The sequence below is a fragment of the Hydrogenophaga sp. genome (assembly GCF_030373225.1).
Lineage (GTDB): Bacteria > Pseudomonadota > Gammaproteobacteria > Burkholderiales > Burkholderiaceae_C > Hydrogenophaga.
Map to the genome: position 1 here is coordinate 1 of NZ_JAUCZG010000024.1, position 57,227 is coordinate 57,227.

Here is a 57,227-nt window from a genome sequence, read left to right on the forward strand (position 1 = left end):
CATAGTCTGCTGCGGGAGATAGTCCAGCCTATGTACTGAAGTCCATAGGCTGGAGTCGTCCACGCGGGAGTTGATCCGGGCCCTGACCGGCATGCCGGGTCTGCGTGCGGACCTCGCTGACAGCGGGCCCGGTGACGGAGCCGATGCCCCAGGGGAGGATCCGACGCCGGTCAGCGGAACTTCGGCAGGGCACACGTCACCCGTCGCTCCGGCCCGTGGCAGCGCGCGGCTGGGATGGGCAACGCTGGGAGCCGGTGCGCTCGCGTTGGCGCTGTGGACCCTCCTCTGGCCCGGCGACAGGCAACCGGTGCCGCAGGAATCGACCAGCACCGTGCTCATCGCCGGGGGCCAGCAAGCCGCCGACACACCGCCGGCCGTGGCCGCCGCGCCGCCCCCGCCAGCGGCTGCGGGTGCACCTGTTCCAGTGGCGGCGGCACCGGTTGAGCCGGCCGCTGCGCCCGCTTCGGCGACCGCGGCAGCCGCGTTGCCCCCTGCGCCCCGGGTTGCGGCAGCCAGTGCGGCTCCACCACCGCCCGCGGCCACGAGCCGGCCCAACCCGCCACCGGTGGTGGCAAGGCCCCGGCCCGTGGAACCCGCCTCCGCCCAGATGCCCGCTGCAGCGCCGACGCCGACGCCGACGCCAGCGCCAGCCGTCGTGGCCGCTGCGCCGGTGCGCCCTGCCGAACCCGCCGGTGCCGTCAACACCGGCCTGCCTCGGCCAGGAGAGAGCTGGACCTACCGGACCAGCGGGAAATGGCCGACCAGTCCGCGCCGCGAGATCGTGATCGCGGTGCAATCGGTGGGTGAGGGTGCGGTGACCGATGCGCTGCGGGCCGACTCACAAGCGCGGCTGGCGGGAGACGTGCAACGCAGCGTGGGCGCGCGGCCCGGGTTCGTTCAGTGGAGCCAGATCGGCCTGGAGTACAGCCCTTACCTCGGGGCCTTCCGCGACCTGGGTACCCTGGGCTCGGTGAGCAACTTCGCCACCCCCGACCTGGACACCTGGGGTCAGTGGCATTCGCAGGCCAAGGTGCTGGGCCGCGAGCCAGTGAGCGTGCCGGGTGGACGCTTCGAAGCCTTCAAGGTCGAGGTCTGGAGCAGCCGCCCCGGCACCGGTGGGCCCACGCAGGCCGATATCGAACCGGTGCGCATCCATTACCTGGTCTGGTACGCGCCCGAGGTCAAGCGCTACGTGAAGATGCAGCGCCGGGTGATCAGTGCAAACCACCGGGAGATTGAAAAGGATGTGTTCGAGCTGGTGGCCCACCGCTGATCCGGCGCCGCTTGACCTGCATCAAGGCGCAGAAGGCCGGTCTGCCTAGACTGGGCGCACCTGCCGGGGGACCGCCCGGTGACCCGTGAGGAGACAGCATGACGACTTCAACCCGTCCGGATCCGGACACCGCCTCGCGGGCCGACGCACCGCTGACCACCTTCACCGATTGCCATGTCGGCATCCTCAGACGCCTCCAGTCGCTCGATGCCTTGCCGGCCCTGCTCGAGCCTGCCGCGAAGGCCCGGCAGATCGCGGCGGATTCGCTGGCGTTCTTCCGCGAGGCCATCTTCGAGCACCACCTCGATGAAGAGCGCGATCTGTTCCCGGCCGTGCTTGCCAGCGCCCAACCTGGCGAAGAGCGGGACCGGGTGCGTGCCATGACCGAGCGTCTGACCCACGAACACCGCACCATCGAGACGCTGTGGAAAGGGCTGGAAAAAGGCCTCAAGCGCGTGGGCAAGGGCCAGGACGCCGACCTCGACGTGGACGATGTGCACCAGCTCGTGGCAGCTTACTCGGCGCACGCGGCGTTTGAAGAAACCGAGTTCCTGCCCTTGTCGCAGACCATCCTCGGGCGCAACAGCAACCACATGGCCGCACTCGGCCTGTCGCTGCACATGAGGCACGTGCGGCAACCGGTCGCCTACATCTGACGCGCTGCCGCGCCCAAGGCAGAATCCGGAGGTTCCCCCCACCTCTGGAGACCGCCTTTGACCGCGACCGCCCAACCCGACCCGACCGCCATCGTGCTCGTGCACGGTGCCTGGCATGGCGCATGGTGCTGGAGCCGGGTGCTGCCGCTGCTGCGCAAGGCCGGAGTGGACAGCCACGCCGTGACACTCACCGGTGTGGGCGAACGGGCCCATCTGCTCTCGCCTGCGATCGACCTGCACACCCACATCCAGGACGTGATCGGCCTGATCGAAGCCGAAGAACTGCAGCGGGTGGTGCTGGTCGGTCACAGCTATGCCGGCATGGTGATCACCGGCGTGGCCGATCGGCTGCAGCGCGAGCGCGCCGGTTTGCTGGCGCACCTGGTGTACCTCGATGCGGCCTTGCCTGGCCCCGGCGACAGCTGGAGCAGCCACCATGAGGAAGCCACCCGCCAGGCCCGAATCGCAGCCTCGCAGGCCAGCGCGGGCTTGAGTTTCCCGCCGCCCGACGCCGCCCTGTTCGGCCTGGTCGGTCCCGACCGCGACTGGGTCAACCGGCGCCAGACACCCCAGCCGTTCCGGCTGTACCAGCAGCCGCTGCATTTTGATGCCGCCCGCGTGGCCGCCGTGCCGCGCACCTTCATCGACTGCACCGAGCCCGCGCTGGTCACCATCGCTGCGTCGCGCCGTCGGGTGCGCAGCGAGCCGGGCTGGAACCTGGTGGAAATGGCCACCGGCCACGACCCCATGGTCAGTGAGCCGGCCTCGCTCAGCCGGATCCTGCTGGACATTCAGCGCCGTGCCACGATCTGAGGCGTCCATGTCGCAGCGCCTGGACCGCATCGACCAGCTGCGTGCTGTCGCCATGCTGTGGATGACGGCCTACCACTTCTGTTTCGACCTCCATTTTTTCCGCCTGATCCGCGAAGACTTCTACCGCGACCCCTTCTGGACCTGGCAGCGCACGGCCATCGTGAGCCTGTTTCTTTTCACCGCCGGCCTGTCGCAGGCGGTGGCGCTGCACCAGGGGCAGACCTGGGCGCGCTTCTGGCGCCGCTGGTGGCAGGTGGCCGCTGCGGCGGCGCTGGTGACCGCAAGCTCGCTGCTGGTGTTTCCCGACAGCTTCATCTATTTCGGTGTTTTGCACGGCATCGCGGTCATGCTCGTCGTGGTTCGCCTGACCGCGGGCTGGGGCGCCTGGCTGTGGCTGCTGGGCGCCGTGGCCATCGGCTGCAAGTTCGCTGCACCCTTCTTGATCCAGGCGGTTCCCGCACTGGAAGTGCTCAACGCGCCGTGGCTCAACTGGTTGGGTCTCATCAGCAGCAAGCCGGTGACCGAAGACTACGTGCCGCTGGTGCCGTGGCTCGGTGCGATGTGGTGGGGCATGGCGGCGGGACGCTGGCTGCTGCACCACCGACCCCACTGGCTGGGCGGTACCGCCCCCGCACGGGGGGCGGGCAAGGCGCTGGCCTTCATGGGCCGCTGGAGCCTGAGCTACTACCTGCTGCACCAGCCGGTGCTGATGGCTCTGATCTGGCTGGGAACGCAGCTCGCCTGAAACAAAAAAGCGCGGAAATCCGCGCTTTTTCCTGAGTACCGCGCCCGCTACTTATTCGATCTTGGCCTTCTCACGCAGGGTCTTCTGGAACTCGGTCAGTTTCTGCTGCTGCATCTGCTGGGCGATCTGCGGCTTGATGTCTTCCATCTTGGGCAGCTCGGCCTGGCGGACATCGTCCACCCGGATGATGTGCCAGCCGAACTGGGTCTTCACCGGCACCTGGGTGGTCTGGCCCTTCTCGAGCTTGACCATGGCCTCGGAAAATTCAGGCACATAGCTGGCGGCAGCGGCCCAGTCGAGGTCGCCACCGTTGGCACCGGAGCCCGGGTCCTTCGACTGCTTCTTGGCGATGTCCTCGAACTTGCCCTTGCCCTTGAGCGACGCAATGATGGCCTTGGCTTCGTCTTCCTTCTCGACCAGGATGTGGCGGGCACGGTATTCCTTGCCGCCGTTGGCCGCCACGAACTTGTCGTATTCGGCCTTGATGTCGGCATCGGTCACCGGGTTCTTGGCCTGGAAGTCGGCAAACAGGGCCCGGATCATGATGGTCTGGCGGGCCAGCTCGAGCTGGTTCTTGAACTCCTCGGAGGCGCCGATGCCGCGTTTCTGTGCTTCCTGCATGAACACCTCGCGCAGCACCACTTCTTCCTTGAGCTGGGCGCGCACGGTGTCATCGACCGGGCGGCCGGTGGCCGCGATCTGCTGGGCCAGCACTTCGAGCCGGGCGCTGGGCACGGCCTTGCCATTGACGATGGCGATGTTCTGGGCAGAGGCGCTGAAGGCGCTGGCAACGAGCACGGCCGCGGTCAGGGCCGAGAGGGGAAATTTCATGGTGATCCTCGGGTGTGAAAAGGGTTTTGAGCTGCGGCGCCCGCCGGGGTTCAGCAGACTCGTATCAGAACGTAGCGGAGGAAAAAGGCGCTTCAGGCCTTGATCTCGATGGCCAACGCGTGCAGTCCCGCGTCGGTGAAATTTTGCAGCGCATCATACACAAGGCGGTGCCGGGCAACCCGGCTGAGACCGGCAAAACCGGGCGCTGCGATGCGCACCCGGAAGTGGGTACCGAAGCCCAGCCCGTTGGCGCCCGAGTGCCCGGCGTGGGCCGCGCTTTCATCAAGCACCTCGAGCTCGGTGGGCTGCAGGACGGCGCGCAACTGCGCCTCGATCGCAGCCGCCGTGGGGGTCGCTGCCGTGCTCATGATTTCTCCACCGGATCGTCCTTGAGGAAGCGGGAGATGTACAAACCCTGCCCGACGATGAAGACCACCGGGAACACATAGCCCCAGATCTTGAAATTGACCCAGTCTTCGGTGGAGTAGTAGGCGGCCACCCAGGCGTTGATGGCCGCCATGAACAGGAAGTAGCCGACCCAGGCCACGGTGAGTCGGGCCCACACGCCGTCGGGCAGGCTCAGCTGGCTGCCCAGCAGGATCTTCAGGAAGTTCTTCTTCCAGACCCAGAGCGCGGCCGCCAGCACGATGGCCATGCTGGCGTACAACACCGTGGGTTTCCATTTGATGAAGCGCTCGTCCTGCAGGAACAGGGTGAGGGCGCCGAACACCAGAATGAGCACCAGCGTGACCTTTTGCAGGGTCTGCAGTTTGCGGTCAATGCCGTAGATGATGCCGGTCTGCACCACCGTGGCCGCCATCAGCACCGCGGTGGCGGTGTAGATGTCGGCCATCTTGTAGGCCAGCACGAACAGGGCGATGGGAAAGAAGTCGATGAGGAAACGCATCGGCGGATTATCCGCTTTGCACCAGGGTCGCCGTTGATCGGGGTCATGGGCTGGAACTCGGGGCACGTGCGGCGGCTCGATAGCATTGGTCCATTCCCTTTGTCGCATCCAGGAGCCCACCCCCCATGTCCCCTCAAGAACAACAATCCATCCTCACCATTGCCTTGATGGCGGGCTTTGCCGATGGCCACAAGGCGGACGTCGAGCGCGAGGCGATCCGGCGCATGGCCGAGTCGCTGGGGCGTGAAGATGCGGGCCTGGGCCTGGCCCGGCTCTACCAGGACGTGCTGCTCAAGCGGGTGTCGCTGCCGGACGCCGTGGCCGGACTGCAGGACGCCGGTCAACGCCAGCTCGCCTACGAAATGGCGGTGTGCGTGTGCGATGCCGACGGCCGACAGAGCGACGCCGAGCGGGCGTTCCTGACCGACCTGAAGTCGCGCCTGAAGCTCGACCCGGCCGAGGCGGCGGCTTTCGAGCGTGAGGCCGATGCCCTGGTGGACGCGGCAGAACAGGCTCTGCCGGTTGCGGTGGCAAGCCCGGCGTCCATCCCGGCAGCGGCGCCGGTGGTGTCGGCCAGCGTGGCAGCCGGGATCGATCTGGACAAAACCATCTTGAATCACGCACTGCTCAATGGCGCGCTGGAGCTGCTGCCGCAGTCGTGGGCCTCGATGGCGATCATTCCGCTGCAGGTGAAGATGGTGTACGCCATCGGCAAGGCGCACGGGGTGGAGCTCGATCAGGGCCACATCCGCGAGTTCATCGCCGCCGTGGGCGTGGGACTGACCTCGCAGTACCTGGAGCAGTTCGGCCGCAAGCTGCTCGGTGGGCTGCTGGGCAAGGCAGCCGGGCGCGCCATCGGCGGCCTTGGCAGCGCGGCCACCGGCATGGCGTTTTCGTTTGCCACCACCTATGCACTGGGCCAGGTGGCCAAGCGCTATTACGCCGGCGGCCGGGTGATGAGCACCGAGCTGCTCAAGCAGACTTTCCAGGACCTGCTCGGTCCGGCCAAACAGATGCAGACGCAGTATCTGCCGCAGATCCGTCAGAAGGCGGCCACGCTGGATGCCGGACAGATCATGCAGATGGTCAGGGGCTGACCACCCGCGCCGGCTGCGGCGTCACCCTTCAGGAATGGCGCGGCTCAGGCGGCGGCTGCAGTCAGCCGCTGCGCCGCCATCGCCTGCGCCGTGATGGTCAGCGAGCGCAGGCGCAGTGCCGGCTCGAAGACATCGCTCACGATCATGAATTCGTCGGCCTGCGTCAGGTCGGCCAGCGACTGCAGGCCTTCGTGCACGGTCTCGGGCCCGCCGATCACGGCAGCGGCGAGGAAGTCGGCGATGCCGGCCTGCTCCTGGGGGTGAAGGCTCTGCATGAATCCGTGCACCGGTGGTGGCAACTGGCCGCGCTGGCCGGTGAGGATGCCGAGCACCCGCTGGTAGGTGCTGCTGGCCAGGAATTCCGCCTCTTCATCGGTGGGCGCGGCGATCAGCGGCACGCCGATGATCACGTAGGGCCGGGCCAGCTGGGCCGAGGGTTTGAACTGGCTGCGGTAGACCTCGAGCGCCTGCAGCAGCATGCGGGGCGCGAAGTGCGATGCGAATGCAAACGGAAGGCCCTGCTGCGCCGCCAGCCGCGCCGAAAACAGGCTCGAGCCCAGCAGCCAGATCGGCACGTTGGTGCCGGCGCCGGGGTTGGCGATCAGTCGCTGGCCCGGCACCACCGGGCCCAGCAGGTGCTGCAGCTCGGCCACGTCGCGCGGGAAGTCGGCCTCGGTTTCCACCCGGTCGCGCCGCAGCGCGCGCATGGTCGGTTGATCGGTGCCGGGTGCACGGCCCAGACCGAGGTCGATGCGCCCCGGATAGAGCTCGGCCAGCGTGCCGAAGGCTTCGGCCACCACCAGTGGCGCGTGGTTGGGCAGCATCACGCCGCCCGAGCCCACGCGCATCTGCCGGGTGCCTCCCGCGATGTGACCCACCAGCACTGCGGTGGCCGAGCAGGCAATGCCGCTCATGTTGTGGTGTTCGGCCAGCCAGTATCGCGTGAAACCGAGCGACTCGGCGTGTTGCGCGGTGCGCAGCGCCAGGGCGAGCGCATCGGCCACCGTGCCGCCTTCGCGCACGGCCACCAGATCGAGCATGGAGAGCCGGATGTCGGAGAGTGTTTTCATGAATCAGTTCGGCAGGTAGCCGTCCACGGACAGGTAACGTTCGCCGGTGTCGTAGTTGAAGCCGAGCACCACGGCATGGGCCGGCAGATCGGGGAGTTTCTGGGCGATGGCGGCCAGCGTGGCGCCCGACGAAATGCCGACCAGCATGCCTTCCTCGCGCGCACTGCGCCGACCCATTTCGCGTGCGGCCTCGGCCTCGACCTTGATCACGCCGTCGAGCACCGACATGTCGAGGTTGCCCGGGATGAAGCCGGCGCCGATGCCCTGGATGGGGTGGGGCGAGGGGGCGCCGCCGGAGATCACGGGCGAGGCGCTCGGCTCCACGGCGAACACCTTGAGCTTCGGCCAGCGGGCCTTGAGCACACGGGCCACGCCGGTGAGGTGTCCACCGGTTCCCACGCCGGTGATGATCGCGTCGATGCCCTCGGGGAAATCGGCTGCGATCTCGGCCGCCGTGGTCTGCACGTGCACCGCCACATTGGCCGGGTTGTTGAACTGCTGCGGCATCCAGGCGCCGGGCGTGCTGGCCACGATCTCTTCAGCGCGCGCAATCGAGCCCTTCATGCCCTTGTCGCGCGGCGTCAGGTCGAAGCTGGCACCATAGGCCAGCATCAGGCGCCGGCGCTCCACCGACATGCTGTCGGGCATCACCAGGATGATCTTGTAGCCCTTGACCGCTGCCACCATGGCCAGGCCGATGCCGGTGTTGCCCGAGGTGGGTTCCACGATCGTGCCGCCGGGCTTGAGCGCGCCGGTCTTTTCGGCGGCTTCCACCATGGCCAGTGCGATGCGGTCCTTGATGGATCCGCCCGGGTTGCTGCGCTCCGACTTGATCCAGACCTGTTGCGTGGCGTCGCCGAACAGGCGCTGGATGCGCACGTGCGGCGTGTTGCCGATGGTCTGCAGGATGTTGTCGGCCTTCATGGGGTGTCCTTGGTGGGTGAGTGCTCGAGTGAAGCCGAGTTCATGCAGTAACGCAAGCCGGTCTCGGTCGGACCATCGTCGAACACGTGCCCCAGATGGGCGCCACACTGGCTGCACACCGTCTCCACCCGCACCATGCCCAGACTGCGATCGGTGATTTCGGTGATCGCGCCGGGCACGGCCTGCGAGAAGCTGGGCCAGCCGCAGCCGGCGTCGAACTTGGTGCCGGCATCGAACAAGGTGTTGCCGCAGCACACGCAGTGGTAGCTGCCATCGCTCCAGACCTGCTCGTATTTGCCGGTGAACGGGCGCTCGGTGTGGGCATGGCGGGTGACGTCGAAGGCGCGCGGCTCGGCACCTTTGGCCGCGAGCAGCTCGCGCCACTCGGCGTCGGTTTTCTGGATGGGGAAGTTCATGGGGGTCTCCTGGATGCTCATGAAGAGCAGCTGATCTCGATCTGGCTGGCCCAGTCGGGGGGGAAGGCGGCGAGGTCTTCCTGACCCGCGAGTGCTTCAAATGGGCGCTCGATGGCAGATTGCAACCGCGCCACTTCACTGAAGTCGCCTTGCTTCGCACGCTGGATGGCGACTTCGCCCAGGTGGTTGCGCAGCACCACGTGCGGGTTGGTGCGCAGCATCTGAGCTTGCGTGGCGGTGGCGTCGAAGCCGGGCTGGGCCTGCAGGCGTTCTTGCCACTGCACTGCCCACGCATCGAAGGCATCGCGTTGCAGGAACAGGTCGCGCACCGGCTCCAGATCGCCCGAACCCGCATGGCTGAGCCGGCGCCAGAAGATCGTGAAGTCCACTGCATCGGCGGCCATGAGTTTCATCAGGTTGTCGGTGAGCTCGGCGTCGCCGTCTTTGGAGTCGGACAGTCCCAGCTTGGCGTTCATTCGCTGCTGCAGGGCGGCTGGCATCAGGGCCTTGTAGGGCTCCAGTGCGTCGAGTGCCTGCTGCTGCTCGTCCATCAGCGGCAGCAGGGCCTGGCCGAGCGCGAACAGGTTCCAGTAGGCGATGTTGGGCTGGCGGTTGTAGGCGTAGCGCGCGCCGGTGTCGCTGTGGTTGCACACATGGGCCGGGTTGAAGGCGTCGAGGAACTGGAACGGCCCGTAGTCGATGGTCAGACCCAGGATGCTCATGTTGTCGGTGTTCATCACCCCGTGGCAGAAGCCCACGGCCTGCCATTGGGCCACCATCGCGGCGGTGCGCGCGCTCACCGCTTCGAGCAGGGCGGCATAGGGGTTGCCGGGGGCTTCGCGGCAGGCTGGGTAGAAGTGATCGATGACGAAGTCGGCCAGCGTGCGCAGTTGGTCGTGCTGGCCACTGTGCGAGAAGTGCTCGAAATGGCCAAAGCGGATGAAGCTGGGCGCCACCCGCGTGACCACGGCCGCGGTCTCGATCTCCTCGCGCCGCACGCGTCCGGGTGAGCCGCTCACGCACAGTGCCCGGCTGGTCGGAATGCCCAGCGCATGCATGGCCTCGCTGCAGAGGAATTCACGGATGGAGCTGCGCAGCACGGCGCGGCCGTCGCCCATGCGCGAGTAGGGCGTGAGGCCCGCGCCCTTGAGCTGCACCTCCAGCGGCCCGTGCGGCCCGGCCAGCTCGCCCAGCAGGATGGCGCGACCGTCGCCGAGCTGGCCGGCCCAGTGGCCGAACTGATGGCCGCTGTACACGCTGGCCAGCGGCCGCATGCCGGGCAGCACGGCGTTGCCGGTGAAGGCCTGCAAGGCCTCGTCGCTCCGCAGCCAGGTCTCGTCGATCCCGAGCTCACGCGCCACGGCAGGGCTCTGGCCGACCCAGTGCGGATCGGGCAGCGGGGTGGGAGACAGTTCGGTGTGGAAATCGGGGCCGAGCTCGGCGAAGCGGTGGGTCCAGGCCAGGAGAAAACTCATGTGGACCATTGTCACCGAGACGACTTGCACCCACTGCAGGCCGGGCTATCCGGGCCAACCCGCTGGGGGCGCGCCGACCGACTGCGGCATGATCCACCGATCGCTTGAATCCACCATAACCACACAGGAGATCTCCCATGCTGGGCCAGATGCAAAGCCAACCCTTGTTGATTTCCACGCTGATCGTGCACGCCGAGCGGCACCACGCCAGCGGCGAGATCGTCTCCCGCCGCGTCGAGGGCGACATCCACCGCAGCAACTGGGGCCAGATTGCGGTGCGATCGCGCCAGGTGGCCAATGCCCTCAACGGCCTGAAACTGGCCTTTGGCGACCGTGTGGCCACCCTCGCCTGGAACGGCTATCGCCACCTTGAGCTGTACTTCGGCGTCAGCGGCACCGGGCACGTGCTGCACACGCTGAACCCGCGTCTGCACCCCGACCAGCTGACCTGGATCGTGAACCATGCGGAAGACCAGGTGGTCTGCTTCGACATGACCTTCCTGCCGCTGGTCAAGGCGGTTGCCGCCCGCTGCCCCACGGTCAAGCACTGGATCGCGCTGTGCGATGCCGACAAGCTGCCGACCGACAGCGGCCTGCCCGGCCTGCAAAGCTACGAAGCCTGGATCGGCAGCGCGAGCGACACCTACCACTGGCCGACCTTCGACGAAAACTCCGCGTCGAGCATGTGCTACACGAGCGGCACCACGGGCAACCCCAAGGCCGCGCTGTATTCGCACCGCTCCACCATCCTGCACGCCTTCACCGCCGCGTTGCCCGACGCGCTCGGCCTGAGTGCGCGTGACAGCGTGTTGCCGGTGGTGCCCATGTTCCACGTCAATGCCTGGGGCCTGCCGTATTCGGCCGCCGCCACCGGCTGCAAGCTGGTGTTTCCCGGCCCGGCGATGGACGGCAAGTCGATCTATGAACTGCTGGAGTCCGAGCAGGTGACCATGGCTGCGGGCGTGCCCACGGTGTGGCAGATGCTGCTGGGCCACCTGCAGGCCGGTGGACTGAGCTTCAGCTCCCTCAAGAGCACCGTCATCGGCGGATCGGCCTGCCCGCCCGCCATGATGAAGGCCTTCAACGACCAGTACGGCGTGGCCGTGATCCACGCCTGGGGCATGACCGAGATGTCGCCCCTGGGCACCGTGTGCTCGCTGAAGAACGCGCAGCTCGCACTGCCGCCCGAAGAACAGCACAAGATCCTGCTCAAGCAGGGCCGTGCGGTGTACGGCGTGGACATGAAGATCGTCGACGAAGCCGGGGACGAGTTGCCGTGGGACGGCAAGAGCTATGGCGACCTGCTGGTGCGCGGCCCCTGGATCATTTCAAGCTACTACAAGGGCGAGGGCGGCGACCCGCTGCGCTACGACGCGCAGGGCCAGGGCTGGTTCCCCACCGGCGACGTGGCCACCATCGACCCCGACGGCTTCATGCAGATCACCGACCGCAGCAAGGACGTGATCAAGTCCGGCGGCGAGTGGATCAGCTCGATCGACGTGGAGAACATCGCCATGGCCCACCCGGCCGTGGCCATGGCGGCCTGCGTGGGCATGCGCCATCCGAAGTGGGACGAGCGCCCGATCGTGGTGGTGGTCAAGAAACCGGGCGCTGAAGTGACGCGCGAGGAACTGCTGGCTTTCTTCGAAGGCAAGACCGCGAAATGGCAGATCCCGGACGACGTGGTGTTCGTCGACGCGATCCCGCTGGGTGCCACCGGCAAGATGCAGAAGATGACGCTGCGACAGCAGCTCAAGGACTACGTGTTGCCGGGTATCTGATCCTGGTCGCCCGACGGGCGGCGGGCAGGGATGGCCACCCTTGCGGAGCGCGAAGTCGCCAGTGCGATAGCCCCTAGGGGCTATCCCTGAGTGCCCGCGGCGTCCGGGCTTGTAAGCTCATCGTCAACTTCAACCCACCGGAGACATACCCCATGTCATTTGCCATCAAGAGCCTGACCGCCGCCTCCCTGATCGCCTGCGCCTTCGCTGCCCATGCCCAGAGCGGTGAGACGGTTCGCATCGCGTTCATTGACCCGCTGTCCGGGCCGTTCGCCAACGTGGGGCAGAACCAGCTCAAGAGCTGGCAGTTCGTCGCCGACCGCAAGAGCGGCAAGGCCAACCCGGCCGGAGTGAAGTTTGAAGTGATCGGCTTCGACAACAAAGGCTCCCCACAGGAAAGCCTGAACTCGCTGAAGGCTGCGATTGACCAGGGCTTCCGCTACGTTGCCCAGGGCAACGGCTCGGGCGCTGCCGCTGCCATCTCCGATGCGGTGAGCAAGCACAACTCGCGCAATCCTGGCAAAGAGGTGCTGTTCCTGAACTACGCCGCGGTGGACCCTTCGCTGACCAACGAAAAGTGCGACTACTGGCACTTCCGCCTGGACGCCGACACCACCATGAAAATGGAGGCACTGACCAGCTTCATGAAGGACCAGCCAAAGGTGAAGAAGGTGTTTCTGCTGAACCAGAACTACTCGCACGGCCAGCAGGTGGCGAGGTATTTCAAGGAAGGCATCAACCGAAAGCGGCCTGACATCCAGATCGTGGGCGAGGACTTGCACCCCATCGCGCAGGTCAAGGACTTTGCGCCCTACGTGGCCAAGATCAAGCAGTCCGGCGCTGACACCATCGTCACGGGCAACTGGGGCACCGACCTGACCTTGTTCGTCAAGGCGCTGGGCGATGCAGGCCTGAAGATCCCGATGTACACGTACTACGCCGGCGTGACCGGCACGCCTACCGCGCTGGCCGCAGCCGGGGCAGATGAGGTCTACGTGATCGCCTACGGTCACTCCAACCACGACGGTGAAATTGGCAAGCTCTCGGCCGATTTCAAGAAACAGTTCAACGACGACTACTACACCTTCGCGACCTACAACGGCATCAACCTGATGGCTGGCGCCATCGCCAAGGCCAAGTCGACGGACCCGGTGAAAGTGGCGGCTGCGCTGGAAGGGCTTGAGGTCAAGAGCTTTTCGGGCGAAGTGAAGATGCGCAACACCGACCACCAGCTGCAGCAGTCGATGTTCGTGACCAAATGGCAGAAGGTGTCCGCCAAGTACCCCTACAGCGTGGAAAACACCGGCTACACGTTTGTGCCCATCAAGCAGATGGAGCCCTACGTGGCCAGCACGCCCACCAGCTGCAACATGAAGCGGCCCTGATCTGCCCGCCGCCACAAGCGACCATTGTGGTGGCCGCTTGCGGGCTTGATCTGCAGGCCCGCTCCCCCACCGCCTCGTGGCGCATGGTGTGGAGCGGGCCTTCTTTTTGACCCATTCCCCACTGCCAACCACTTCTGCACATGGAATTTTTCACCGTATCGCTGCTCATCGGCGTGAGCTACGGGCTGTTGCTGTTCATGCTCAGCTCTGGTCTCACGCTGATCTTCAGCATGATGGGCGTGCTCAATTTTGCGCACGCCAGCTTCTACATGCTGGGCGCCTACCTGGCCTACACCGTCACCGCTGTGGTGGGCTACTGGCCCGCGCTGGTGGTGGCGCCCTTGCTGGTGGGCTTGCTGGGCGCCTTGTTCGAGAAATACGCGCTGCGCCGGGTGCACAAGTTTGGCCATGTGCCCGAGCTGCTGATCACCTTTGGCCTGAGTTACATCATCCTGGAGCTGGTGCAGCTGGTCTGGGGCACGAGTTCAGTTGATTACCGGGTGCCCGACGAGCTGAGCGGTCCGCTCTTCACCCTGTGGGGGACCCAGTTCCCGATTTATCGGGGTTTCATGATGGGCGTGTCCTTGCTCATGCTGGTGGCCATCTGGCAGCTGCTCACGCGCACCCGAATCGGTCTGGTGATCCAGGCGGCGTTGACGCATCCCGAGACCGTGGAGACCCTGGGTCACAACGTGCCGCGGGTGTTCATGCTGGTGTTTGGCGGTGGTGCTGCGCTGGCCGGTCTGGCCGGCGTGATCGGTGGCAACGCCTTTGTCACGGAACCGGGCATGGCCGCCACGGTGGGCTCGATCATCTTCGTGGTGGTGGTGGTCGGTGGCATGGGCTCGCTCTCGGGCGCTTTCCTCGCGTCCATCCTGATCGGCGTGATTCAGACCTTTGCCGTTGCGATCGACGCTTCGCTGATGGGCCTGGCAGCGAATCTGGGCATGTCGGTGACGCCGGAAACGTTCGGCTACCCGCTGTGGAAGCTCAAGATCAGCCAGGTGGCACCCATTCTTCCTTACCTCTTTCTGGTGCTGATCCTCATCTTCCGGCCGCGCGGGCTGCTCGGTACGCGGGAGGGCTGAGTCATGAACACAAACACTTCACAACGCCAATACGTCAAGCTCGAGCCCATCAACGTCGGGCGCTGGGTGATCTGGGGGCTGTTCTTGCTGGTGATCATCGCAGCGCCGCAGGTGTTCACCAGCAGCCTCTCGCGCACCATGCTCTCGCAAATGGGCATCGCCATCATCGTCTGCCTGAGCTACAACATCCTGCTCGGTCAGGGCGGAATGCTGAGCTTCGGCCACGCCGTCTACTCTGGCATGGGTTCGTTCCTGGCCATCCACACCCTGAACCGCGTGACCGATGGGCAGTTCCAGTTGCCGGTGAGCCTGATTCCGATCGTGGGCGGGCTGTCGGCGGCCCTGTTTGCGGTGCTGCTGGGTTGGGTCACCACCAAAAAATCGTCCACCACCTTTGCCATGATCACTCTGGGCATTGGCGAGCTGGTGTGGGCGATGTCGCTGATGTTTCCGGAGTTTTTTGGTGGCGAGGGGGGCATTTCGGGCAACCGGGTCACCGGCTCCAGCCCGATGGGCATCACGTTTGGGCCGCAGATTCAGCTCTATTACCTGATCGGCATCTACACCTTCGTCTGCACGGCGCTGATGTTCGCCTTCACCCGCACACCTCTGGGGCGCATGCTGAACGCGGTGCGCGACAACCCGGAGCGCGTCGAGTTTGTGGGCTACGACACGCAGATGGTGCGCTACCTGGCGTTCATCGTCGCGGCTTTCTTTGCCGGCGTTTCAGGCGGACTGGCAACGCTCAATTTTGAAATCGTCACATCGGAAGTCGTGGGCGCCTACCGCTCGGGCGCCTACCTGCTGTTCACCTTCCTGGGTGGCGCCACCTTCTTTTTCGGCCCCATCATCGGCGGCATTCTGATGGTGCTGGCGTTTGTGCTGCTGTCTGAGTTCACCAAGGCCTGGCTGCTTTACCTGGGCCTGATCTTCACCTTCATGGTGATGTATGCACCGGGTGGCTTTGCCAGTCTGATCATGATGAATGTGCGGGTGGCGGCGTTTGGCATGCTGCGCCGGATCTGGGTCAGCTACCTGGTGCTGGGCCTGCTGGCACTCGTGATCTTCGGCGGCGCAGGCGCCATGATTGAAATGGTCTATCACCTGCAGCTCAACGCGGCCATGGGCGACGAGCTGACGTTCTTCGGCGTCGGCCTCAACGCGCGCAGCGTCAACAGCTGGTTTGGATCGGCCTTGATGGCGCTGGCCGGTCTGGCCTTGTTCGAGCTGGCGCGGCGCCAGTTCAAGCGCAAATGGAACGCGATCCAGACCGAGATCGAACAGGAAATCAAGCGGCGGGAGACCTTGTGAGCAACACCACACCCCACGAGCAATCCATGAGCCATGTGGCCGCAGGCGACTACGCGCTGGAACTCAGGAACCTGCGCAAGAGCTTCGGCAAAACCGAGATCATCCGCGGGGTGGACTTGGCGGTGCGTCCAGGTGAGCGGGTGGCCATCATCGGGCCCAATGGCGCTGGCAAATCCACCTTGTTCAACCTGATCTCGGGCCGCTTTTCTCCCACCAGTGGCGATGTGTTGCTGGGCGGCAAGCGCATCAACGGCAAGAAGCCCTATGAGATCAACCGCATGGGGTTGTCCCGCAGTTTCCAGATCACCAACATCTTCCCCAAGCTGTCGGTGTTCGAGAACCTGCGCTGCAGCGTGCTCTGGAGCCTGGGCTACAAGTACACCCTGTTCCGCTTCCTGTCCGATCTGGACGACGCCAATGAGCGGGCGGAAGAGCTGATGCACATGATCCGGCTGGACAAGAAGCGCGACGTGCTGGCCATGAACCTCACTTACGCCGAGCAGCGCGCGCTGGAGATCGGCATCACCATTGCGGGCGGCGCTGGCGTGATCCTGCTGGACGAGCCCACCGCCGGCATGAGCACCAGCGAAACCAGCCGTTTCATCGAGCTCATCCGCGAGGTCACGGTGGGCAAGACCTTGCTGACGGTGGAGCACGACATGGGTGTGGTGTTTGGCCTGGCCGACAAGATCGCGGTGCTGGTATACGGCGAAGTGCTGGCTTTTGACACGCCAGACGAGGTGCGCGCCAATGCGCGGGTGCAGGAAGCCTATCTGGGCTCGCCGGAAGAACAGGCCGCGGGCCACTGAGGAGCAGCAACGTGTTGAAAATCGAGAACCTGCACGCCTTTTACGGCAAGAGCCACATCCTGCATGGCGCGTACCTGGAGGTGGGCAAGGGCGAGATCGTGGCGCTGCTCGGGCGCAATGGCTCGGGCCGTTCCACCACCGCCAAGGCCATCATGGGGCTGGTTGAAAGCACAGGTCGCGTTGAGTGGCGCGGCCAGGACATCATGGGCAAGAAGCCGTTCGAGATCGCCCACCTGGGCATCGGGCATGTGCCTGAGAACCGCGACATTTTCCCCACACTCACCGTTCACCAGAACCTGTTGCTGGGCCAGAAGGGCAGCGGCAAGGGGTCGCGCTGGAGCTTTGAAGACATGTACACCATGTTTCCTCGGCTCAAGGAGCGCCAGCACAACGAGGCCGGTGTGCTCTCGGGTGGCGAACAGCAGATGCTGACCCTGTGCCGCACCCTGATGGGCGACCCCGACCTCATCATCATCGACGAGCCCACCGAAGGCCTGGCGCCCAAGATCGTGGAGCTGGTGGGGCAGTACCTGCAAACGCTGAAGGCCCGTGGCGTTTCGGTGTTGCTGATCGAGCAGAAACTCACCATTGCCCTGAGCATCTCCGACCGGGTACTGGTGATGGGTCATGGCAGCATCGTGTTCGAGGGAACGCCGGAAACCCTTCGTGCCGATTCCCGGGTTCGCAAGGAGTGGCTGGAGGTGTGAGGCCCCCCGCGCCGCCTTCGGCGTCACCCCCCGTTGGGCGGCGATGCCAGTGGCCCGTCCTGAGTTTGTCGAAGGGCGGTTCCACAGCATCTCTGGCGAATGCCCGCTCGATGGCGAGTCCTCCTGGTCGGCTGACTCACTGGCGACAACAAGCCCTTGCGGCAACGCAGCAGATTCCTAGAATCGAACGATCGTTCTTTTTCATGAAGAACGTCACAGTCAATGCCCCCCGGGCACCCGTTTTCTGCCAACAACGAAGGAGATTCCATGACCGCTGAGTACCAGGTCCACGGCGATGTCGCCGTCATCACCATGAACAACCCGCCGGTCAACGGTCTGGGGCTCTCCACGCGCCAGGGCATTGCGGCCGGGCTGGAGAAGGCCGAGGCCGATCCGGCGGTGAAGGCCATCGTGCTCACGGGCGCCGGCAAGGCGTTTTCGGGCGGTGCCGACATCCGCGAATTCGGCTCACCCAAGGCGCTGGCCGAACCCAACCTGCTGTCGGTGATCCTGGCGGTGGAAAACGCGTCCAAGCCGGTGGTGGCCGCCATGCACAGCGTTGCCATGGGTGGTGGCCTGGAGCTGGCGCTGGGCTGCCACTACCGCATCGCCGCACCCGGCACCAGCGTCGCGCTGCCCGAGGTGAAGCTGGGCCTGATTCCTGGTGCCGGTGGCACGCAGCGCCTGCCGCGTGCCCTGGGCGTGGAGCCGGCGCTCAACATGATCGTGAGCGGCGAGCCGGTCAAGAGCGAGATGCTCGCCATGCTGCCGGGCCAGAAACTGTTCGACAAGATGTCCGCCTCGGCCGAGAGCCTGGCCGACGAAGCGCTGGCGCTGGCGCGCGAGGTGGCTGCGAAGCACGCCGATGGCAGCCCACTGCCCAAGGTGCGCAACCTGCCGTGCAAACACCCGCTGGGTGACGCCTACTTCCAGTTCGCGCGCAACATGGTCAAGGGCATGTCGAAGAACTTCCCGGCCCCCGCCAAGTGCGTGGACGCGGTGGAAGCCGCCACCAAGAAGAAGTTCGACGACGGCATGGTGTTCGAGCGCGACCTCTTCATCAACCTGATGTGGACGCCTGAGTGCCGCGCACTGCGCCACCTGTTCACCGCCGAGCGCGCGGCCAGCAAGATACCCGATGTGCCGGAAGACACGCCGAAACGCGAGATTGCCTCGGTGGCCGTCATCGGTGCCGGCACCATGGGTGGCGGCATCGCCATGAACTTCCTCAACGCCGGCATTCCGGTGAAGATGCTCGAGATGAAGCAGGAAGCGCTGGACCGCGGCCTGGCGACCATCCGCAAGAACTACGAAGCCCAGGTGAAAAAGGGCAAGCTCAAGCAGGACAAATACGAGCAGCGCATGGCGATGCTCACCACCACGCTGAGCTACGACGACCTGAGCGCCGCCGACCTCGTGATCGAGGCCGTGTTCGAGGAGATCGGCGTCAAGGAGGCGGTGTTCAAGGAACTCGACCGCGTGATGAAGCCCGGCGCGATCCTGGCCTCCAACACCTCCACGCTCGACGTCAACCAGATTGCATCGTTCACCAAGCGCCCGCAGGACGTGGTGGGCCTGCACTTCTTCAGCCCGGCCAACGTGATGAAGCTGCTTGAAGTGGTGCGCGGCGAGAAGACCGCCAAGGACGTGATGGCCACCGTGATGACCGTGGCCAAGAAGATCAAGAAGACCGCCGTGGTCTCCGGCGTGTGCGACGGCTTCATCGGCAACCGCATGATCGAGCAGTACGGCCGCCAGGGCGGCTTCCTGCTCGACGAAGGCTGCACGCCCGAGCAGGTGGACAAGGCGATGGAGAAGTTCGGCATGGCCATGGGCCCGTTCCGCATGGGCGACCTCGCCGGCAACGACATCGGCTGGGCGATCCGCAAGCGGCGCTACCAGGAAAAGCCGGACATGAAGTACAGCAAGACGGCGGACCTGCTGTGCGAGAAGGGCCGCTACGGCCAGAAGACCGGCGCCGGCTGGTACGACTACGTGCCGGGCAAGCGCGACGCGATCCCGAACGCCGAGGTGGTGAAGATGATCGAGGACCACCGCAAGTCGTTGGGCATCACGCCGCGCAAGATTTCCGACGAGGAGATCGTGCAGCGCCTGGTGTATTCGCTGGTGAACGAGGCCGCGCACATCCTGGAAGAGGGCATTGCCAACAAGGCCAGCGACATCGACGTGGTCTACATCTTCGGCTACGGCTTCCCCGCGCACCGCGGCGGCCCGATGATCTACGCCGACACGGTGGGCCTGTTCAACGTGGTGCAGAGCATGAAGCGCTTTGCGAAGAACCCGCTGGACGACGCCAAATTCTGGGAGCCGGCACCGCTGCTGGCCAGGTTGGTCGCTGAAGGCAAAACCTTCAACTGATCCCACAGCACAAGACCGAACAGGAGAACATTTCATGACCAACGCCGTCATCGTTTCCACCGCCCGCACACCCCTGGCCAAGAGCTGGAAGGGCGCTTTCAACATGACCCACGGAGCCACCCTGGGTGGTCACGCCGTGCAGCACGCGGTTGCCCGCGCCGGCATCGAGGCCGCCGAGGTGGACGACGTCATCATGGGTTGCGCCAACCCCGAGGGCGCCACCGGCGCCAACATCGCGCGCCAGATCGCGCTGCGCGCCGGACTGCCCATCACCACCTCGGGCATGACGGTCAACCGCTTCTGCTCGTCCGGCCTGCAGACCATTGCCATGGCGGCCCAACGCATCATTGCCGGCGAAGGTGACGTCTATGTGGCCGGTGGCGTGGAGAGCATCTCCTGCGTGCAGCAGGAAATGAACACCCACATGCTGGCCGACCCCTGGCTGGTGAAGAACAAGCCCGAGATCTACTGGAACATGCTGCAGACCGCCGAGCAGGTGGCCAAGCGCTACGGCATCGGCCGCGACGCCATGGACGAGTACGGCGCCGCCAGCCAGCAGCGTGCCACGGCCGCGCTGGAAGCCGGGCTGTTCAAGGCCGAGATCGCCCCCATCACCGTGACCGCCGGTGTGGTCGACAAGGTCATGGGATTGACGACGAAACAGGTGACGGTGGAGAACGACGAAGGCATTCGTGCCGGCACCACCTTCGAAGGCATCCACGGTCTGCGCTCGGCGCTGCCGGGCGGCCTGGTCTCGGCCGGCAACGCCAGCCAGTTCAGCGACGGCGGTGGTGCCTGCGTGCTGATGAACGAAACCCTGGCCGAGAAGCGCGGCCTGACCCCGCTCGGCCGTTTCCTCGGCTTTGCCGTGGCCGGCTGCGAGCCCGACGAGATGGGCATCGGCCCGGTGTTCGCCATCCCCAAGGTGCTCGCGCGCCTGGGCCTGAAGGTCAGCGACATCGACCTGTGGGAACTCAACGAAGCCTTTGCGGTGCAGGTCATCTACTGCCGCGACAAGCTCGGCATTCCCGGCGACAGGCTCAACGTCAACGGTGGTGCCATTGCCGTGGGTCACCCCTACGGTGTGTCGGGCCAGCGCCTGACCGGCCACGCACTCATCGAAGGCAAGCGCCGCGGCGCCAAGCGTGTCGTGGTCACCATGTGCATCGGCGGCGGCATGGGTGCCGCTGGTGTGTTCGAAGTGTTGTAACACCGCCCCCCGCGCCGCCTTCGGCGTCACCCCCCGGAGGGGGGCGATGCCTGTGGCCCGGCGGAGCCGGTTCCACGGCATCCTGGGTTGGGGCACGCGCTTCGGATGAGCGCGGGTCTTCAGTTGCTTTTTGCTGTTTGCGAGATGGATCAACTCTTATGAGCCTTCGCCCCACCGTCGACTTTTTGCTGCACGACTGGCTGCACGTTGAAACGCTGCAGCAGCGTGAGCGTTTTGCGGACCACAGCCGCGAAACCTTCGATGCGGTGCTCGACACCTGCGAGCGCATCGCGCGCGAGAAGTACGCACCCTTCAACCGGTTGGTGGACACGCAGGAGCCGCATTTCGACGGCGAGCGCGTGATCCTGCCGCAGGCCACGCACGATGCCCAGAAGGCCTACGCCGGCTCGGGCATGCTGAGCGCCGCGCAAGACTACGAGATCGGCGGCATGCAGCTGCCCTACACGGTGGAGGCGGCGGCCAATGCCTTCTTTGCCATGGCCTCGGTGAGCATCGGCAGCGGCATGCTCACCACCGGCAACGCCAACCTGCTCATGGTGCACGGCACCGAGATGCAGAAGCAGGTGTTTGCGCTCAACGAATTCAGCGGCCGCTTCTCCGGAACCATGTGCCTGTCCGAGCCGCAGGCCGGCTCGTCGCTCAGCGACGTGTCCACCCGCGCGGTGCCCGATGGGGCCGACTTCGCCGACGACCCGCTGGGCCCGCGTTACCGCCTCAAGGGCAACAAGATGTGGATATCGGCGGGCGAGCACGAGCTGACCGAGAACATCATCCACCTGGTGCTGGCCAAGATTCCCGACGAAAACGGCAAGCTGGTGCCCGGCACGCGCGGCATCTCGCTGTTCATCGTGCCCAAGAAGATGGTGAACCCCGCCGGTGAGCTGACCGGCGAACGCAACGACGTGGCGCTGGCCGGCCTCAACCACAAGTGCGGCTGGCGTGGCACCACCAACACACTGCTCAATTTCGGCGAGGGCAAGTACCCCGTCGGTGGTGAAACGGGTGCCGTGGGTTACCTCGTGGGACAGGCGGGCAAAGGCCTGCATTGCATGTTCCACATGATGAACGAGGCCCGCATCGGCGTGGGCATGGCCGCGACCATGCTGGGCATGGCGGGCTATTCTGCGAGCCTGGACTACGCAAGGAACCGCCCGCAGGGGCGCCCGATGGGTCCCGCGGGCAAAGACCCGGCGCAGCCACCCGTGCGCATCATTGAACACGCCGATGTGAAGCGCATGCTGCTCGCGCAAAAGTCGTATTGCGAAGGCGCCCTGGCGCTCGAACTCTATTGCGCGCGGCTGGTGGACGAACAGCACACGGCCGAAGCCGCGTTGGCCGACGACGCACGCCTGCTGCTCGAGGTGCTCACGCCGATTGCGAAAAGCTGGCCCAGCGAGTGGTGCCTGGAAGCGAACTCGCTCGCGATCCAGGTCCACGGCGGCTACGGCTACACGCGCGACTTTCCGGTGGAGCAGTACTGGCGCGACAACCGCCTGAACATGATCCACGAGGGCACGCACGGCATCCAGGCCATGGACCTGCTGGGCCGCAAGGTGCTCATGGAAGGTGGCAAGGGCCTGAGTCTGCTGGCCGGGCGCATCACCGACACGACAAAGCAGGCCATGCAGGTGCCCGAGTTCACCGCGCATGCCAAGGCACTGGGCGAGGCCCTTGCGCAAGTGGGTACGGCCACCCGGGCAGCCTGGTCCACCGGCGAGCCCACGGATGCACTCGCCAACGCCGTGCCCTACCTGCAGGCCTTCGGCCACACGGTGCTGGCCTGGGTGTGGCTCGATGTGGCGCTGGCCGCGCACGCCGCGCCCGCATCGAATGCGCGCACCGGGCGCCTGGCCGCGATGCGTTTCTTCTTCCACTACGAGTTGCCCAAGACCGGTGCCTGGCTGCAGGTGGTGAGCAGCCGCGACCAGACCTGTGCCGACTTGCCCGAAGAAGCGTTTTGATCACACAACAACAGGAGACCTGAACATGACCCGCACCATTCCCCAACTTTTTGACCTCAAGGGCAAGACTGCCCTGATCACCGGCGGCTCGCGCGGCCTGGGCCTGCAGATGGCCCATGCCCTGGGTGAAGCCGGCGCCCGCGTGCTGGTGAGCTCGCGCAAGGCCGAAGACCTGGAAGCCGCCACGGCAGAGCTGAAGGCCGCCGGCATCGACGCGAGCTGGCTCGCGGCCGACTGCTCGAAGGAAGACGACATCCAGCGCCTGGCCGACGAGAGCCTGCAGCGCCTGGGCCAGATCGACATCCTGGTCAACAACGCGGGCGCCGCCTGGGGCGCGCCGGCCGAGGACCACCCGGTGGAAGCCTGGGACAAGGTGATGAACCTCAACGTGCGCAGTTACTTCATCCTGAGCCAGATCGTGGCCAGGCGCAGCATGATCGCCCGCAAGAGCGGCCGCATCATCAACACCGCATCCATCGCCGGGCTGGGTGGCAACCCCTCGGGCATGAACACCATCGCCTACAACACCTCCAAGGGCGCGGTGATCAACTTCACCCGCGCGCTGGCGGCCGAGTGGGGCAAGTACGGCATCACGGTCAATGCGATCTGCCCGGGATTCTTCCCGAGCAAGATGACGGCGGGCACGCTCAAGGCCATGGGTGAAGAAAAGCTGGCCGCGCACGCCCCGCTGCGCCGCCTGGGCGACGACGAGGATCTGAAGGGCCTGACCGTGCTGTACGCGTCGGACGCCGGCAAGCACATCACCGGCCAGTGGCTGGCGGTCGATGGCGGCGTCTCGGTGATCACAGGTGGTTGAACACACCTTTTTCGTGTTGGGCACAACACCGTTCGGGCTGAGCCCAACACCGTTCGGGCTGAGCCTGTCGAAGCCCCCGCACACACATTGCAAGAACCCTTCGACAGGCTCAGGGCGAACGGATCCCACTTCAAGGCCATGAAATTCAGCGTCCGCATCCCCTTCGTCGAACTGCTCGGCTTCGAACTCCAGACGTTCGAAGGCGGCGAGGCGGAGATCACCTTCAAGCCATCGGACGATCACCTGAATTCGTTCGACGTGGTGCACGGCGGCGCCAGCATGACGCTGCTCGACGTGGTGATGGCGCACGCCGCGCGATCGGTGGAAGCCGACATGGGCTGCGTCACCATCGAAATGAAGACCAGCTTCATGCGTGCGGCCAAGGGCCCGCTGCTGGCCAAGGGCCGGCTGCTGCACCGCACCGCCACCATGGCGTTCACCGAAGGCAGCATTTTTGATACGGCGGGCAAGCTTTGCGCGCATGCCACCGGCACCTTCAAGTTCGTTGCCCGGTTGCCCGTCGGTCCTGGCCGCACTCAGGCTTTCAACCGCATTTCCACTGATTGATTTTCACAGGAGACACACATGCCCACCAACCACCAGATCGTGCTCGACAACCGCCCGCAAGGCGAAGCCACCGTCGACAACTTCAAGCTCGTCACCACCGACACCCCCGCCCTCAAGGACGGCCAGGTGCTGGTGCGCCACCACTTCCTGAGCCTGGACCCGTACATGCGCGGCCGCATGAACGACAGCAAGAGCTACGCGGCCTCGCAGGCCCTGGGCGAGGTCATGATCGGCGGCACCGTGGGTGAAGTGGTCGAGTCCATGCACCCCAAGTTCAAGGCCGGTGACCAGGTCGTGGGCATGGGCGGCTGGCAGGAGTACAGCGTGGTCGACGCCAACCAGGTCGGCGCCTTGCGCAAGGTCGACACCACCCATGTGCCCCTGTCCTACTACCTGGGTGCGGTCGGCATGCCCGGCGTGACCGCCTGGTACGGCCTGGTGAAGATCATCAACCCCAAGGCCGGCGACACGGTGGTGGTGAGTGCCGCCACCGGCGCGGTGGGCAGTGCCTTCGGTGCACTGGCCAAGGCCCGCGGCTGCCGCGCGGTGGGCATTGCCGGCGGCCCCGACAAGTGCAAGTACGCGGTGGAGGAGCTCGGCTTCGACGCCTGCATCGACTACAAGCTGCACAAGGACGCCTGGTCGCTCGCCAAGGCGCTGAAAGACGTGTGCCCCAAGGGCATCGACGGCTACTTTGAAAACGTGGGCGGCATGGTGCTCGACGCGGTGCTGCTGCGCATGAACGCCTTCGGCCGCATCGCGGTGTGCGGCATGATCGCCGGCTACGACGGTGCGCCGCTGCCCCTGGCCAACCCGGCGCTGATCCTGGTGAACCGCCTGAAGATCGAAGGCTTCATCGTGAGCGAACACATGGAAGTCTGGCCCGAAGCCCTGACCGAACTCGGCACCCTGGTGGCCACAGGCAAGCTGCGTCCCCGCGAGACCGTGGCAGAAGGCCTGGCGGCCGCGCCCGAGGCTTTCATGGGTTTGCTCAAGGGCAAGAACTTCGGCAAGCAGCTCGTCAAGCTGGTGTGACCCCCCGCGCCGCCTGCGGCGTCACCCCCCGGGGGGCGCCACTGGCGGCCCGGCTGAGCCGGTTCCGCGGTGGCCTGGTCTGAAGGCACTGCTCTCGTTGGAGGTGTTGTGATGAACGCGACCCATGAAGTGTTCAATCAGCCTGCGCCGCTGGTGAACCTGAACCTGTTTGCTGCCAACCGTGCCATGCAGGCAGCGCTGGCGTTCCACGCGCCCGCGCTGGACACGGCACCGCTGCACGCGCTGGGTGCGGTGGTGGGCAGCGCAGAGATGCAGCTGCATGCGCGGCTGGCCAATGTGCACACGCCGCAGCTCAAGACGCACAACCGCTTTGGCCAGCGCGTGGACCAGGTGGAGTTTCACCCGAGTTACCACGCGTTGATGACGCAAGCTGTTGCGGCGGGGCTGCATGGTGCGGCCTGGGGCGAGGGGTCTGCGAATGGACACCCACGTCGCGACGCCGGGCCGCCCCAAGGCGCGACAGCCCCCCTGGGGGGCAGCGAACCACGCGAAGCGGGAAGCGTGGGGGCCCACCTCCAGCGCGCCGCCGGCTTCATGCTCTTCACCGAGCTCGAGCCCTCCATCCTGTGCCCGATCTCCATGAGCTACGCGGTGGCCCCCGCGCTCAAGGACAACCCTGCGATCCACCGCGACTGGGAAGCGGGCCTCACCAGCCGCGCCTACGACCCCGCGCTCAAGCCCTGGCACGACAAGGCCGGCCTGACCATGGGCATGGGCATGACGGAAAAGCAGGGTGGCTCCGACGTGCGTGCCAACACCACGCGCGCAGAACCCGCCGGGTCCGACGCGTGGGGCCAGCGCTTCAGCGTCACCGGCCACAAGTGGTTTTTCTCCGCTCCCATGTGCGACGCCTTCCTGATCCTCGCGCAGACCACCAGCGGCCTGAGTTGCCTGTTTTTGCCGCGCGTGCTGCCCGATGGTTCGATGAACCAGCTGTTCATCCAGCGCTTGAAGGACAAGCTCGGCAACAAGGCCAACGCGAGTTCCGAGGTGGAGTTCGTGGGGGCCAGCGCCTGGCTGGTGGGCGAGGAGGGCCGGGGCGTTCCGCAGATCCTGGCCATGGGCACCCTGACGCGGCTCGATTGCGCGCTGGGCACCAGCGGCCTGATGCGCCAGGCGCTGAGCATCGCTCTCAACCACACGTCACAACGCAAGGCCTTCGGCAAAACACTCATCGACCAGCCGCTGATGAAAAACGTGCTGGCCGATCTCGCGCTCGAATCGGAAGCCGCGACCGCGCTGGCGCTGCGCCTGGCCAGCAGTTTCGACCGCACCGACGATGCCCACGAGCAGGTGATGAACCGCCTGCTCACCCCCGTGGCCAAGTTCTGGATCTGCAAACGCGGCAGCCATTTCGCGCAGGAAGCCATGGAGTGCCTGGGCGGCAACGGGTATGTGGAGGAGGGCGGCGAAGGGGTGATGGCGCGCATCTACCGCGAGATGCCCCTCAACAGCATCTGGGAAGGCGCGGGCAACATCATGGCCATCGACCTGCTGCGCGCCTTGAAAAGAGCCCCCGGCGGCCCGGCGATGAAACAGGCCGACGCCGCAGCTGCGCTGGCCCATGAGCTGGCACCCGCCAAAGGCATGCACCCCGCGCTGGACCGCCTGGCTGCACAACTGCCGATTCGCGTGGAAGAGATGGCCACTGAAATGGAAGCCCGCCGGCTCGCGCAGGACGTGGCGCTGGTCGTGCAGGCCGCGCTGCTGGCGCAGACCGCACCCACCGCGGTGTTCAGCGCCTTCTGCGATTCCCGCCTCGGCGGCGAGTGGGGCCACAGCTTCGGTTCGCTGGGCGCCGGTGTCGACTTCGACGCCATCATTGCGCGAGCGATGCCCACATGAACCCGTCCACGTCTGTTCGAGCCGAGCCCACTTCCGTTCGGGCTGAGCCTGTCGAAGCCTTCACACACCCGTCGGCATGAGGCTTCGACAAGCTCAGCCCGAACCGATACTTTGAGAGACACCATGTCCGACCTGATCCTGCACCACTACCCCACCTCCCCGTTCTCGGAGAAAGTGCGCCTGATCCTGGGCCACAAGAAGCTGGCCTGGAAGAGCGTGAACATTCCGCGCATCATGCCCAAGCCCGATGTGCTGGCGCTCACCGGCGGCTACCGCCGAACGCCTTTCCTGCAGATCGGCGCCGACATCTACTGCGACACCGCGCTCATCTGCGACGTGCTCGAACACCGCCAGCCCGAGCCCACGCTCTACCCCGAGCACCTCAAGGGCACGGCGCGCGTGCTCGCGCAGTGGGCCGACAGCACGCTGTTCTGGGCCGCGATGGGCCACAACCTCAGCCCCAAGGGAGCGGCCGCCCTGTTCGCCGGCCAGCCACCGGAGGCGGCGCAGGCCTTTGCCGCCGACCGGGGCGCCATGCGCAGCGGCATGACCAGCCTGCGCCCGGGCGACGCCACCGCTGCTTACAAGAGCTACCTGCGCCGCCTCTCGACCATGGTCGAGGCACAAGCCTTTCTGCTCGGCGAGGCGCCCTGCGTGGCCGACTTCGCGGCCTACCACCCGCTGTGGTTCAGTCGCGTGGTCAATCCGGCCATGGCCGGCATCCTCGATGCCACGCCACATGTCGTGGCTTGGATGGACCGCATGGCCGCGATCGGGCATGGGCAGATGAGCAAGCTCACCTCCACCGAGGCGATTGCCATCGCTGCGGCGGCCCGGCCCGCACCGCTCACCGACGACACGTTCCAGGACGACCACGGCATACCGCTGGGCAGCCGCGTCACCATCGGCGCCGAGACCTTCGGCCAGGAACCCACCGAAGGCATCCTGCGCGCGGCCACGCGCACCCGCTACACGCTGGAGCGCACCGACGAGCGCGCCGGCCTGGTGCACGTGCACTTTCCGCGCATCGGGTTCGTGCTGCGGGAAGTGCGCACTTGAGACCCGAGGGGCCTCCCCATTGGCGCTGCCTGCCGTTCGATGCCCTGTCCGCACGCACGCTCTACCGCCTGCTCCAATTGCGCAGCCAGGTGTTCGTGGTGGAGCAGAACTGCGTGTTTCAGGACATGGACGGTGCAGACGCCTGGTGCCTGCATGTGCTCGCCGAGATTCACCAGGCCGAAGGCATCGAGCTGATGGCTTATGCCAGGCTGGCGCCCGCGGGCCTGAAGTACGCCGAAGCCAGCATCGGGCGGGTCGTGACGAGCCCGGCCACGCGCGGCAGCGGCATCGGCCATGCACTGATCCGCCAGTCGGTGCAGATGCTGCACGGCTTGTGGGGCGTGCAGCCCATCCGCATCGGTGCCCAGGCGCATCTGCAGGCGTTTTATGGTCAGCACGGCTTTCAGCCCGCGGGCCCGATCTATCTCGAGGACGGGATCGACCACATCGAGATGGTCCGAACCGCCTGAGCTTCTTTCAACCACAGGAGACCCCCATGATTCAGGATTTCAAAGGCAAGACCGCCGTGCTCACCGGTGCCGGCTCGGGCTTCGGCCTGGAGTGCGCGCGCATCGGCGCAAGACTCGGCATGAACCTCGTGCTGGTCGACGTTCAGCAGGACGCGCTGGACGCCGCCACCGCCGAGATCGGGGCCACCGGCGTGCGGGTGCTGTCGCGCAAGGTCGATGTGTCCAGCACCGATCAGATGGAGGCGCTGGCCGCCGAGGTGCAGCAGACCTTCGGCGCCCCGCACTTCGTGTTCAACAACGCGGGCGTGGGCTCGGGCGGCCTGATCTGGGAGAACTCGGTGAAGGACTGGGAGTGGGTGCTGGGCGTGAACCTGTGGGGCGTGGTGCACGGCGTGCGCCTGTTCACGCCCATGATGCTGGAGGCCGCCAGGGCCGACCCCGCCTGGCGCGGCCACATCGTCAACACCGCCAGCATGGCCGGCCTGCTGACACCGCCGAACATGGGCATCTACAACGTGAGCAAGCACGCGGTGGTGAGCCTCACCGAGACGCTCTACCAGGACCTGAAGCTGGTGAGCGACCAGCTCAGCGCCAGCGTGCTGTGCCCGTACTTCGTGCCCACCGGCATCAGCCAGAGCCACCGCAACAAACCGGCGGCACTGGCCGACGAGACGGCCACGCAGAGCCAGCTGATCGGCCAGGCCATGAGCGACAAGGCCGTGAGTTCGGGCAAGGTCACCGCGGCCCAGGTGGCGCAGCTGGTGTTCGACGCCATTTCGGCCGACCGCTTCTACATCTTCAGCCACCCCAAGGCGCTGGGCAACGTGCGTGCGCGCATGGAGGGCATCGTGAACCAGACCAACCCGGCCGACCCGTTCCATGAGCGGCCCGAGATCGGTGTGGGCTTGCGCGCAGCGCTGCGCAAAGCCTGACACGGCGAGCACGCGCCAGGCCGGTGGGGACCCGTCAGGCGGGGTCTTGCGCCGCTGCCTGGGCGCCGGCCTTTTTCACCTGGTTGCCCAGCACCAGCGCTCGCCCGGCAAAACGGCCGCCGGCGGCTTCCAGGTCCATGCGCTCGGCGTCGCGCCGGCGCAGGTGTTCCATGACCTCGTCGGCCTCTTCGTCGGCCGCGCCGAGGGCCAACAAGGCCTGGCGCCCCATGCTCATGGCCGACTCGAAGGTCTCGCGCACGAGAAAGCCCACGTCGGCCCGGCGCAGCTCGAGCACGTGTTCCCGGTCGAAGGCGCGCACCAGCAGATGCGCTTGCGGAAATTCGGTTTTCGCGAGTTCGGCGATGCGGGTGGCCGCCACCTTGTTGTCCAGGCAGACCAGGATCGCATCGGCCGAGTGCGCGCCGGCGGCGTGCAGCACATCGGCGCGGCAGCCGTCGCCGTAGTACACCTTGAATCCATAGGCTTCTGCGTCACGGATCATCTGCACGTTGTTGTCGATGATGGTGATGCTCGCGCCGCGTGCGATCACGCCCTGGCTGGCGATCTGGCCAAAACGGCCGAAGCCGATCACCAGCACGCTGGCGGCCTGGCCGTTGACCGCCTCGATGCCCTCCATCGACACACCGGGCTTTGTCGCCAGACGCCGGTGCACCAGCACCACCAGCGGCGTGAGCGCCATCGACAGCACCACGATCGCGGTCATGTTGGCATTGACCACCGGGTCGATCACCCGCGCGCCGAGGGCGGCTGCGAACAGCACAAAGGCTACGCTGAACAAGTCGAGAGGTGGCGCGAGGTTTGCATGTATCGAGGCACCTGATACACGAAGGTGAAGATGAAGCAACAGACCCTGGCGATGGCAGCCGATCAAGGTGATGGCTACGAGCAGTACCGCAAGCTGACCAAGCGGGACGCATTCCTGGCGACGATGGAGCAGATCGTTCCTTGGCAGGAACTGTGCTCGGTCATCGAGCCCCACTACCCCAAGGCCGGTAACGGGCGCCCACCGATCGGGTTGGAACGCATGCTGCGGATGTACTTCGTGCAGCACTGGTTCAACCTGGCTGATGAGGCCTGCGAGGAGGCTCTGCTCGACAGCACGGCGCTGCGCCGCTTTGTAGGCATCGATCTGGGGCGTGAACGTGTGCCTGACGGGACCACGCTGCTGAAGTTTCGCCGCCTGCTGGAGAAGCACAAGTTGGGCGAGGCCTTGTTTGCCAAGGTGGGTGAGGTACTGCAGGCGCGGGGCATGAAGGTGGGCACCGGCACCATCGTGGACGCCACCATCATCGGCGCACCCAGCTCGACCAAGAACGCCGACAAGCAGCGCGACCCCGAGATGCACCAGACCCGCAAAGGTCAGCAGTGGTACTTCGGCATGAAGATGCACATCGGCGTGGACAGCCGCACCGGACTGGCGCACAGCGCTGTGGTGACGGCGGCCAACGTGCATGACAAACACCCGCTGCCCGAGCTTCTGCACGGTAACGAACAGCGTGTGTACGGCGACAGCGCCTACGCCAGTCAGAGGGCGTTGATCGAATCGAAGGCGCCACGGGCCAAGGACTTCACGAACCAGCGCGTGCGCAGGGGTGGCGAGATCGACGAGGCCGCGCGCTCGAGGAATCACAACAAGTCCAAGATCCGCGCCCGGGTCGAACACGTCTTCGCCGTGGTCAAACGGCTCTGGGGCTTTGCCAAAGTGCGCTACCGAGGCCTTGCCAAGAACGCCACACGCTCGTTCGTGGTGCTGGGTCTGGCCAACATCTACCTGGCGCGAAAGCGTTTCGCGGCATGAGTGCGCCTGTTGCACGCCAGAAGCGTGCGCGCGAGGGCTGTATGGCCCAGGAACGCGGTCAAATCACGCCACTTACCCGCGCCAGCGGACCCCTTGCGCAGCGGGCCACTCAATTCGGCTACTTGTTCAGCGCAGCCCAAAGGCGAATTCACCGCCCTGAGCCATGAGCACCGCACGGTCCAGCGCGTCGGCGTGGGAACTCTTCGCAAAGCGCGCCACAGCGTAGATGCACAGCGCCTTGACCACCATCATGGCCAGCACGTCGGCCACGATCAGCGGCCAGTTGGCCGCCACGGCGGCCATGTCGAGCGACATGCCCACGCTCAGGAAAAACAGGCCGAGCAGCAAACCCCGGAACGGCTCGATGTCGGCTTCGAGCTGGTGGCGGAAGGTGGATTCGGACAGCAGCACGCCAGCCAGGAACGCCCCCATGGCCATGGAGAGTCCGCCCACCTGCATGAGCAGCGCCGCGCCCAGCACCACCAGCAGGGCGGCCGCGGTCATGACCTCGCGCGCCCGGGCCTCGGCCAGGATGCGAAACAGCGGGTTGAGCAGCCAGACGCCGGCGGCCACCAGCGCCACCAGCGAGCCCAGTGCCAGGCCGATCGTGGCCCAGCGCGAGGAGGTGGCCGCCACCGGCCCGGCCAGATCCGCCGGCGCCATGAAGACGATCACGGCCAGCAGCGGCACGATCAGCAGGTCCTCGAACAGCAGGATGGCCACGATCTTCTGGCCGCGCGGGCGCGCCATGTCGCCGCGTTCGCCCAGCAACTGCATCACCACGGCGGTGGAGGTGAGCACAAAGCCCATGGCGCTGACAAAGGACACCTGCCATGAAAAGCCGAACGCCAGGCCCACGGCGCTCAGCAGCAGGCCACACACCACCACCTGCAGGCTGCCCAGGCCGAAGATGGCCCGGCGCAGGCTCCACAGGTGCGAGGGCTGCATCTCCAGGCCGATGACGAACAGGTACATCACCACGCCGAGCTCGGCCGTGTGCAGGATGGTGGCCGGGTCGTTGATGAGGGCCAGGCCGAACGGCCCGATGGCCAGCCCGGCCGCCAGGTAACCGAGCACCGAGCCCAGGCCCAGGCGCTTGAACAGGGGCACGGCGATCACCGCTGCGCCCAGCAGGGTCACGACTTTGAGCAGGTCGCCTGCGCTGCCTTCGACGGCCATGGGTGGACTCCGGGTGGGGGATCGACAGAAGGCGGCATTGTGACGCAGGTCCGCGTCCGGCGCAGCGTGGCCGCGCGGCTGCGGGCCTGTGGCACACTGCGCAGCTTTTTGGCCCCTCGCGGCCAGGGCTCCAGAGACACCACAGCATGCACAACATCGTTGCTCAGATCGCGCAGGAAATCCGGGTCGGCGTTCACCAGGTGCAGGCGGCCGTCGACCTGATCGACGGCGGCGCCACCGTGCCCTTCATTGCCCGCTACCGCAAGGAAGCCACCGGCGGCCTGGACGACATCCAGCTGCGCGAGCTGGCCCACCGGCTGGACTACCTGCGCGAGCTCGAGGCCCGGCGCGAGAGCATTCTCAGGAGCATCGACGAACAGGGCAAGCTCACCCCCGGGTTGCGGGCCGCCGTGATGCTGGCGCCCACCAAGCAGGAGCTCGAAGACCTGTACCTGCCGTTCAAGCAGCGCCGACGCACCAAGGGCCTGATCGCCCGCGAATTCGGCATCGAACCGCTGGCCGACAGGCTCTGGGCCGACCCGACACTGGACCCGGTGGCCGAGGCCGCCGCGTTCACGCGCCCACCCGAGGTGCTGGACGATGGCAAACCCGGCGCCGACTTCTCCACCGTGCCTGCGGTGCTCGACGGCGTGCGCGACATCCTGAGCGAACGCTGGGCCGAAGACGCCGCGCTGCTGCAGAACCTGCGCGAATGGCTGTGGACCGAAGGCCTGCTCAAGAGCACGCTGCTGGCCGGCAAGGACGAGAACACCCCCGAAGTGGCGAAGTTTCGCGACTACTTCGACTACGACGAACCGATCTCGCGCGTGCCCTCGCACCGCGCGCTGGCCGTGTTTCGCGGGCGTTCGCTGGAGATCCTGGACGCCAGGCTGGTATTGCCCGAGCCTGAAGTGGCGGCTTCGACAGGCTCAGCCCGAACGGTGGGTCCAAGCCTGGCCGAAGGCCGCATCGCCCTGCACCTGGGCTGGCGCCACCAGGGCCGCGCGGCCGACGACCTGCTGCGCAAGTGCGTGGCCTGGACCTGGCGCGTGAAGCTCTCGCTCTCCAGCGAACGCGACCTGTTCGCACGGCTGCGCGAGGGTGCCGAAGCGGTGGCGATCAAGGTGTTCGCCGACAACCTGCGCGACCTGCTGCTGGCCGCTCCCGCCGGCCCCAAGGTGGTCATGGGGCTGGACCCGGGCATTCGCACCGGCGTGAAGGTGGCGGTGGTGGACGCCACCGGCAAGCTGGTGGACACCGCCACCGTCTACCCGCACGAACCCCGGCGCGACTGGGACGGCGCGCTGCACACACTGCGCCTGCTGAGCGAGAAACACGGCGTGAACCTGGTTGCGATCGGCAACGGCACCGCGAGCCGCGAGACCGACAAGCTGGCGGCCGACCTGATGAAGCAGCTGGGCCGGCCCGAGATGCAGAAGGTCGTGGTCAGCGAGGCCGGCGCATCGGTGTACTCCGCGAGCGAATTCGCATCCCTGGAAATGCCCGACGTGGACGTGAGCCTGCGCGGCGCCGCCAGCATTGCGCGCCGGCTGCAGGACCCGCTGGCCGAACTGGTCAAGATCGATCCCAAGAGCATCGGTGTGGGCCAGTACCAGCACGACGTCAACCAGAGCGAGCTGGCGCGCACGCTGGACGCGGTGGTCGAGGACTGTGTCAACGGCGTGGGTGTGGACCTCAACACCGCCAGCGTGCCGCTGCTCTCCCGGGTGTCCGGCCTGTCGGGCAGCGTGGCCAAGGCCGTGGTGCGCTGGCGCGAGGCGCACGGCGCGTTCCGCAGCCGCCAGCAGCTCATGGAGGTGGCCGGCCTGGGCGCCAGGACGTTCGAGCAAAGCGCGGGTTTCCTGCGCATCCGCGGCGGTGACAACCCGCTGGACATGACCGGTGTGCACCCCGAGACCTACCCGGTGGTCGAGCAGATCATGAAGGCCACCGGCCAGGCGGTGGCCGACCTCATGGGTCGCTCCGACATGCTCAAGACCCTGCGGCCCGAGCTGTTCGCCAACGAGCGCTTCGGCGTCATCACCGTCAAGGACATCCTGGCCGAGCTGGAGAAGCCGGGCCGCGACCCGCGCCCGGACTTCCAGGTGGCGCGCTTCAACGACGGCGTCGACGACATCAGCGACCTGCGCGAGGGCATGATCCTGGAGGGCACGGTCAGCAACGTGGCGCAGTTCGGTGCCTTCATCGATCTGGGCGTGCACCAGGACGGTCTGGTGCACGTCAGCCAGCTGGCGCACAAGTTCGTCAACGACGCGCGCGAGATCGTCAAGACCGGCGACATCGTGCGGGTCAAGGTGATGGAAGTCGACGTGGCGCGCAAGCGCATCGGTCTGTCGATGAAGCTGGGGGAGACACCGGGGCGCAGCGCAGGGCAGGGCGCCGGGCCCCGGGACAACCGTTTCGAGCCGGCTCGCGCGGGGCGATCCGATGCGCGCAGCGCACCCGGCGCACCGGGGGCAGCGGCTCCGTCGGCCATGGCGTCGGCGTTTGCCCGCCTGCAGGGCACCGGCAAAGACGCCAAACGCTGAAAAAGGGCGGGAAAAGCGGGTCAAAAGCACGCGGCTCGGGGTGGGCACGCAGGCTCAAGTTGGTGGCGTTCTGGCCGATACAGAAAGGAACACGCGGTCTTGAGCGCAGGCTGCGTCCGACGACCCATGCTTCCAACGGACTTCACCCCATGCAACTCGAAGCCCTGCTGAACTTCCCCCGTGCGCTGCCCGCCATGTCGCGCACCGTGTCCGACCTGCTGGCCGAGATGAACAAGGACGACCCGAGTCCCAAGCGGGTGTCCGACCTGATCTCGCAGGACCCGTCGCTCACGACCCGCGTGCTGCGCCTGTCCAATTCGGCCTTCTTCCGTGTCAGCCGCAAGATCGGCAGCGCCGACGAAGCGGTGGCCATGCTGGGCATGACCCATGTGCGTTCGCTGGTGATGGCCGCGGCCCTGGGCTCGAGTTTCAAGAACGTGCCCGGCGTGAACCTGCCGCAGTTCTGGCGCTACAGCCTGCGCGTGGCCGACATTTCGAAGTCGCTGGCCGGCGTGCTGCGCCAGAACGAAAGCAACGCCTTCACCGCCGGCCTGATCCATGCCATCGGCGACCTGATCATGCACATCGCCATGCCCGACCTGATCGCACCGCTGGACATGGGCACGCCGCCCCTGGACCTGCAGCGAGCCCAGGCCGAGATGTCGGTCTTTGGCTACACCTACGCCCAGGTGGGCGCCGGCATGGCTGAAAAGTGGCAGTTCCCGACCCACATCGTCTCGGCGCTGAACAACCAGATCAGCCCGTTTGAAGGTGAAGCCTACGACCCGCTGGGTGGGGTGCTGCACATCGCGTCGTGGCGCGCGCGGGCCGAAGAGATACAGCTCGACGAGAACGGCCTGGTGGCGACCTTTCCCGACCTGGTGGGCCTGTCGCTCGGGCTCGATCTGGACAGTGTGCTGGGCAAAGACCCCTCGGAGTGGTCATTCAGCCAGGCCCTGGGCGCCTTCATTGACTGAAAAAGACCTCAAGTGTGGCGATTTTCAGGCGATAAAAATCACAGCAAACCCCATTCGGGTGGGCAAACCAGGCGGGAGAAAGACATGCAACTCGACAAGCTACTCAAACGGCCCGATGCGCTGCCGTCGGCTCCCAAGGTGGTGCGCAAACTGATCGAGACCTTCGACCAGGAAGATGTCGACGCCATGCTCGCGGCGTCCTACATCGAGGACGACCCGGTGCTCACCGCCAAGCTGCTCAAGACCGCCAACTCCGCCTTCTTCGGTTTGCACCGATCGGTCTCCAGCGCCCGCGAAGCGATCCAGGTGCTGGGCCTGATCAAGGTTCGTGCGCTGGTCATTGCCGCGTCGCTCGGCGAAGGTTTTCATGCCGTGGGTGGCGTCAACCTCAACCAGTTCTGGCGCTACAGCCTCAACACCGCCAACCTCTCGCGCTACATCGCGCTGCCGATCCGCATCGACGAGAACACCGCGTTCACCGCCGGCCTCATCCACGGCATCGGCGAACTCGTGATGCACGTGGGCATGCCCGAGGCCATGATCGATCTGGACCGCAGCGTGCCCATGCTCGACCTCAAGCGCGCCACCGCCGAACGTGGCCTGTTCGGTTACAGCTACGCCGAGGTGGGCGCCGCGCTGGCACGCGAATGGAATTTCCCCCGCCGCATGATCAACGCCATCGAACACCAGACGGCGCCGTTCGAAAACGAGGTCTACGAGCCGATCGCCGGTGTGATCCACATCGGCTCGTGGCGCGCACGCGCCGAGGAACAGGCCATGCGCTCCGAACTGTTGATCAACACCTATCCCGATCCGGTGGGTCTGGTGCTGGGCATCGACCCCGACACGGTGGTGGCAGAAGAGATCCCCTCGATCTCGCGCCACACCGAAATCACCGAAGCCGAAGAAGCTTCCGGCCACTGAGGCAGGGCGACACTGCGGGCTGCGTGACAATCGCAGCCCATGCAAGCCCTTCGCCTCCATGCGGGTCCACGCGCCCGCCAGCACATCGAACAACACGGTCTGCGTCCCCACGACGTGGGCGTGATCCCGGGCGCCGCCGGTGGCCCGAAAGGCCTGATCCTCGGTCCCCTGGACCGTTTCCTGTTCGGCCAGTGGCTGCCGCAAAGCCGGCAGCCGGTGCACCTCGTGGGTGCCTCGATCGGCGCTTGGCGCATGGCCACCGCCTGCCTGGACGCACCGGTGGCCGCTTTCGAGCGGCTGCAGCGTGACTACATCGCGCAGCACTACGCCCTGCCACCGGGGCAGAAACGCCCGACACCCGACCAGGTCAGCGAGCAGTTCGGCAACAACCTGAAAAGCTTCTACGGCGGTCGCATCCCCGAGGTGCTCAACCACCCACGCTACCGGCTGCACATCGTCACCTCGCGCGGGCGGCACCTGCTCGGTCGCGAAGGCCGCTGGCGCACGCCGCTGGGTTACCTGGGCGCCTTCGCGTCCAACGCGCTGCACCGCAAGGCGCTGGGCGCCTGGCTGGAACGGGTGGTGTTCTCCAGCGGCGGTGCGCTGCCGTTCGACGCCCACGATTTCCGGACCCGGCAGGTGCCGCTCAACGAGGCCAACTTCATGGAGGCGCTGCAGGCCAGCTGCTCCATTCCGTTCGTGCTGCGCCCGGTGCACGGCATTGCCGGCGCGCCTCCCGGCGCCTACTGGGACGGCGGCATCACCGATTACCACCTGCACCTGCGCTACCAGCCGCCGGCAGCATCTCCGATCGTGCTGTACCCGCACTTCCAGCCATCGGTCGTGCCCGGCTGGCTCGACAAGGCCTGGAAGGGCCGGCACCGCAGCAGTCCGGCGCTCGACAGCATGCTGCTGCTCTCGCCCGATCCGGCCTGGGTGAAAACCTTGCCCGATGCCAAGCTGCCCGACCGCCAGGACTTCACCCGCTACGGCCCCGACCTCGCCGGCCGAATGAAGGCCTGGAATGCCGCCACCTCGGCCAGCGAGCAGCTGGCCGAGGAGTTTGCCCAGTGGCTGCAGCGGCCCGACCCGGCCCGGCTGCTGCCGCTGTGACGCGGCGGGGCGCAGGGGGATAATTGCCCCATGTCCGCCGAGCCACACCCCCACCGTTATCTCACCGCTGCGCTCTACCAGTTCGTCGACCTGCCCGACTTCGCCGAGCTGCGCGAGCCCCTGCAGGATTGCTGCGAAACACATGGGGTGAAGGGCACGCTGCTGCTCGCCAGCGAAGGCATCAACGGCACCATCGCCGGGCCCGAGGCGGGCGTGCGGGCCGTGCTGGCCCACCTGAGGGCCGATGCGCGCCTGGCCCGGCTGCCGCACAAGGAGTCCTGGAGCGAGCATCCGCCGTTCCACCGCATGAAGGTGCGCCTGAAGAAGGAGATCGTGACCCTTCGTGTGCCCGGGCTGGATCCGAACAAGACCGTGGGCCAGTACGTGAAACCGCAGGACTGGAACGCCCTGCTGGCCGACCCCGACGTGCTCGTGATCGACACCCGCAACGACTACGAGGTGGCCATCGGCACCTTCGCCGGCGCGCTCAATCCGGACATCAAGACCTTCACCGAGCTGCCCGCCTGGCTCGACGCACAAAGCCGCCTGCAAGGCGACAAGAAGCCGCGCGTGGCGATGTTCTGCACCGGCGGCATCCGCTGCGAGAAGTCCACCGCGCTCATGAAGATGCGCGGTTTCGACGAGGTCTATCACCTGGAAGGCGGCATCCTCAAGTACCTCGAAGAGATCCCGCCCGAGCAGAGCACGTGGCAGGGCGAGTGTTTCGTGTTCGACGAGCGCGTGAGCGTGGGGCACGGTCTGCAGCCCGGGCCGCACGAACTCTGCCGCTCATGCCGCTGGCCCCTGGGGGCGGCCGAGAAGGCGTCGCCCTTGTACATCAAGGGTGTGAGCTGCCCGCATTGCCACGACCAGCGCAGTGCCGAAGACAAGGCGCATCTGGCCGAGCGCCAGCGCCAGGTCGAACTGGCCGAATCGCGCGGTCAGGTGCACGTGGGCGCGCGCCAGCGCCGTGCGGCCGACAGCCCGCACGATCCGGCCTGAGCGCGACCCGGCGGGGCGCCGGTGTCAGAGCGCGGCCTGCAGCATCGCCCGGTAGTCGTCGGCACTCGCCAGCCGCGGGTTGGTCTTGTGGCAGTGGTCGGCCATGGCGCCGGCGATGACCTGGTCGAACAGGTCGGCGGTGACACCCATGGCGGCCAGGCCGCCGGGCAGGCCCAGTCGGGCGTTCATCTCGGTGACGGCCTCGGCCACATCGCCCCCGCTGGACAGACCCATGGCGTGCGCCATGCGCTGCAGGCGCTGGTCCTTCTTCATCGACTCGGCCTCGGCGTTGAAGCGGATCACCGCCGGCAGGAACACGGCGTTGAGCGTGCCGTGGTGCAGGCGCGGGTTGACACCGCCCAGGCTGTGGCTGAGCGAATGCACGCAGCCCAGGCCCTTCTGGAAGGCCATGGCGCCCTGCATGCTGGCGCTCATCATCTGCAGCCGCGCATCGCGGTCCTGACCGTCTTTTGTGGCCCGCTCGATGTGTGCCCAGCCACGCTGCAAGCCGTCCAGGCCGATGCCGTCGGCCGGTGGATTGAACGGCGGCGCCATGAAGGTTTCCATGCAATGCGCGATCGCGTCCATGCCGGTGGCCGCGGTGAGCATGGGCGGCAGGCCCAGCGTGAGTTCAGGGTCGAGCAGGGCGGTTTTGGGCACCAGGTGCCAGCTGTGGAAGCCGAGCTTGCGGCCGTCGTCCACGATCACGATGGCGCCGCGCGCCACCTCGCTGCCGGTGCCCGCCGTGGTGGGCACCGCGATCAGCGGCGGCACGCGGTCGGTGATCTTCGGCGAGCCGCCCTCGATGGTGGCGTAGGTCTTGAGCGGCCCCTCGTGGGTGCAGGCAATGGCCACACCCTTGGCGCAATCGATGGCGCTGCCGCCGCCCAGGGCGATGAGGCCGTCGCAGGCTTGCGCCAGGTACACCGCCGCCGCTGCTCGCACGGCGGCTTCGGTCGGGTTGGAGGGTGTCTGGTCGAACACCGCGGCTGGCAGGCCGGGCAGGGCGGCCAGTGCCTTGTCCAGCAGGCCGGCGGCCTTCACGCCGGCATCGGTGACGATCAGTGGACGCCGGATGCCCGCCCGCTCGCACTCGGCCTGCAGTTGCGAGAGCACGCCGAAGTCGATCAGGATGTTGGTGATGTAGAGGATCTGGGCCAAGGCGGTCTCCAATGGGGAATCGGGTGGAAACAAAAATGATAGGGCCCGGCACGGTGTCCGCCTATGCCGCCAACCCGCAGGCCGTCACCCAAAAGACAGCACCGATGGCCACAGCCGCAGGCGCCGGCCACAATGTTCACCCATGTCCCACCACCCCGACCCGCGAGCGCTGCTCACACCGGCCATGCGCCATGTGCTCGAGCGCATCGCACGCGCCGGCCATGTGCCGTTGCATGCGCTCACGCCGGCACAGGCCAGGCTGGCCTACGAGGCCGGCGCCGGTGTGCTGGAGATTCCCTCGCACAAGCTGGCCCGCGTGCAAGCGCTGAGCCTGCCGGCCCGGGACGGCGCGGCGCTGCCGGCCCGGTTGTTTGCGCCGGCCAGCGAGGTGGACTTGCCGGTGCTGCTGTACTTTCACGGCGGCGGTTTCACGGTGGGCAGCGTGGCCACCCATGCCGCGCTGTGCCGGCATCTGGCGCACCTCGCGCATTGCGCGGTGGTTTCGGTGGACTACCGGCTGGCCCCTGAGTGGAAGTTCCCCACCGCGGTGTTCGATGCCTGGGACAGCCTGCTGGGCCTGCGCGAACAATGCCGGGCCTTGGGACTGGATGCGAAGCGCATCGCGGTCGGCGGCGACAGCGCCGGCGGCACGCTCGCCGCCGTCACGGCCCTGGCGGCGCGCGACGCCGGCCTGCCGCTGGCGCTGCAGCTGCTGTTCTACCCCGGCTGCGCAGGACACCAGGACACCGCGTCGCACAAGACCTTTGCCGAAGGCTTCCTGCTCGAAGAAAGCCACATCGACTACTTTTTTGGCCACTACCTGCGCAACGGCGCCGACCGCGACGACTGGCGCTTCGCCCCGCTCGACGGGGTGGACGAACACGGCCATGTTCGCGAACCCGACGGAGTCGCACCCGCCTGGTTCGGCCTGGCCGAATGCGACCCGCTCACCGACGAGGGTGTGATGTACGCCGACCGCCTGCGCCACGCCGGTGTGCCGGTGGACATCGAGATCTATGCCGGCGTGGTGCACGGCTTCATCAACTTCGGCCGCGCCATCCCGCAGGCGCTGACCGCCCACAACGACGCGGCGCGCGCGCTGCGCAATGCCTTCACGGACAAGACAACATGACCATGACCCGCTCCGACTTCCGTTTCTTCCACCGCCTGCGCGTGCGCTGGGCCGAGGTGGACATGCAGAAGATCGTGTTCAACGCGCACTACCTGATGTACTTCGACACCGCCATCACCGACTACTGGCGCGCGCTCGGTCTTCCCTACCAGGAAACCATGCACCAGCTCGGTGGCGATCTCTACGTGGTCAAGGCCACGGTTGAGTTCCACGCGTCGGCGCGCGCGGACGACCAGATCGAGGTGGCCATGAAGTGCAGCCGCATCGGCAACTCGTCCCTCAGCTTCACGGGCGCCATCTTTCGTGGCGACGAACACCTCATCACCGGCGAGATCATCTATGTCTTCGCCGACCCGGCCACGCAGAGCTCGCGCCCGGTGCCGCCGGTGTTGCGCGACATCCTCACCGGCTTCGAGGCGGGCGAGGCCATGACCGGGATGCGCGTGGGTGCCTGGAGCGAACTCGGTGCAGACGCACAGCGCCTGCGCACGGCGGTGTTCGTTGAAGAACAAGGCATACCGAAGGAACTCGAGTGGGACAGCGCCGACGAGACCGCGGTGCACGCCGTGGCCTGCAACCGCCTGGGCCGCCCGCTGGCCACCGGGCGGCTGCTGGCCCACGAGCCGGGCACGTCGAAGATCGGGCGCATGGCGGTGGAGCGCACGCTGCGCGGCGGACGGCTCGGGCGCGACGTGCTGCATGCCTTGATGGCGGTGGCTCGGGAGCGCGGCGATGCCGAGGTGGTGCTGCACGCGCAGCGCAGCGCGCAGGGGTTTTACGACCGGCTGGGCTTCACCGTGCTCGGCGAGCCGTTTGAAGAAGCCGGCATCGCGCACGTGACCATGTTCAAGCGCCTTTGAGGTTCACCACACCAGGGTCTCGCAACGGCCCTGACCAGGCTGCAGGCCCGCGGCCAGGCGTGCGGGGTCGTGGGTCCATTCCTGCACGGTCACAGCGAAGCCTTGTTCAAGCGCCTGCACGCTGACCACCTGGCTGGTGCGGGTGCCGTAGGCGCGATCGGCCATGCGCACAAACGGGCTGGAGAGCGCCCGCTCCCAGTCGTCGGGCACGCCGGTGTGGGGCAAGGCTTCGTGCGGTACCGGCTGGCTGTCGGTCAGGGCGCGGGACAATGGCGTCAACCAGTCTGACGGGCTGCGCAGTGCCTCGCCGAGGGCGGCCTTCAGTTGCCGTGTCTTGGGCCAGGGCGTGTCGAGGCTGGCGTTCGACAGGCCGTAGAGCCCGTCGCCGAGGGCCCGCCGGTGCAACACGTCGGCCCCTGAACCGTGCGGCACCGCCGGATCGCGGTTGCCCAGCCAGTGCCAGGCGCGGGCGTGGAAATCGCCCACCACCAGATTGAAGCCGCCGTAGTCGGCGGGCGCGATGCCGGCAGCGAACCGGTCGGCATCCAGCTGGCCCTGCAACCAGCGTGTGACCAGTTCGCCACGGCTGCGTCGGGCCGCGCCGCCCAGGGGCTGGCGCACATTGGTCAACATCGCCAGCCGGCCCTGCGGGCTCAGGCCCAGCCAGGTGCCTCCGTCGCGCAGGTCGCGCCCACCCACGACCTCGGTGCCATCGTGGAGCTTCCAGCGGTGCAGCGGCGCGGTGGGCCGGTCGAAAAACTCGTCGCGGTTGGCGGCAATCAGCAGCGGCCTTGCCGGATCGGCATGCAGGGCGAAGGCAATGAGGCACATGGCCGTGCCCCGCTCAGATGTCTTCGAGCAGCGGGTAGGGCAGGGGCAGCAGGGTCAGGACCGGTCCATCGGCCGCACCGGCGTGCAGGCTGCCATCGGCGGCAGCGCTGGTCTGCATGGAAACAATGGCGTCGAATCCCCCCGCCGGGTGGCCGGCTGCCTGCACCACCGTGCCGCAGGGCTGTTCGGCGTCGCTGCTGTGAAAGACGGCCTGACCCGAAGCCAGCGCCACGTCACAGTGCACGAGGTAGGCCCGGCGCTTGAGCGTGCCGCGGAACTGGCTGCGCGCCACCACCTCCTGGCCTGGGTAGCAGCCCTTCTTGAAGTTCACCCCGCCCACCGACTCGTAGTTCAGCATCTGGGGCACGAAGGTCTCGAACACCGGCTGGCTCAACGTGGCCACGCCGCTGGTCACCTCCAGCCAGTCCCAGCGCTCTTCGCCCAGGGCCGCACCGGCGGGCACCGGCGCGTCGGCGGGAGCCACCCACAGGGCGCGCTGGGTCGCGCCGGCGGGGTACAGGCGCACCACGCTGGCGTCGTTTTCGCGCACCTGCGTCCAGGCCGCGGCGGGCAGGTGGGCCGGCACGGCGCTGCCGGCCAGGCCAAAGAGGGCAAAGGCCTCGCTGGCGTCGCTCAGCCGGGCCTTGGCGCGCAGCACGAACATCGACAGGCGCTTGAGCGTGGCGGGCAGCAGGTCGCGGCTGCACACCAGCAGGATCTGGTCGTGGCTGCGCTTGAAACCGACAAAGCTGGCCTGCATGCGGCCCTTGGCCGAACAAAACGCCGCCAGGCGCGCCTCGGACAAACCCAGCAGCGAGAAGTCCTGGGTGAGCTGGCCCTGCAGGAATTTCGCCGCATCTTCACCGTCGACCTGGATCACCCCGAGCCGGGTCAACCGGGCCACGCCGTCGCTGGAAGAAAGGTCTGCAGATGAAGGATGGAGTGCCATGGGTGGTCGGGTGGTGTTCGTTGGTGGACGGCAGGGGATGCAAGGCACAGGAAGCCGGCCCAGCGGCGGGTGCTGCGCAGGGAGTGCCCGATTATCATGGGGCGGTTTTTTTCGGGCCTTGCGGCCGCTCCATCCCCCTGTCGAGATCACCCCCTTGCTGCGTCTGATCAAACTCCTGTTCGTGTTGTCGCTGGCCACGCTGCTGATCGGCGGTGCCTATGGCGTGTGGTGGGTCGATCGCCCTCTGCGCATGGGCGCCGGCGTGAGCGAACAACAACCGCTCGAGGTGGAAATCGCCCCGGGCCAGTCGGCCCGTGGCGTGGCCGAAAAACTGGCCGCCGCGGGCGTGCAGACCCCCTGGGTGTTGCTCTACGGCTGGTTCCGCATCTCGGGTGGATCGCGCGACATCAAGGCGGGCAGCTACGAATTTGCGCCCGGCACCACGCCGCGCAGCTTGTTGTCCAAACTCGTGCGGGGTGAACAGGCGGTGCGCAGCATCACGCTGCTGGAGGGCTGGAACCACCGCCAGGTGTTCGAATTGCTGCGCGGCTCGCCCGACCTCACCCAGGACCTCGAGGGCCTGAGCACGGCCGACATCATGGCCCTCATCGGCCAACCGGGGCGCCATCCGGAAGGGCGCTTCTTCCCCGACACCTACCGGGTGGCCAAACGGGCAACCGCATCCAGCGTGTTGCGCCAGGCCGCACAGGCCATGGACAAACGCCTGGCCGAGGTCTGGGCCCAGCGCGATGCCGCCTCACCCTTGCGCACCCCTGACGAGGCGCTGATCCTGGCCAGCATCATCGAGAAGGAAACCGGCCTGGAGAGCGATCGACGTCGCATCGGCGGTGTGTTCGCGAACCGGCTGCGCATCGGCATGCGCCTGCAGACCGATCCCACGGTGATCTACGGCCTCGGCGAGCGCTTTGACGGCAATCTGCGGCGCATCGACCTGCAGACCGACTCGCCCTACAACACCTACACCCGCGCCGGCCTGCCACCGACCCCGATCGCCATGCCCGGCGCCGCATCGTTGCGTGCGGCCGTGCAACCCGCCGACACCGACGCCATCTACTTCGTGGCGCGCGGAGACGGCTCCAGCCAGTTCAGCGCCACGCTCGAAGAGCACAATGCGGCGGTTCGGCGCTACATCCTGCGCCGCTGAAACCCGCCCGTACCGCCCCATTTTTCATGCAGACCGCCGGACTTTTCATCAGCTTTGAAGGCATCGACGGCGCAGGCAAGTCCACCCACATCACCGGTCTGGCCGAGGCCTTTCGCGCGCAAGGTCGCGCGGTGGTGCTCACCCGCGAGCCTGGTGGCACTGCGCTGGCCGAGAAGCTGCGCGATCTGGTGCTCAACGATGCCATGGACCCTCTGTGCGAGGCGCTGCTGATGTTTGCCGCACGGCGCGACCACCTGCAGCAGGTGATCGAACCCGCGCTGGCGCGGGGCGAAGTGGTGTTGTGCGACCGCTTCACCGACGCGACCTTTGCTTACCAGGGGGCCGGCAGGGGCTTCGACCTGGCGGTGCTGCGCCAGCTCGAACAGTGGGTGCAAGCCTCAACCGAGCCCGGCGCCCGGCTGCGCCAGCCCGACCTGACCGTGTGGTTCGATCTTCCGCCGGCAGTCGCGGCACAGCGGCTGGCCGGCGCCCGCCTGCCCGACCGCTTCGAATCCCAGCCGCAGGCCTTTTTCGAGCGGGTCGCCGCAGGCTACGGCGCTCGCATGCAACAAGACCCGGGCCGTTTCGCCCGCGTGCCGTCGGATCGCCCGATGGAACAGGTCTGGCTGGCCGTGCGACAGGCCTTCGAGCAGCGTGGCTGGCTGGGCGCAGAGGTGACGAAATGAGCGCGGTCGCGCCCCTGGCCCCCTGGTTGCAGCGCCAGCTCGGCGATCTGCTGGCCCAGCGGGGGCATGCGCTGCTGCTGGCCGGCCCATCCGGGCTCGGTCAGTACGACCTGGCGCTGGCTCTGGCCCGGGCCTGGCTGTGCGAACGTCCCACGGCGCAAGGCGCTTGCGGCGACTGTGGCAGCTGCCACGCCATCGACGTGCGCACGCACGCCGACCTGTGCGCACTCATGCCCGAAGTGCTCAGCCTGGAACTGGGATGGCCGCTGGACGAAGGCGCACAGAAGGACATCGACGACAAGAAGCGCAAACCCAGCAAGCTGATCCGGGTGGAAGCCGCGCGCGACGCGGTGGCCTTCACCCAGACCACCCGCTCGCGCGGCAACACCAAGGTGATCCTGGTGTACCCGGCCGAGCGCATGAACATCGAGTCGGCCAACACCTTGCTCAAGACGCTCGAGGAGCCGGTGGGCGAGGTGCGCTTCATCCTGGCCAGCGAGTCGGCCCACCAGTTGCTGCCCACGATCCGCAGCCGTTGCCAGACCCATGCGATGGTCTGGCCCGACGAGCACGAAGCCCTGGCCTGGCTCGTTCAGGAGGTGACCTCAGCCCGGGCGGGTGGCAAATCGCCGTTGCCTGCACCCACGCCGGCCCAGGCCGCGGTCTGGCTGCAGGCCGCGGGTGGTCGTCCCGACGATGCCCTGGCCTGGGCCGCTGCAGGATTGACCGCGCAGGCCTGGTCCACCTTGCCCCAGGCGCTGGCGCGCGGCGACTGGTCGGTGTTGTCCGATTGGCCGGCTGCCCAGCAACTGGCTGTACTGCAGAAGCTGTGCCACGACCTGATGGCCCACGCCTGCGGCGCGCCGGCCCGGTTCTTCCCGGCGCCTGAGCTGCCGGCGCCGCCGCGCTGGACGGCACTGGCCGCCTGGTCGCGCGAACTGATGCAGGCCGCGCGCTCGGTCGAGCACCCTTACAACGCCGGCCTCATGCAGGAAGCCTGGGCTGCCCGCACCCGCCAGGTGCTGGCGGCCAGGGCGCGATGATGCGGCAAGCCGGCCTGGGGCGGCGCCGTCTTGCGGCGTTGCAACAGCGCCCACCCGGCCGGGGATTGCCGCTAAACTCCACGCGATGAGCACCAACCCTTCTCCCTCGGCAGCCACGGCGCGCCCGAGCGTGATCCAGCTCTCCATCAAGGAGAAGGCAGCGCTCTACGCCGCCTACATTCCCTTGTTCGCAGACGGGGGGATCTTCATCCCGTCTTCGCGTGAGTACCGGCTGGGCGATGACGTGTATGTGCTGTTGAGCCTGCCCGACGATCCACAGCGGTATCCGGTGGCGGGCAAGGTGGCATGGGTGACGCCGGCCAAGGCGTCGGGCGGTCGCACCCAGGGTGTCGGCATCCGATTCCCGGCGGACGAAAAATCCCGCATGCTCAAGTTGAAGATCGAAGAAATCCTCGGCGCCAACCTCGGCTCCGATCGCGCCACACAGACCCTCTGAGGCGGCCGCATCCGCGCGACGTTGTGAATGGCCTTTCCGGGCCGGCAGCCGTTGCCCATTTCCATTCAGGGCCTGCATGTTCACCGACTCCCACTGCCACCTGAGCTTTCCCGAGCTGAAAAGCCGTCTGCCCGACATCCTGGGCGCCATGGCGCTGGCCCAGGTCGATCGGGCGCTGTGCATCTGCACCACGCTGGAGGAGTTCGACGAAGTGCACGGGCTGGCCATCGCACACGACAACCTCTGGGCCACGGTGGGTGTGCATCCCGACAACGAAGGTGTGCAGGAGCCGACCCTGGACGACCTGCTGGAGCGGGCAGGCCGTGCGCGGGTGGTGGGTATCGGCGAGACCGGGCTGGACTACTACCGCCTGGGTGAACGCACCGTGGCCGACATGGCCTGGCAGCGGTCGCGCTTTCGCACCCACATCGAGGCCGCCCGCAGGACCAACCTGCCACTGGTCATCCACACCCGCAGCGCTTCGGAGGACACCCTGGCCATCCTGCGCGAGGCGGGCGGCTTCGGTGATGACGCCGGTCCGTTGCCGCTGGCGCGCGGCGTGTTTCACTGCTTCACCGAAACGGCCGAGGTGGCCCGCGCGGCGCTCGACCTGGGTTTCTACATTTCCTTCTCGGGCATCCTCACATTCCGCAGCGCGGGCGACATCCGGGACGTGGCCGCCCTGGTGCCGATGGACCGATTGCTGATCGAAACCGACAGCCCGTACCTCGCGCCGGTGCCCCACCGTGGCAAAACCAACTCACCTGCCTTCGTTCCCTGGGTGGCGGCCGAGGTGGCACGCATCAAGGGCCTGGACGTGGAGCAGGTGGCTCGCGAGACCAGCGCCAATTTCGAACGCCTGTTTGACCAGGTGTCGCTGCCGCAGCCTGTCTGAATGGTGAGAAATCACATGAATAAATCTAAAAAGTACGTTGTTTTAAAATGGATCGCAGCTGCGCTGGTCACGGCTTCCAGCCTCGCTGCGGCCAGTTCGTTCGACGACTTTTTTTCCGCTGTCAAGCGCGACGATGTGGCTGCGGTGCGCCAGCTCGCCCAGCGCGGCTTCGACCTGAACACGCGCAACGAGGCGGGTGAACACGCGCTGTTCCTCGCGCTGCGCGATGAGGCCCCGGCGGTGGCCAGTTACTTGCTGGGTGATTCCAAGGTGCAGGTCGAAGCGCGCACCAGCAAGGATGAAAGTCCGCTGATGATGGCCGCGCTCAAAGGGCGGCTTGAAGCAGCCCGGCGCCTGATCGAGCGCAAGGCCGAGGTCAACAAAACCGGCTGGACCCCGTTGCACTACGCCGCCACCAACGCCGGCGACGAGAGTGTGGCCATGGTGCGCCTGCTGCTGGAGCACCACGCCTACATCGATGCCGAGTCGCCCAACCGCACGACCCCGCTGATGATGGCGGCCCACTATGGCAACCCCGGCGTGGTCAGGTTGCTGCTTCAGGAGGGCGCCGATCCGCTGCTCAAGAACCAGCAAGGCCTCTCGGCGATCGATTTCGCCAACCGCGCGCAACGCGCCGAATCGGCAGAAATCATTGCCGCGTTCGTTCGGGCGAAGCAGCCCCGGGGCCGCTGGTAAATCCAGGGCCACGGCCGCTGTTGCGGCCTCGAGGCACGTTGGCGACACCCGGGTGTAGGTGTAACCCACATGGGGGAAACGCCCCGGGCGGATCAGAATCGCGGCACCCAACAAGTCGGAGGAGACACTGTGAAGCTGGCAAGTCAAAGAGACTTTTTCTCTGGATTGATGTTCACCATCGTGGGCGTCGCGTTCGCCGTGGGCGCAACGAACTTCGAGGTGGGCAATGCAGCCCGCATGGGCCCCGGCTACTTTCCGCTGCTGCTCGGCATTCTTCTGACCGTCCTGGGTGTGGCCATCACGGCGCAATCGTTTCGCAGCAAGGCGCCTGATGGCGACCCGATCGGGCGCATTGCCTGGCGGCCGCTCGGTTTCGTGCTGGGCGCCAACCTGGTTTTTGGTGTGCTGCTGGTGGGTCTGCCGTCTTTCGGCATTCCCGCCATGGGCCTGATCGTCGCCATCTACGGCCTGGTGGTCACCGCCGGTTTCGCCCGCCCGAAGTCCAGCGTCAAGGAGTCCCTGTTTCTGGCGACCCTCCTGGCGATCGGCAGCTACGGCGCCTTCGTCTACATGCTCAACCTGCAGTTCCCGGTGTGGCCTGCTTTCCTGACCGCCTGACCGGAGACCCACCCCCATGGACCTGATTGACAACCTCTCACTGGGCTTCAGTGTTGCCTTCACCCTGCAGAACCTGCTCTACGCTTTCGTGGGCTGCCTGCTCGGCACCCTGATCGGTGTTCTGCCCGGCATCGGGCCGCTGGCCACGATCGCCATGCTGCTGCCTGTGACCTACGGCCTGGAGCCGGTGGCGGCACTCATCATGCTGGCCGGCATCTACTACGGCGCGCAGTACGGCGGGTCCACCACGGCGATTCTGGTCAACCTGCCGGGCGAATCCTCATCGGTCGTGACCGTGATCGACGGCTACCAGATGGCGCGCAAGGGCAGGGCGGGTCCTGCGCTGGCTGCCGCCGGTCTCGGCTCTTTCTTCGCGGGTTGCGTCGGCACGCTGGTGCTCGCCGCGTTCGCACCTCCGTTGACCGAGGTGGCACTGAGCTTCGGCCCCTCCGAGTACTTCGCGCTCATGGTGCTGGGCCTCATTGGCGCCGTGGTGCTGGCTTCGGGCTCGCTGCTCAAGGCACTGGCGATGATCGTGCTCGGCCTGCTCATCGGCCTGATCGGGACCGACGTCAACTCCGGCGTGGCCCGCTTCAGCTTTGACATTCCGGAGTTGACCGACGGCATCAGCTTCGTGGTGATCGCCATGGGCATCTTTGGCTACGGCGAGATCATCAGCAACCTGTCGCAGGACGAGACCAAGCGCGAGGTGTTCACCGGCAAGGTGCACGGTCTGATGCCCACGGCGGAAGACTTCAAGCGCATGGCGCCGGCCGTCATGCGTGGCACGGCGCTGGGCTCCGTGCTGGGCATTCTTCCCGGCGGCGGCGCACTGTTGTCGTCTTTCGCGGCCTACACCATCGAGAAGAAAACCAAGCTCAAGGCAGGTGAGGTGCCGTTCGGGCAGGGCAACATCCGCGGCGTGGCCGCACCGGAGGCGGCCAACAACGCCGGTTCCCAAACCTCATTCATCCCGCTCTTGACCCTGGGCATTCCCCCCAACGCCGTGATGGCGCTGATGGTGGGTGCGATGACCATCCACAACATCCAGCCCGGCCCGCAGGTGATGACATCCAACCCGGAACTGTTCTGGGGCCTGATCGCTTCGATGTGGATCGGCAACCTGATGCTGGTGGTGCTGAACCTGCCCCTCATCGGCGTCTGGGTGAAGCTGCTGTCCGTTCCTTACCGCTGGTTGTTTCCCGCCATCCTGATGTTCTGTGCGATCGGGGTGTATTCCACCAACAACAACAGCTTCGACATATGGATGGTGGCCATCTTCGGGCTGATCGGCTACAGCTTCATCAAGCTCGGTTGCGAACCCGCTCCCTTGCTGCTGGGGCTCATCCTGGGTCCCATGATGGAGGAATACCTGCGGCGCGCCTTGCTGATTTCGCGCGGCGACTGGTCGGTGTTCGTGACCCGGCCCATCTCCGCGTCGCTGTTGGCGGCGGCGGTGTTGCTGCTGGTGATCGTCTTGCTGCCGTCCATCAAGAAAAAGCGCGAGGAAGCCTTCGTCGAAGATTGACATTCGCCGGAGCTTTCTCCCCAAGGAAACCCGACCTCGCGTCGGGTTTTGCTTTTTCCCTTGCCACAGCGTGATGTCCGAGCGTTTCATGGGTTCGGGCGCTCGATCTGGAAAGACGTGTGGTGGCCATTTGGTGGTTTTGGGAGAGATTCGGGTGCGTATTTTAGATACTCTACGATGTATATTATGTATAGTTAAAACGATTGCATCGGATCTGCTCTCGCAGTGAACCTTTTTGCAGGCAACCACAGCGTCCGACGGTTTCACCCTGTTTCTCCCATCCCTGCTTTCATGTGAGGCTCAAACGCCTGCGGGCCTTCACGGCTTGCTGGGTTGCGCGTCTCAGGGCACTGAAGCGGCGCAATGAGCGTTCCATGTCGGACAGATCAAGCTGGCCGTTGGCGCCTGCCTTGAGCAACGCCGACTTGAGCGCTTCGTAGCTCGCACCCGTCTGCAGCAGACCCACGTCGAGTTCTTCGAAATCGGCAGACAGGTGTACCGCCCCGCAGCGGTCCAGCAACTCGCTGGCGGCGTTGGAAAAGCCCACGCGGGCCAGTTCCACGTCGGCCGCCACCCGCTGCGGCAACGCAAGCCCGGCGGCCAGCCCGGCCTGTTCGGCGCAGCTCTCGTGGTAACGGTGAATCCGAAGCAGCTCGGCCAGCCGGGCACTGGATTCGCGCGACATCGCTGCGCGCCGCAGCCGCTCCACAAACCCTTCAATGGCCGAATCCAGGCCCGAAAAGATCGCCTCGTCGCGGGCCAGAGACGGCGCACCGGCTCCGGCCAGCGCTGCCCGGACCATCCGAAACGCGACCTGCCCGCCACGCGCCACTTCACGCGCCAGTGCGTCCAGGGCCAGGGTCGGCACGGCGAGCACGTTGTCGTCGAGAAAACGGGGTTGCGCCTCGTCTTCCTCGCTGGCGCGAAACCGTCTTTGCAGCCACTGGGTCAATGGGCTGGCCAGTGGCCAGATCAGGAGCACGCCCAGCAGGTTGAAGCAGGTGTGGAACAGGGCCAGCATGGCCGCCGGGTCGGGTGGCAAGGCCAACGCTTCACGAACGTGGCCGAGGGCGTCGATAATCCACGGCAACAACAGCAGTGCCACGGCACCGGTGAGCAAGTTGAAAACGACATGGGCCACGGCGGCGCGACGCGCATTGGGCGTGGCGCCGATGGCCGCCAGCAGCGCCGTCACGGTGGTGCCGATGTTGGCGCCGATGACCACCGCCGCCGCACCCTGCATGTCGATCAGCCCGCCCTGGGCCGCGGTGAGCGTGATGGCCATGGCCGCGCTGGATGACTGCATCAGCACGGTCATCAGCACTCCGATACCGAGTTGCGCCAGCACCGCCGCAGCCCCCTCCCCCTGCGGCAAGCTGAGCTGCCCGGCCAGGTCGGTGAAGGCCTGTTGCAGCAAGGCGATGCCCATGAACAGGAGCCCGAATCCCGCCAGCGTGGTGCCGAAGGCGCCGTGGCGCCGGCCTTCGCCGGTCAAGCGCAGCAGCACACCCAGGCCCACCAGCGGCATGGCCAGGGCTTCCACCTTGAACTTCAGACCCACCAGCGCCACGATCCAGCCGGTCATGGTGGTGCCGACGTTGGCACCGAACAGCACCCACAGGGCGGGACCCAGCGCCAGCAGGCCGGCGTTGACGAAGCCGATCGTGGCCACGGTCACCGCGCTGGACGACTGCACCAGCGTCGTGACCAGCATGCCCGACCCGAGCCCGTGCAGACGCGTGCGGGTGGCGCCGGCCAGGATGCGGTGCAACGCAGGGCCGGCCGCGAGTTTCAGGCCGTCGGTCATCAAGCCCATGCCCAGCAGGAACAGGCCCAGCCCGCCCGCCATCACACCCAGTGTCTGCAGCATGGCCATCACAGGACCCAACTGGCCATTGCGGTGATCACCGCGATGCACACGAGGTTGAGCACCAGGCCGCAACGCATCATGGTGGCCTGCGTCACCTGCCCGGTGGCATAAACCAGCGCATTCGGCGGCGTGGCCACCGGCAGCATGAAGGCGCAGGAGGCCGACACCGCGATGGCCGCTGCGAACAGCGGTGGCGGCAGTCCCAACGTGGCGGCCACCCCCAGGAAAATCGGCACCAGCAGCGCTGCAGACGCGGTGTTGCTGACCAGCTCGGTGAGGAACACCACAAAGGTCACCACACCCAGCAGCAACAGCACCGTCGGCGCGCCTTGCAAGGCCAAGGTCAACGCGTCCGCCAGGAAGCGGCTGGCTCCGCTGGACGCCATCACCTGACTGAGCGCCAGGCCACCACCGAACAACAGCAACACACCCCACTGCGTTCGCTGCTCGATCTGCGGCCAGGTGATGGCACCGCTGGCGACCAGCGCGACGATGGCGGTCAGCGCGACCACGCTGTCGAGGTCGGCCGTCATGCCCAGCGCCTGCCCGAGTGGCGCCGCGCCGATCCAGCCTGCGGCGGTGAGGCCGAACACCACCAGGGTGATGCGCTGCGAACGGGTCCAGCGATCGCCCGAAGCGCTGTCGACCGGCTCGGGCGTTTGAACACCGAGCCGGGGGCGAAGCAGCAGAAACAGCACGCCCACCATCAGCGGCAGCAACACGATCACCAGGGGCACGCCAAAACGCATCCACTCGGCAAAGCCGATGCCGGCCTGCGCGGCCGCGATGGCATTGGGCGGGCTGCCCACCAGCGTGCCGATGCCGCCGATGCTCGCGCTGTAGGCCACGCCCAGCAACACGAAGCTGCGCTCGCGCACGCCGTCGTCCTCACGCATCAGACCGAGCGCCAGCGGCAGCATCATCGCGGCGGTCGCGGTGTTGCTGATCCACATCGACAGCAGGGCCGTGAGGCCGAACAGCAAGGACAGCGCCACCGCGCGCCGCCCCGACGCCAGGCGAAGCACCGTCAGTGCCAGCGCACGGTCCAGACCCTGCTGCTGCAAGGCCGCGGCAAGCGCGAAGCCGCCCAAGAACAGGAAGATCACAGGGTGGGCGAACGACGCCAGCGCGGAGCCCAGGTCCATCAGACCGGCGAGCGTGGCAAGCAGGGGCACCAGCAAGGCCGTGACGCTCAGGTGCAGGGCCTGCGTCATCCAGAGCCCGCCGATCAGCACGAACAGCGCCAGCCCGGTGCGCAGCGCCTCGGGTTGCGGCGCACCGGTGTACACCAGCGCCGCCAGTGCCAGGCAGCCCGACACGCGCAGCAACGGCGAAGGCGGCCAGATCATGCCTCGTGCGCGGTCGACACCAGCACGTCGGTGCTGCCTTCAGCCAGCACGTGTTTGCTGACGCTGCCCAGCAACAGGTCTTCGGTGACCGATGTGCCGTGCTTGCCCAGCACGACCAGATCGCAGTCCTTGTCCTGTTCGAGTTCGACGATGCGTTGCGACGCCTCTCCCTCGACGATGCACGGCTCCCAGTCGCCTGGTTTGAGGTGGCTGGCCAGCGCCAGCGCGTGCACCCGCTGGGTGGCGTCGGCGCGGGCCTGTCGCCGGTAGCGATCGATGGTCGCTTCATCGACTCCGGCGTAATGCAGCTTCGATTCGAACGGCACCTGGCAGGCGTTGAGCAGCAGCAGCTTCGCGTGGGGCGCCACCCGCCGTGCCAGCGTGATGGCGTGGGCCGACCAGGGCGAGAAGTCCAGCGCCACCAGCACCCGCCGGTACGGCTCGTGCGGTGTCTGGCGCACCACCAGCACAGGGCGCTTCGTGCGGCGCAACAGCCGCTCCGACGTGCTGCCCAGCACCATCCGGCGTAAAAAGCCCGCGCCGCGCGCACCCACCACCAGCAGGCCGACCTCCTGCGTCTCGGCCTCACGAACGATCTCGTCCACAGGCGCACCGGTGGCCTGCAGCGCGCGGATGCCTGGCGTGCGGCCAGCGTGCAGCTGCGCCACCAGCTCATCGAGTTGCCGGCCTGCCTCATCGACCAGTTGCTGTTCCAATGCATGCCCCTCGCCCAGCCAGCGGCGCAGCTCCTGCAGCGGGCCACCCGGTTGCACATGCATCAATGTGAGCGGTGCGCCGGTTTCCTGCGCCAGACGCGCTGCCCGTTGGGCCGCGTGGCGGGCCGGTGCTGAAAAGTCGGTGGCCGCGACGATGGGCCCCAGCGGGTGTCTGGATGTCATGGTGTTGTCTCCTGTTGATGGATGTCATGCGCCAGCCGGGCGGCCGCGTGGTCGGCAGCGTCGTCAAACGGATTCAGGACCCGGGCCACACCGGCGGCGGCCAGCGCCCGCCCGTGGGCCGCATCGCGCACTGCGCCCACCACCTGCCCCTGATAGTGCACGACCTTGAGCGCATGCAGCAGCGCGCGGTTCGACTCCCATTGCGGGAAGGTCGTGATCACCCAGCGCGCCTGACGCAGCGGCAAGGTTTCGAGAAAGTCGGGGTCTTCCCCGTCGCCGAACACCACCGGCAGCCCCCTGCCCTGCAGCTCGCGCACCGCCTCGGGGTCGAAGTCGACGCCAACCACGGCCACGCCGTCGGCGTGCAACTGCTCGAACAGGCGGCTGCCGTAGCGGCCCAGCCCGAACACGATCGCCTGGGCATCGCGCACGGTGTTCTGCTGCGACTCCGCCGCAATCTCGCGCCCCGGATGGTCGCGTTCGAAGATCCGCAGCCAGGGTGACAGCCGCTCATACAAGGGCTGTGCATACAGGATCATGTAGGTCGACACGGTGATCGTCACCAGCCCCACCAGCGTGGTCAGGCCCAGCGCCTGCACACCCACATGCCCCAGCGTGATGCCCATGGCCACGAACACGATCGAGAACTCGCTGATCTGCGCCACGGTGAGGCCGGCCATGAAGCCGGTGCGACGTCGATAACCCATGTAGCCCATGATGGCCATGACGATCAGCGGGTTGCCGATCAGCACGAACAGTGACAGCACGATGGCCGGCACCAGCTCGGCGCCGAGCGTGGAAAAGTCGAGCCTGGCGCCGAGATCGATGAAGAAAAACAGCAGCAGAAAGTCGCGGATGCCGGTCAGCCGCGCGTTCATGGCCTCGCGGTAGGGCGTGGAGGCCAGCGAGAAGCCGGCAAGAAAGGCGCCCGCCTCCTTGCTGAAGCCGGCCCATTCACCCAGCGCGGCCAGCGCCACGCCCCAGGCGATGGCGAACACCAGCAGCAGTTCCTGCGAGCGGGCCATCGACGCCACGACCACCGGCAGCACCCAGCGCATCAGCACATACATGCAGGCAGCCGCCAGCACCAGCCGCCACGACAAGGACAGCAGCACCGCCGTCCACCCTGCAGCACCATCGCCTGCGTCGCCGGTGCTGCGCAGGGCGCTCATGGTCATCATGGCGATCACCACGGCCAGGTCCTGCACGATCAGGAAGCCCACCGCAATGCGACCGTGCAGGCTGTCGAGTTCGCGTTTGTCCGACAGCAGCTTGACGATGATGATGGTGCTGGAGAAGGTCAGGGCCACCGCCACATACAGGGCTTCCATGGCGCCCTTGCCCAGCGCAAGAACCAGCGTGAAGCCGATCACGATGGTGAAGCCCAGCTGGCCCAGCCCCGTGGCCAGCGCCACCGGACCGATGTGGCGAACGTGGTGCAGGTCCAGCTTGAGGCCCACCGCGAACAGCAGCACCGCCACGCCCACCTGCGCGAGCAGGTCGATCTGGTCGTGCGCCGTCACCAGGCCGAAGCCGGCCGGACCGACCGCGATGCCCACCACGATGTAGGCAATCAGCACCGGCTGGCGCAGCCGCACGAAGACCGCACCCGCCAGCGCGCAGATCAACAGCAGCAGTGCAAATTCGGCAAAGGGTTCGTGCATGGCCGGTGGAGTCAGGTCAGGGAAGCGAGTTCGGCACAAGGGCCTCAGGCGCCGCAGGCGATCACGCGCTGGATCTTGCCGCTGCGACCGCAGATCGCCGGCGTGTCGCTGCTGCAGCGGATGTGCACCCCGCGCGCGCCCTGCTGGTGCAGGAAAGCCTGCAACTGCGCGCTGGCCGCCGCCAGGGCGGGCTGCGCCGCCTCACCTTGCAGCCCGGTGTTGAGCAACAACTCGGTGGCGGTGCGCTGCACCAGCT

The 57,227-nt window shown here is 66.7% G+C and carries 53 protein-coding genes and 1 pseudogene (1 of these 54 running past the window's edge); 37 read left to right on the plus strand and 17 right to left on the minus strand.

The features are described from left to right. Window positions 1–586: 586 nt before the first annotated feature. The 4 genes from QUV35_RS13470 (at window position 587) to QUV35_RS13485 (ending at window position 3,487) form a co-directional block, all read left to right on the plus strand. Window positions 587–1,273, plus strand: a complete 687-nt coding sequence (locus QUV35_RS13470; protein WP_300874872.1) for a hypothetical protein — start codon at window positions 587–589, stop codon at window positions 1,271–1,273. 98 nt (window positions 1,274–1,371) lie between these two features. After that, entirely contained in the window at window positions 1,372–1,929 is a 558-nt protein-coding gene (locus QUV35_RS13475; RefSeq protein WP_300874874.1) for a hemerythrin domain-containing protein, read from the plus strand. Window positions 1,930–1,986: 57 nt separating this feature from the next. Further along, complete coding sequence (locus QUV35_RS13480) at window positions 1,987–2,742, plus strand: alpha/beta hydrolase (protein ID WP_300874877.1); 756 nt, start codon at window positions 1,987–1,989, stop codon at window positions 2,740–2,742. Window positions 2,743–2,749: 7 nt separating this feature from the next. Beyond that, a complete protein-coding gene (locus tag QUV35_RS13485; RefSeq protein ID WP_300874880.1) occupies window positions 2,750–3,487 on the plus strand; it encodes a DUF1624 domain-containing protein in 738 nt (245 codons plus the stop codon). Window positions 3,488–3,538: 51 nt separating this feature from the next. Here QUV35_RS13485 and QUV35_RS13490 read toward each other — a convergent pair whose 3' ends face one another. The 3 genes from QUV35_RS13490 to QUV35_RS13500 form a co-directional block, all read right to left on the minus strand. Continuing rightward, window positions 3,539–4,318, minus strand: a complete 780-nt coding sequence (locus QUV35_RS13490) for a peptidylprolyl isomerase (protein ID WP_300874883.1) — start codon at window positions 4,316–4,318, stop codon at window positions 3,539–3,541. Window positions 4,319–4,410: 92 nt separating this feature from the next. After that, on the minus strand, window positions 4,411–4,686 hold the full coding sequence (locus QUV35_RS13495; protein ID WP_300874886.1) for a BolA family transcriptional regulator: 276 nt from the start codon (window positions 4,684–4,686) through the stop codon (window positions 4,411–4,413). Next, on the minus strand, window positions 4,683–5,225 hold the full coding sequence (locus QUV35_RS13500; RefSeq protein ID WP_300874889.1) for a septation protein A: 543 nt from the start codon (window positions 5,223–5,225) through the stop codon (window positions 4,683–4,685). The genes QUV35_RS13495 and QUV35_RS13500 overlap by 4 nt, the downstream gene beginning before the upstream one ends. Before the next feature lie 125 nt (window positions 5,226–5,350). Here QUV35_RS13500 and QUV35_RS13505 point away from each other — a divergent pair, with 125 nt between their 5' ends. After that, a complete protein-coding gene (locus tag QUV35_RS13505; protein WP_300874892.1) occupies window positions 5,351–6,322 on the plus strand; it encodes a DUF533 domain-containing protein in 972 nt (323 codons plus the stop codon). 44 nt (window positions 6,323–6,366) lie between these two features. Here the strand turns inward: QUV35_RS13505 and QUV35_RS13510 are convergent, their stop codons facing one another. From QUV35_RS13510 to QUV35_RS13525, 4 genes are read right to left on the minus strand one after another with little or no spacing between them, the layout of a single operon-like run. Next, a complete protein-coding gene (locus tag QUV35_RS13510) occupies window positions 6,367–7,392 on the minus strand; it encodes an LLM class flavin-dependent oxidoreductase (RefSeq protein ID WP_300874895.1) in 1,026 nt (341 codons plus the stop codon). 3 nt (window positions 7,393–7,395) lie between these two features. Continuing rightward, on the minus strand, window positions 7,396–8,316 hold the full coding sequence (gene cysK, locus QUV35_RS13515) for a cysteine synthase A (protein ID WP_300874898.1): 921 nt from the start codon (window positions 8,314–8,316) through the stop codon (window positions 7,396–7,398). Next, window positions 8,313–8,732, minus strand: coding sequence for a peptide-methionine (R)-S-oxide reductase MsrB (msrB, locus tag QUV35_RS13520; protein ID WP_300874901.1), 420 nt, complete (start codon window positions 8,730–8,732; stop codon window positions 8,313–8,315). The genes cysK and msrB overlap by 4 nt, the downstream gene beginning before the upstream one ends. Before the next feature lie 17 nt (window positions 8,733–8,749). Beyond that, window positions 8,750–10,207: a YdiU family protein gene (locus QUV35_RS13525; protein ID WP_300874904.1), complete on the minus strand. Its 1,458-nt coding sequence runs from the start codon at window positions 10,205–10,207 to the stop codon at window positions 8,750–8,752. Between the two features lie 137 nt (window positions 10,208–10,344). Between QUV35_RS13525 and QUV35_RS13530 the strand changes: the two genes are divergently transcribed. The 16 genes from QUV35_RS13530 to QUV35_RS13605 all read left to right on the plus strand — a co-directional run bounded on the left by QUV35_RS13530 (window position 10,345) and on the right by QUV35_RS13605 (window position 29,605). Next, on the plus strand, window positions 10,345–11,988 hold the full coding sequence (locus QUV35_RS13530) for a 3-(methylthio)propionyl-CoA ligase (RefSeq protein WP_300874906.1): 1,644 nt from the start codon (window positions 10,345–10,347) through the stop codon (window positions 11,986–11,988). Between the two features lie 152 nt (window positions 11,989–12,140). After that, entirely contained in the window at window positions 12,141–13,373 is a 1,233-nt protein-coding gene (locus tag QUV35_RS13535) for a branched-chain amino acid ABC transporter substrate-binding protein (protein ID WP_300874911.1), read from the plus strand. A 134-nt stretch (window positions 13,374–13,507) separates the two neighbouring features. Further along, window positions 13,508–14,461, plus strand: coding sequence for a branched-chain amino acid ABC transporter permease (locus tag QUV35_RS13540; protein WP_300875038.1), 954 nt, complete (start codon window positions 13,508–13,510; stop codon window positions 14,459–14,461). Window positions 14,462–14,464: 3 nt separating this feature from the next. Further along, window positions 14,465–15,772 carry a branched-chain amino acid ABC transporter permease gene (locus tag QUV35_RS13545; protein ID WP_300874914.1) on the plus strand — a complete coding sequence of 436 codons (1,308 nt, stop codon included), beginning with the start codon at window positions 14,465–14,467 and terminating at the stop codon, window positions 15,770–15,772. Window positions 15,773–15,798: 26 nt separating this feature from the next. Beyond that, window positions 15,799–16,581 (plus strand): ABC transporter ATP-binding protein, encoded by a 783-nt coding sequence (locus QUV35_RS13550; RefSeq protein ID WP_300875041.1) that lies wholly within the window; start codon window positions 15,799–15,801, stop codon window positions 16,579–16,581. 11 nt (window positions 16,582–16,592) lie between these two features. After that, window positions 16,593–17,288 (plus strand): ABC transporter ATP-binding protein, encoded by a 696-nt coding sequence (locus tag QUV35_RS13555; RefSeq protein WP_300874917.1) that lies wholly within the window; start codon window positions 16,593–16,595, stop codon window positions 17,286–17,288. A gap of 267 nt (window positions 17,289–17,555) precedes the next feature. Further along, window positions 17,556–19,667 (plus strand): 3-hydroxyacyl-CoA dehydrogenase NAD-binding domain-containing protein, encoded by a 2,112-nt coding sequence (locus tag QUV35_RS13560; protein WP_300874920.1) that lies wholly within the window; start codon window positions 17,556–17,558, stop codon window positions 19,665–19,667. A gap of 34 nt (window positions 19,668–19,701) precedes the next feature. Next, complete coding sequence (locus tag QUV35_RS13565; protein ID WP_300874922.1) at window positions 19,702–20,877, plus strand: acetyl-CoA C-acyltransferase; 1,176 nt, start codon at window positions 19,702–19,704, stop codon at window positions 20,875–20,877. 158 nt (window positions 20,878–21,035) lie between these two features. Beyond that, window positions 21,036–22,859, plus strand: coding sequence for an acyl-CoA dehydrogenase (locus QUV35_RS13570; RefSeq protein ID WP_300874924.1), 1,824 nt, complete (start codon window positions 21,036–21,038; stop codon window positions 22,857–22,859). A gap of 25 nt (window positions 22,860–22,884) precedes the next feature. Then, complete coding sequence (locus QUV35_RS13575) at window positions 22,885–23,676, plus strand: SDR family oxidoreductase (RefSeq protein WP_300874927.1); 792 nt, start codon at window positions 22,885–22,887, stop codon at window positions 23,674–23,676. A gap of 138 nt (window positions 23,677–23,814) precedes the next feature. Next, window positions 23,815–24,243: a PaaI family thioesterase gene (locus QUV35_RS13580; protein ID WP_300874930.1), complete on the plus strand. Its 429-nt coding sequence runs from the start codon at window positions 23,815–23,817 to the stop codon at window positions 24,241–24,243. Between the two features lie 18 nt (window positions 24,244–24,261). Then, on the plus strand, window positions 24,262–25,278 hold the full coding sequence (locus QUV35_RS13585; protein ID WP_300874932.1) for an NADP-dependent oxidoreductase: 1,017 nt from the start codon (window positions 24,262–24,264) through the stop codon (window positions 25,276–25,278). Between the two features lie 111 nt (window positions 25,279–25,389). Further along, window positions 25,390–27,144, plus strand: a complete 1,755-nt coding sequence (locus tag QUV35_RS13590; RefSeq protein WP_300874935.1) for an acyl-CoA dehydrogenase family protein — start codon at window positions 25,390–25,392, stop codon at window positions 27,142–27,144. A gap of 123 nt (window positions 27,145–27,267) precedes the next feature. Continuing rightward, window positions 27,268–28,203: a glutathione S-transferase family protein gene (locus QUV35_RS13595; RefSeq protein ID WP_300874938.1), complete on the plus strand. Its 936-nt coding sequence runs from the start codon at window positions 27,268–27,270 to the stop codon at window positions 28,201–28,203. Then, window positions 28,200–28,673: a GNAT family N-acetyltransferase gene (locus QUV35_RS13600; protein ID WP_300874941.1), complete on the plus strand. Its 474-nt coding sequence runs from the start codon at window positions 28,200–28,202 to the stop codon at window positions 28,671–28,673. Before QUV35_RS13595 ends, QUV35_RS13600 begins: the two co-directional genes overlap by 4 nt. Before the next feature lie 26 nt (window positions 28,674–28,699). Further along, window positions 28,700–29,605, plus strand: a complete 906-nt coding sequence (locus QUV35_RS13605) for an SDR family oxidoreductase (RefSeq protein WP_300874944.1) — start codon at window positions 28,700–28,702, stop codon at window positions 29,603–29,605. Between the two features lie 34 nt (window positions 29,606–29,639). Here the strand turns inward: QUV35_RS13605 and QUV35_RS13610 are convergent, their stop codons facing one another. Then, window positions 29,640–30,404 carry an NAD-binding protein gene (locus QUV35_RS13610; RefSeq protein ID WP_300874949.1) on the minus strand — a complete coding sequence of 255 codons (765 nt, stop codon included), beginning with the start codon at window positions 30,402–30,404 and terminating at the stop codon, window positions 29,640–29,642. A gap of 57 nt (window positions 30,405–30,461) precedes the next feature. On the opposite strand from QUV35_RS13610, the gene QUV35_RS13615 reads away from it, so the two are divergent. Further along, the gene (locus QUV35_RS13615) at window positions 30,462–31,424 is read left to right on the plus strand and encodes an IS5 family transposase (protein ID WP_300874952.1); all 963 of its coding nucleotides are present in this window, start codon (window positions 30,462–30,464) and stop codon (window positions 31,422–31,424) included. A 132-nt stretch (window positions 31,425–31,556) separates the two neighbouring features. On the opposite strand, the pseudogene QUV35_RS13620 reads toward QUV35_RS13615, so the two are convergent. Continuing rightward, window positions 31,557–32,603: pseudogene (locus QUV35_RS13620) on the minus strand (monovalent cation:proton antiporter-2 (CPA2) family protein); the annotation flags it as partial. 146 nt (window positions 32,604–32,749) lie between these two features. Between QUV35_RS13620 and QUV35_RS13625 the strand changes: the two are divergent. The 5 genes from QUV35_RS13625 (at window position 32,750) to QUV35_RS13645 (ending at window position 39,168) form a co-directional block, all read left to right on the plus strand. Next, window positions 32,750–35,152, plus strand: a complete 2,403-nt coding sequence (locus tag QUV35_RS13625; protein ID WP_300874955.1) for a Tex family protein — start codon at window positions 32,750–32,752, stop codon at window positions 35,150–35,152. A gap of 149 nt (window positions 35,153–35,301) precedes the next feature. Next, window positions 35,302–36,129, plus strand: coding sequence for an HDOD domain-containing protein (locus tag QUV35_RS13630; RefSeq protein WP_300874958.1), 828 nt, complete (start codon window positions 35,302–35,304; stop codon window positions 36,127–36,129). Window positions 36,130–36,213: 84 nt separating this feature from the next. Then, window positions 36,214–37,053: an HDOD domain-containing protein gene (locus QUV35_RS13635; protein WP_300874960.1), complete on the plus strand. Its 840-nt coding sequence runs from the start codon at window positions 36,214–36,216 to the stop codon at window positions 37,051–37,053. 39 nt (window positions 37,054–37,092) lie between these two features. Then, entirely contained in the window at window positions 37,093–38,166 is a 1,074-nt protein-coding gene (locus QUV35_RS13640; RefSeq protein ID WP_300874963.1) for a patatin-like phospholipase family protein, read from the plus strand. A gap of 30 nt (window positions 38,167–38,196) precedes the next feature. After that, window positions 38,197–39,168 carry a rhodanese-related sulfurtransferase gene (locus tag QUV35_RS13645; protein ID WP_300874967.1) on the plus strand — a complete coding sequence of 324 codons (972 nt, stop codon included), beginning with the start codon at window positions 38,197–38,199 and terminating at the stop codon, window positions 39,166–39,168. Window positions 39,169–39,192: 24 nt separating this feature from the next. Here the strand turns inward: QUV35_RS13645 and QUV35_RS13650 are convergent, their stop codons facing one another. Then, a complete protein-coding gene (locus QUV35_RS13650; protein WP_300874969.1) occupies window positions 39,193–40,329 on the minus strand; it encodes an iron-containing alcohol dehydrogenase in 1,137 nt (378 codons plus the stop codon). Between the two features lie 142 nt (window positions 40,330–40,471). Between QUV35_RS13650 and QUV35_RS13655 the strand changes: the two genes are divergently transcribed. Then, a complete protein-coding gene (locus QUV35_RS13655) occupies window positions 40,472–41,461 on the plus strand; it encodes an alpha/beta hydrolase (RefSeq protein WP_300874971.1) in 990 nt (329 codons plus the stop codon). A gap of 2 nt (window positions 41,462–41,463) precedes the next feature. After that, window positions 41,464–42,321 carry a YbgC/FadM family acyl-CoA thioesterase gene (locus QUV35_RS13660; protein WP_300875044.1) on the plus strand — a complete coding sequence of 286 codons (858 nt, stop codon included), beginning with the start codon at window positions 41,464–41,466 and terminating at the stop codon, window positions 42,319–42,321. A 3-nt stretch (window positions 42,322–42,324) separates the two neighbouring features. Here the strand turns inward: QUV35_RS13660 and QUV35_RS13665 are convergent, their stop codons facing one another. Next, window positions 42,325–43,152, minus strand: coding sequence for an NRDE family protein (locus QUV35_RS13665; protein WP_300874974.1), 828 nt, complete (start codon window positions 43,150–43,152; stop codon window positions 42,325–42,327). Window positions 43,153–43,165: 13 nt separating this feature from the next. Beyond that, a complete protein-coding gene (locus QUV35_RS13670; RefSeq protein WP_300874977.1) occupies window positions 43,166–44,101 on the minus strand; it encodes a folate-binding protein in 936 nt (311 codons plus the stop codon). 157 nt (window positions 44,102–44,258) lie between these two features. Here QUV35_RS13670 and mltG point away from each other — a divergent pair, with 157 nt between their 5' ends. The 8 genes from mltG (at window position 44,259) to QUV35_RS13710 (ending at window position 51,189) form a co-directional block, all read left to right on the plus strand. Beyond that, window positions 44,259–45,266: an endolytic transglycosylase MltG gene (gene mltG / locus QUV35_RS13675; RefSeq protein ID WP_300875046.1), complete on the plus strand. Its 1,008-nt coding sequence runs from the start codon at window positions 44,259–44,261 to the stop codon at window positions 45,264–45,266. A 26-nt stretch (window positions 45,267–45,292) separates the two neighbouring features. Further along, window positions 45,293–45,952, plus strand: coding sequence for a dTMP kinase (gene tmk / locus QUV35_RS13680; protein WP_300874980.1), 660 nt, complete (start codon window positions 45,293–45,295; stop codon window positions 45,950–45,952). Continuing rightward, window positions 45,949–46,995, plus strand: coding sequence for a DNA polymerase III subunit delta' (locus QUV35_RS13685; protein WP_300874983.1), 1,047 nt, complete (start codon window positions 45,949–45,951; stop codon window positions 46,993–46,995). The genes tmk and QUV35_RS13685 overlap by 4 nt, the downstream gene beginning before the upstream one ends. An 85-nt stretch (window positions 46,996–47,080) precedes the next feature. Next, the gene (locus QUV35_RS13690) at window positions 47,081–47,452 is read left to right on the plus strand and encodes a PilZ domain-containing protein (protein ID WP_300874986.1); all 372 of its coding nucleotides are present in this window, start codon (window positions 47,081–47,083) and stop codon (window positions 47,450–47,452) included. Window positions 47,453–47,528: 76 nt separating this feature from the next. Beyond that, window positions 47,529–48,347, plus strand: coding sequence for a TatD family hydrolase (locus QUV35_RS13695; RefSeq protein ID WP_300874988.1), 819 nt, complete (start codon window positions 47,529–47,531; stop codon window positions 48,345–48,347). Between the two features lie 15 nt (window positions 48,348–48,362). Then, window positions 48,363–49,043: an ankyrin repeat domain-containing protein gene (locus QUV35_RS13700; RefSeq protein WP_300874990.1), complete on the plus strand. Its 681-nt coding sequence runs from the start codon at window positions 48,363–48,365 to the stop codon at window positions 49,041–49,043. 129 nt (window positions 49,044–49,172) lie between these two features. Further along, window positions 49,173–49,661 (plus strand): tripartite tricarboxylate transporter TctB family protein, encoded by a 489-nt coding sequence (locus QUV35_RS13705; RefSeq protein ID WP_300874993.1) that lies wholly within the window; start codon window positions 49,173–49,175, stop codon window positions 49,659–49,661. A gap of 16 nt (window positions 49,662–49,677) precedes the next feature. Then, complete coding sequence (locus QUV35_RS13710; protein WP_300874996.1) at window positions 49,678–51,189, plus strand: tripartite tricarboxylate transporter permease; 1,512 nt, start codon at window positions 49,678–49,680, stop codon at window positions 51,187–51,189. A gap of 289 nt (window positions 51,190–51,478) precedes the next feature. Here QUV35_RS13710 and QUV35_RS13715 read toward each other — a convergent pair whose 3' ends face one another. The 5 genes in view from QUV35_RS13715 to QUV35_RS13735 are tightly spaced (at most 44 nt apart) and all read right to left on the minus strand, a layout consistent with a single transcriptional unit that may run on beyond the window. Next, window positions 51,479–53,059, minus strand: coding sequence for a Na/Pi symporter (locus QUV35_RS13715; protein ID WP_300875000.1), 1,581 nt, complete (start codon window positions 53,057–53,059; stop codon window positions 51,479–51,481). 5 nt (window positions 53,060–53,064) lie between these two features. Then, window positions 53,065–54,408, minus strand: coding sequence for a DASS family sodium-coupled anion symporter (locus QUV35_RS13720; RefSeq protein WP_300875003.1), 1,344 nt, complete (start codon window positions 54,406–54,408; stop codon window positions 53,065–53,067). After that, a complete protein-coding gene (locus tag QUV35_RS13725; RefSeq protein WP_300875006.1) occupies window positions 54,405–55,307 on the minus strand; it encodes a universal stress protein in 903 nt (300 codons plus the stop codon). The genes QUV35_RS13720 and QUV35_RS13725 overlap by 4 nt, the downstream gene beginning before the upstream one ends. Continuing rightward, window positions 55,304–56,971: a cation:proton antiporter family protein gene (locus QUV35_RS13730; RefSeq protein WP_300875009.1), complete on the minus strand. Its 1,668-nt coding sequence runs from the start codon at window positions 56,969–56,971 to the stop codon at window positions 55,304–55,306. Before QUV35_RS13730 ends, QUV35_RS13725 begins: the two co-directional genes overlap by 4 nt. 44 nt (window positions 56,972–57,015) lie before the next feature. Continuing rightward, window positions 57,016–57,227, minus strand: partial view of an AMP-binding protein gene (locus QUV35_RS13735; RefSeq protein WP_300875012.1) — the 3' portion only. It continues 1,177 nt past the right edge of the window; only the last 212 of its 1,389 coding nucleotides appear in the window; its start codon lies off the right edge, out of view — the gene reads right to left on this strand; it ends in the stop codon at window positions 57,016–57,018.

Coding starts and splice junctions, on each gene's coding strand:
- QUV35_RS13665 (WP_300874974.1), bottom strand. CDS start 43,152: ATGTGCCTCATTGCCTTCGCCCTGCATGCCGATCCGGCAAGGCCGCTG.
- QUV35_RS13700 (WP_300874990.1), top strand. CDS start 48,363: ATGAATAAATCTAAAAAGTACGTTGTTTTAAAATGGATCGCAGCTGCG.
- QUV35_RS13660 (WP_300875044.1), top strand. CDS start 41,464: ATGACCCGCTCCGACTTCCGTTTCTTCCACCGCCTGCGCGTGCGCTGG.
- msrB (WP_300874901.1), bottom strand. CDS start 8,732: ATGAACTTCCCCATCCAGAAAACCGACGCCGAGTGGCGCGAGCTGCTC.
- QUV35_RS13615 (WP_300874952.1), top strand. CDS start 30,462: ATGAAGCAACAGACCCTGGCGATGGCAGCCGATCAAGGTGATGGCTAC.
- QUV35_RS13690 (WP_300874986.1), top strand. CDS start 47,081: ATGAGCACCAACCCTTCTCCCTCGGCAGCCACGGCGCGCCCGAGCGTG.
- QUV35_RS13575 (WP_300874927.1), top strand. CDS start 22,885: ATGACCCGCACCATTCCCCAACTTTTTGACCTCAAGGGCAAGACTGCC.
- QUV35_RS13550 (WP_300875041.1), top strand. CDS start 15,799: ATGAGCCATGTGGCCGCAGGCGACTACGCGCTGGAACTCAGGAACCTG.
- QUV35_RS13505 (WP_300874892.1), top strand. CDS start 5,351: ATGTCCCCTCAAGAACAACAATCCATCCTCACCATTGCCTTGATGGCG.
- QUV35_RS13655 (WP_300874971.1), top strand. CDS start 40,472: ATGTCCCACCACCCCGACCCGCGAGCGCTGCTCACACCGGCCATGCGC.
- QUV35_RS13585 (WP_300874932.1), top strand. CDS start 24,262: ATGCCCACCAACCACCAGATCGTGCTCGACAACCGCCCGCAAGGCGAA.
- QUV35_RS13645 (WP_300874967.1), top strand. CDS start 38,197: ATGTCCGCCGAGCCACACCCCCACCGTTATCTCACCGCTGCGCTCTAC.
- QUV35_RS13635 (WP_300874960.1), top strand. CDS start 36,214: ATGCAACTCGACAAGCTACTCAAACGGCCCGATGCGCTGCCGTCGGCT.
- tmk (WP_300874980.1), top strand. CDS start 45,293: ATGCAGACCGCCGGACTTTTCATCAGCTTTGAAGGCATCGACGGCGCA.
- QUV35_RS13670 (WP_300874977.1), bottom strand. CDS start 44,101: ATGGCACTCCATCCTTCATCTGCAGACCTTTCTTCCAGCGACGGCGTG.
- QUV35_RS13490 (WP_300874883.1), bottom strand. CDS start 4,318: ATGAAATTTCCCCTCTCGGCCCTGACCGCGGCCGTGCTCGTTGCCAGC.
- QUV35_RS13725 (WP_300875006.1), bottom strand. CDS start 55,307: ATGACATCCAGACACCCGCTGGGGCCCATCGTCGCGGCCACCGACTTT.
- QUV35_RS13560 (WP_300874920.1), top strand. CDS start 17,556: ATGACCGCTGAGTACCAGGTCCACGGCGATGTCGCCGTCATCACCATG.
- QUV35_RS13565 (WP_300874922.1), top strand. CDS start 19,702: ATGACCAACGCCGTCATCGTTTCCACCGCCCGCACACCCCTGGCCAAG.
- QUV35_RS13630 (WP_300874958.1), top strand. CDS start 35,302: ATGCAACTCGAAGCCCTGCTGAACTTCCCCCGTGCGCTGCCCGCCATG.
- QUV35_RS13710 (WP_300874996.1), top strand. CDS start 49,678: ATGGACCTGATTGACAACCTCTCACTGGGCTTCAGTGTTGCCTTCACC.
- QUV35_RS13510 (WP_300874895.1), bottom strand. CDS start 7,392: ATGAAAACACTCTCCGACATCCGGCTCTCCATGCTCGATCTGGTGGCC.
- QUV35_RS13715 (WP_300875000.1), bottom strand. CDS start 53,059: ATGCTGCAGACACTGGGTGTGATGGCGGGCGGGCTGGGCCTGTTCCTG.
- QUV35_RS13595 (WP_300874938.1), top strand. CDS start 27,268: ATGTCCGACCTGATCCTGCACCACTACCCCACCTCCCCGTTCTCGGAG.
- QUV35_RS13730 (WP_300875009.1), bottom strand. CDS start 56,971: ATGCACGAACCCTTTGCCGAATTTGCACTGCTGCTGTTGATCTGCGCG.
- QUV35_RS13570 (WP_300874924.1), top strand. CDS start 21,036: ATGAGCCTTCGCCCCACCGTCGACTTTTTGCTGCACGACTGGCTGCAC.
- QUV35_RS13685 (WP_300874983.1), top strand. CDS start 45,949: ATGAGCGCGGTCGCGCCCCTGGCCCCCTGGTTGCAGCGCCAGCTCGGC.
- QUV35_RS13580 (WP_300874930.1), top strand. CDS start 23,815: ATGAAATTCAGCGTCCGCATCCCCTTCGTCGAACTGCTCGGCTTCGAA.
- QUV35_RS13640 (WP_300874963.1), top strand. CDS start 37,093: ATGCAAGCCCTTCGCCTCCATGCGGGTCCACGCGCCCGCCAGCACATC.
- QUV35_RS13545 (WP_300874914.1), top strand. CDS start 14,465: ATGAACACAAACACTTCACAACGCCAATACGTCAAGCTCGAGCCCATC.
- cysK (WP_300874898.1), bottom strand. CDS start 8,316: ATGAAGGCCGACAACATCCTGCAGACCATCGGCAACACGCCGCACGTG.
- QUV35_RS13475 (WP_300874874.1), top strand. CDS start 1,372: ATGACGACTTCAACCCGTCCGGATCCGGACACCGCCTCGCGGGCCGAC.
- QUV35_RS13695 (WP_300874988.1), top strand. CDS start 47,529: ATGTTCACCGACTCCCACTGCCACCTGAGCTTTCCCGAGCTGAAAAGC.
- QUV35_RS13605 (WP_300874944.1), top strand. CDS start 28,700: ATGATTCAGGATTTCAAAGGCAAGACCGCCGTGCTCACCGGTGCCGGC.
- QUV35_RS13495 (WP_300874886.1), bottom strand. CDS start 4,686: ATGAGCACGGCAGCGACCCCCACGGCGGCTGCGATCGAGGCGCAGTTG.
- QUV35_RS13625 (WP_300874955.1), top strand. CDS start 32,750: ATGCACAACATCGTTGCTCAGATCGCGCAGGAAATCCGGGTCGGCGTT.
- QUV35_RS13525 (WP_300874904.1), bottom strand. CDS start 10,207: ATGAGTTTTCTCCTGGCCTGGACCCACCGCTTCGCCGAGCTCGGCCCC.
- QUV35_RS13530 (WP_300874906.1), top strand. CDS start 10,345: ATGCTGGGCCAGATGCAAAGCCAACCCTTGTTGATTTCCACGCTGATC.
- QUV35_RS13485 (WP_300874880.1), top strand. CDS start 2,750: ATGTCGCAGCGCCTGGACCGCATCGACCAGCTGCGTGCTGTCGCCATG.
- QUV35_RS13500 (WP_300874889.1), bottom strand. CDS start 5,225: ATGCGTTTCCTCATCGACTTCTTTCCCATCGCCCTGTTCGTGCTGGCC.
- QUV35_RS13535 (WP_300874911.1), top strand. CDS start 12,141: ATGTCATTTGCCATCAAGAGCCTGACCGCCGCCTCCCTGATCGCCTGC.
- QUV35_RS13590 (WP_300874935.1), top strand. CDS start 25,390: ATGAACGCGACCCATGAAGTGTTCAATCAGCCTGCGCCGCTGGTGAAC.
- QUV35_RS13720 (WP_300875003.1), bottom strand. CDS start 54,408: ATGATCTGGCCGCCTTCGCCGTTGCTGCGCGTGTCGGGCTGCCTGGCA.